33 protein-coding genes, 2 rRNA genes and 2 pseudogenes (2 of these 37 running past the window's edge) are annotated in these 48,491 nt (G+C 61.4%); 26 read left to right on the top strand and 11 right to left on the bottom strand.

All coding sequences use genetic code 11. From position 1 onward, the window contains the following. The 8 genes from J3P96_RS24510 to J3P96_RS24475 all read left to right on the top strand — a co-directional run. A 23S ribosomal RNA gene (locus tag J3P96_RS24510) occupies nucleotides 1-416 on the top strand (it extends 2,476 nt beyond the left edge of the window). A gap of 164 nt (nucleotides 417-580) precedes the next feature. Then, nucleotides 581-696 (top strand): 5S ribosomal RNA (rrf, locus tag J3P96_RS24505). Nucleotides 697-851: 155 nt separating this feature from the next. Further along, on the top strand, nucleotides 852-4,304 hold the full coding sequence (gene recC, locus J3P96_RS24500) for an exodeoxyribonuclease V subunit gamma (RefSeq protein WP_434653754.1): 3,453 nt from the start codon (nucleotides 852-854) through the stop codon (nucleotides 4,302-4,304). Further along, nucleotides 4,301-7,990, top strand: a complete 3,690-nt coding sequence (gene recB, locus J3P96_RS24495) for an exodeoxyribonuclease V subunit beta (protein ID WP_434653753.1) — start codon at nucleotides 4,301-4,303, stop codon at nucleotides 7,988-7,990. The genes recC and recB overlap by 4 nt, the downstream gene beginning before the upstream one ends. Then, nucleotides 7,987-10,083 carry an exodeoxyribonuclease V subunit alpha gene (gene recD, locus J3P96_RS24490; RefSeq protein ID WP_434653752.1) on the top strand — a complete coding sequence of 699 codons (2,097 nt, stop codon included), beginning with the start codon at nucleotides 7,987-7,989 and terminating at the stop codon, nucleotides 10,081-10,083. Before recB ends, recD begins: the two co-directional genes overlap by 4 nt. Before the next feature lie 133 nt (nucleotides 10,084-10,216). Further along, nucleotides 10,217-10,792, top strand: coding sequence for a YfiR family protein (locus J3P96_RS24485; RefSeq protein ID WP_305497013.1), 576 nt, complete (start codon nucleotides 10,217-10,219; stop codon nucleotides 10,790-10,792). Next, nucleotides 10,789-12,057 carry a diguanylate cyclase domain-containing protein gene (locus J3P96_RS24480; protein WP_305497012.1) on the top strand — a complete coding sequence of 423 codons (1,269 nt, stop codon included), beginning with the start codon at nucleotides 10,789-10,791 and terminating at the stop codon, nucleotides 12,055-12,057. The genes J3P96_RS24485 and J3P96_RS24480 overlap by 4 nt, the downstream gene beginning before the upstream one ends. A 5-nt stretch (nucleotides 12,058-12,062) precedes the next feature. Further along, entirely contained in the window at nucleotides 12,063-12,566 is a 504-nt protein-coding gene (locus J3P96_RS24475) for an OmpA family protein (protein WP_434569901.1), read from the top strand. On the opposite strand, the gene J3P96_RS24470 is transcribed toward J3P96_RS24475, so the two are convergent. Further along, nucleotides 12,563-13,510: a LysR family transcriptional regulator gene (locus tag J3P96_RS24470; protein ID WP_434653751.1), complete on the bottom strand. Its 948-nt coding sequence runs from the start codon at nucleotides 13,508-13,510 to the stop codon at nucleotides 12,563-12,565. The two genes, J3P96_RS24475 and J3P96_RS24470, sit on opposite strands and share 4 nt — an antisense overlap. Before the next feature lie 139 nt (nucleotides 13,511-13,649). Between J3P96_RS24470 and J3P96_RS24465 the strand changes: the two genes are divergently transcribed. Together J3P96_RS24465 and mmsB are read left to right on the top strand one after the other, a co-directional pair. Further along, nucleotides 13,650-15,176, top strand: a complete 1,527-nt coding sequence (locus J3P96_RS24465; RefSeq protein ID WP_434653750.1) for a CoA-acylating methylmalonate-semialdehyde dehydrogenase — start codon at nucleotides 13,650-13,652, stop codon at nucleotides 15,174-15,176. A 10-nt stretch (nucleotides 15,177-15,186) separates the two neighbouring features. After that, nucleotides 15,187-16,083 (top strand): 3-hydroxyisobutyrate dehydrogenase, encoded by an 897-nt coding sequence (gene mmsB / locus J3P96_RS24460; protein ID WP_434653749.1) that lies wholly within the window; start codon nucleotides 15,187-15,189, stop codon nucleotides 16,081-16,083. A gap of 216 nt (nucleotides 16,084-16,299) precedes the next feature. On the opposite strand, the pseudogene J3P96_RS24455 reads toward mmsB, so the two are convergent. Next, nucleotides 16,300-16,643, bottom strand: a pseudogene (locus J3P96_RS24455) (cupin domain-containing protein). Between the two features lie 96 nt (nucleotides 16,644-16,739). After that, nucleotides 16,740-17,621: a LysR substrate-binding domain-containing protein gene (locus J3P96_RS24450; protein ID WP_434569896.1), complete on the bottom strand. Its 882-nt coding sequence runs from the start codon at nucleotides 17,619-17,621 to the stop codon at nucleotides 16,740-16,742. A gap of 197 nt (nucleotides 17,622-17,818) precedes the next feature. Here J3P96_RS24450 and J3P96_RS24445 point away from each other — a divergent pair, with 197 nt between their 5' ends. Then, nucleotides 17,819-18,583 carry a sulfite exporter TauE/SafE family protein gene (locus J3P96_RS24445; protein ID WP_434653748.1) on the top strand — a complete coding sequence of 255 codons (765 nt, stop codon included), beginning with the start codon at nucleotides 17,819-17,821 and terminating at the stop codon, nucleotides 18,581-18,583. Here the strand turns inward: J3P96_RS24445 and J3P96_RS24440 are convergent. Beyond that, the gene (locus tag J3P96_RS24440) at nucleotides 18,573-18,887 is read right to left on the bottom strand and encodes a putative quinol monooxygenase (RefSeq protein ID WP_434626273.1); all 315 of its coding nucleotides are present in this window, start codon (nucleotides 18,885-18,887) and stop codon (nucleotides 18,573-18,575) included. The genes J3P96_RS24445 and J3P96_RS24440 overlap by 11 nt on opposite strands. Nucleotides 18,888-19,085: 198 nt before the next feature. On the opposite strand from J3P96_RS24440, the gene J3P96_RS24435 reads away from it, so the two are divergent. The 3 genes from J3P96_RS24435 to J3P96_RS24425 all read left to right on the top strand — a co-directional run bounded on the left by J3P96_RS24435 (nucleotide 19,086) and on the right by J3P96_RS24425 (nucleotide 21,756). Beyond that, nucleotides 19,086-19,676 (top strand): NAD(P)H-dependent oxidoreductase, encoded by a 591-nt coding sequence (locus J3P96_RS24435; protein ID WP_434653747.1) that lies wholly within the window; start codon nucleotides 19,086-19,088, stop codon nucleotides 19,674-19,676. 171 nt (nucleotides 19,677-19,847) lie between these two features. Continuing rightward, entirely contained in the window at nucleotides 19,848-20,759 is a 912-nt protein-coding gene (locus tag J3P96_RS24430; RefSeq protein WP_434602739.1) for a LysR substrate-binding domain-containing protein, read from the top strand. A gap of 103 nt (nucleotides 20,760-20,862) precedes the next feature. Beyond that, entirely contained in the window at nucleotides 20,863-21,756 is an 894-nt protein-coding gene (locus J3P96_RS24425; RefSeq protein ID WP_434653746.1) for an NAD-dependent epimerase/dehydratase family protein, read from the top strand. 134 nt (nucleotides 21,757-21,890) lie between these two features. Here the strand turns inward: J3P96_RS24425 and J3P96_RS24420 are convergent, their stop codons facing one another. Beyond that, entirely contained in the window at nucleotides 21,891-23,336 is a 1,446-nt protein-coding gene (locus J3P96_RS24420; RefSeq protein WP_434653745.1) for a SulP family inorganic anion transporter, read from the bottom strand. A 334-nt stretch (nucleotides 23,337-23,670) separates the two neighbouring features. Between J3P96_RS24420 and J3P96_RS24415 the strand changes: the two genes are divergently transcribed. The 4 genes from J3P96_RS24415 (at nucleotide 23,671) to J3P96_RS24400 (ending at nucleotide 27,878) form a co-directional block, all read left to right on the top strand. Further along, a complete protein-coding gene (locus J3P96_RS24415) occupies nucleotides 23,671-25,026 on the top strand; it encodes a gluconate:H+ symporter (RefSeq protein ID WP_434653744.1) in 1,356 nt (451 codons plus the stop codon). Between the two features lie 24 nt (nucleotides 25,027-25,050). After that, nucleotides 25,051-25,911 (top strand): MurR/RpiR family transcriptional regulator, encoded by an 861-nt coding sequence (locus J3P96_RS24410; protein ID WP_434653743.1) that lies wholly within the window; start codon nucleotides 25,051-25,053, stop codon nucleotides 25,909-25,911. 1 nt (nucleotide 25,912) lies between these two features. Further along, nucleotides 25,913-27,385 carry an N-acyl-D-amino-acid deacylase family protein gene (locus J3P96_RS24405; RefSeq protein WP_434653742.1) on the top strand — a complete coding sequence of 491 codons (1,473 nt, stop codon included), beginning with the start codon at nucleotides 25,913-25,915 and terminating at the stop codon, nucleotides 27,383-27,385. Nucleotides 27,386-27,509: 124 nt separating this feature from the next. Beyond that, nucleotides 27,510-27,878: a glyoxalase superfamily protein gene (locus J3P96_RS24400; protein WP_434653741.1), complete on the top strand. Its 369-nt coding sequence runs from the start codon at nucleotides 27,510-27,512 to the stop codon at nucleotides 27,876-27,878. A gap of 336 nt (nucleotides 27,879-28,214) precedes the next feature. On the opposite strand, the gene J3P96_RS24395 is transcribed toward J3P96_RS24400, so the two are convergent. From J3P96_RS24395 to J3P96_RS24370, 6 genes and pseudogenes are all read right to left on the bottom strand, one after another. After that, complete coding sequence (locus J3P96_RS24395; protein WP_370871140.1) at nucleotides 28,215-28,919, bottom strand: methyl-accepting chemotaxis protein; 705 nt, start codon at nucleotides 28,917-28,919, stop codon at nucleotides 28,215-28,217. 201 nt (nucleotides 28,920-29,120) lie between these two features. Continuing rightward, a pseudogene (locus tag J3P96_RS24390) lies at nucleotides 29,121-29,999 on the bottom strand (methyl-accepting chemotaxis protein); the annotation flags it as partial. A 465-nt stretch (nucleotides 30,000-30,464) separates the two neighbouring features. After that, nucleotides 30,465-31,406, bottom strand: coding sequence for a LysR family transcriptional regulator (locus J3P96_RS24385; RefSeq protein ID WP_434569885.1), 942 nt, complete (start codon nucleotides 31,404-31,406; stop codon nucleotides 30,465-30,467). 69 nt (nucleotides 31,407-31,475) lie between these two features. Further along, nucleotides 31,476-33,005, bottom strand: coding sequence for a tripartite tricarboxylate transporter permease (locus J3P96_RS24380; protein WP_434626264.1), 1,530 nt, complete (start codon nucleotides 33,003-33,005; stop codon nucleotides 31,476-31,478). Beyond that, on the bottom strand, nucleotides 33,002-33,535 hold the full coding sequence (locus J3P96_RS24375) for a tripartite tricarboxylate transporter TctB family protein (protein ID WP_434653740.1): 534 nt from the start codon (nucleotides 33,533-33,535) through the stop codon (nucleotides 33,002-33,004). Before J3P96_RS24375 ends, J3P96_RS24380 begins: the two co-directional genes overlap by 4 nt. Before the next feature lie 52 nt (nucleotides 33,536-33,587). Further along, a complete protein-coding gene (locus tag J3P96_RS24370) occupies nucleotides 33,588-34,604 on the bottom strand; it encodes a Bug family tripartite tricarboxylate transporter substrate binding protein (RefSeq protein WP_434653739.1) in 1,017 nt (338 codons plus the stop codon). A 420-nt stretch (nucleotides 34,605-35,024) separates the two neighbouring features. Between J3P96_RS24370 and J3P96_RS24365 the strand changes: the two genes are divergently transcribed. From J3P96_RS24365 to J3P96_RS24330, 8 genes are all read left to right on the top strand, one after another. Continuing rightward, the gene (locus J3P96_RS24365; RefSeq protein WP_434653738.1) at nucleotides 35,025-36,029 is read left to right on the top strand and encodes a 4-hydroxythreonine-4-phosphate dehydrogenase PdxA; all 1,005 of its coding nucleotides are present in this window, start codon (nucleotides 35,025-35,027) and stop codon (nucleotides 36,027-36,029) included. A gap of 319 nt (nucleotides 36,030-36,348) precedes the next feature. Next, nucleotides 36,349-37,524 (top strand): L-rhamnonate dehydratase, encoded by a 1,176-nt coding sequence (locus tag J3P96_RS24360; RefSeq protein WP_305496980.1) that lies wholly within the window; start codon nucleotides 36,349-36,351, stop codon nucleotides 37,522-37,524. A 276-nt stretch (nucleotides 37,525-37,800) separates the two neighbouring features. Then, a complete protein-coding gene (gene araD1, locus J3P96_RS24355) occupies nucleotides 37,801-38,796 on the top strand; it encodes an AraD1 family protein (RefSeq protein WP_434602749.1) in 996 nt (331 codons plus the stop codon). Between the two features lie 23 nt (nucleotides 38,797-38,819). Further along, entirely contained in the window at nucleotides 38,820-40,400 is a 1,581-nt protein-coding gene (locus tag J3P96_RS24350) for an aldehyde dehydrogenase (NADP(+)) (RefSeq protein WP_434653737.1), read from the top strand. Between the two features lie 118 nt (nucleotides 40,401-40,518). Then, a complete protein-coding gene (locus J3P96_RS24345) occupies nucleotides 40,519-41,190 on the top strand; it encodes a histidine phosphatase family protein (RefSeq protein WP_434653736.1) in 672 nt (223 codons plus the stop codon). A gap of 24 nt (nucleotides 41,191-41,214) precedes the next feature. Further along, nucleotides 41,215-42,060 (top strand): phosphatase PAP2 family protein, encoded by an 846-nt coding sequence (locus J3P96_RS24340; RefSeq protein ID WP_434653735.1) that lies wholly within the window; start codon nucleotides 41,215-41,217, stop codon nucleotides 42,058-42,060. 205 nt (nucleotides 42,061-42,265) lie between these two features. Beyond that, a complete protein-coding gene (locus J3P96_RS24335; protein WP_434653734.1) occupies nucleotides 42,266-43,972 on the top strand; it encodes a ShlB/FhaC/HecB family hemolysin secretion/activation protein in 1,707 nt (568 codons plus the stop codon). Between the two features lie 24 nt (nucleotides 43,973-43,996). Then, nucleotides 43,997-48,491, top strand: the 5' portion of a protein-coding gene (locus tag J3P96_RS24330; protein WP_434653733.1) for a DUF637 domain-containing protein. The gene runs 3,281 nt beyond the window's last position; 4,495 of the gene's 7,776 nt are visible here — the first part of the coding sequence; its start codon is at nucleotides 43,997-43,999; its stop codon lies off the right edge, out of view.

The following is a 48,491-nucleotide window of genomic DNA, read 5'->3' as shown; positions in this document are numbered from 1 at the left end:
TGTTTGGCACCTCGATGTCGGCTCATCACATCCTGGGGCTGAAGCCGGTCCCAAGGGTATGGCTGTTCGCCATTTAAAGTGGTACGCGAGCTGGGTTTAGAACGTCGTGAGACAGTTCGGTCCCTATCTGCCGTGGACGTTTGAGATTTGAGAGGGGCTGCTCCTAGTACGAGAGGACCGGAGTGGACGAACCTCTGGTGTTCCGGTTGTCACGCCAGTGGCATTGCCGGGTAGCTATGTTCGGAAAAGATAACCGCTGAAAGCATCTAAGCGGGAAACTTGCCTCAAGATGAGATCTCACTGGGACCTTGAGTCCCCTGAAGGGCCGTCGAAGACTACGACGTTGATAGGCAGGGTGTGTAAGCGCTGTGAGGCGTTGAGCTAACCTGTACTAATTGCCCGTGAGGCTTGACCATATAACACCCAAGCAATTTGCTGATCCTGCTCTGGAAACGGAGAAAGGCACCAGATTGCGGTGTGTGAAGACGAAATGAACCGAAAGTTCGAGTCAAAACCCACAAACTATCGCATACCCATTCGCTGGAACGTGACCGTAAGGCACGCGCTGGCTACCGAATTTCTTGACGACCATAGAGCATTGGAACCACCTGATCCCATCCCGAACTCAGAAGTGAAACGATGCATCGCCGATGGTAGTGTGGGGTTTCCCCATGTGAGAGTAGGTCATCGTCAAGATTAAATTCCGAAACCCCTATCTGCTGACGCAGGTAGGGGTTTTGTTTTGCCCGCAAGAAAATTCTTACGACAAGCGCAGAAAGCTCCCGGCTGTCACGGCCCCGCGACAGTGCTAAGGTTCCGCCCTGGCTTTTGCATTTTTCAAGGACGCCTTTATGCCGGACGCTAAGTCCCTCAGCCCTGCTTTCATGGTGGTCCACGGGAACCGCCTTGATGAGCTGCGCAGCCTGGTGATAAGCCTCATGCGGCGCTATCCGCTGGCCCCTCTTGAAAATGAAATCGCGCTCGTACAAAGCAACGGCATTGCCCAATGGCTGAAGCTGGCACTGGCTGAGGATCCCCTTGACGACGACATGGGCGGCTGCGGCATCGCGGCTGCGATTGATGTGCAGTTGCCCGGCAGTTTCATGTGGCAGCTCTATCGAATGGTGCTCGGGCGTGATGAGATTCCAGCCAAGTCCTTGCTGGACAAGGCCCCGCTTACGTGGCGGCTGATGCGCCTCCTGCCGCAATTGATTGAACAGCCCCATTTCGAGCCCCTGCGGCGTTTTCTGACCCATGACACGGACTTGCGCAAGCGGTACCAGTTGTCCGAGCGCCTTGCAGATTTGTTCGACCAATATCAGGTGTACCGCGCCGACTGGCTCGAAGACTGGGCCCAAGGGCGCCATCAGACCCGCAACGTCCGGGGTGAAATCAAGCCGCTCGCGCCGGCGAATTGCTGGCAAGCGGAATTGTGGCGGGCGTTATTGCTGGATGTGGGAGAGCAAGGCATGGCTCAAAGCCGTGCGGGTGTTCATCAGCGCTACATCGAGCGCATCAATAGTCTGGAAGCCGCTCCAAAAGGTCTGCCTGCACGGGTAATAGTCTTCGGTATTTCCTCACTGCCCGCCCAAGCGCTCGAAGCCCTGGCCGGGCTGTCACGGTTCAGTCAGGTTCTGCTGTGCGTCCATAACCCATGCCGTCACCATTGGGCAGATATCGTGGCCGACAAGGATCTGCTTCGCCACCAATACAAGCGGCAGGCACGCAAGAGCGGCATGCCGGACGTCCTGGACCCGCAAACCTTGCATCAGCATGCTCATCCATTGCTGGCTGCCTGGGGGAAGCAGGGGCGCGACTATATCAACTTGCTCGACAGCTATGACGAGCCAAACACCTATCGCTCGGTATTTCGCGAAGGGCGGATCGACCTGTTCAGCGAAGGCAATCCCACTACGCTCCTCAGCCAGTTGCAGGATGACATTCTTGAGCTGCGGCCACTGAGCGAAACCCGGGAAAAATGGCCCGCGGTCGATACCACGCGAGACGGATCGATCCGTTTTCATATCGCCCACAGCGCCCAGCGTGAAGTCGAGATTCTTCACGATCAGTTGCTTGCCCATTTCAGCAATGACCCGGCTTTACGCCCTCGGGATATCATCGTCATGGTCCCCGACATCGACAGTTATGCGCCGCATATTCGCGCGGTATTCGGCCAACTCGACCGGGTCGATCCCCGCTTCATCCCATTCACACTGACGGACCAAGGTCAGCGTGGACGCGATCCGCTGCTGATTGCCGTCGAGCATTTGCTGAAGCTTCCCGATAGCCGTTTCCCCGTCAGCGAAATCCTTGATTTGCTGGACGTCCCGGCATTGCGCGAACGATTTGGCATTGATGAGGCCGATTTACCGACACTGCACCGTTGGATCGAGGGCGCAGGCATCCGTTGGGGGATAAGCGCCGAGCACCGAGCCGGGCTGGGCTTGCCTGCGGAGTTGGAGCAGAACAGTTGGCGTTTCGGCCTGCGCCGCATGTTGTTGGGGTATGCCGTTGGTGATTCGCAAGCCTATGAAGGCATAGAACCCTATGACGAAATCGGTGGTCTGGATGCCGCATTGATCGGTCCGTTGGTTGCATTGCTCGATGCCCTGGAGGTTGCTTACCAGGCGCTTAGTCAACCCGCCTCACCTCAGGACTGGGGGACGCGCCTGCATGATCTGATGCAGTTGTTCTTTCTGGCGAGCAACGAGCATGACGATTATCTGCTGGCCCAGCTCGAGGACTTGCGTGAAAACTGGTTGGAAACCTGCGAGTCGGTCGGCCTGCACGACGAGCTGCCGTTGACGGTTGTCAGAGAGGCCTGGCTGGCGGGGCTGGATCAAGGGCGACTGTCCCAGCGCTTCCTCGCCGGAGCGGTCAATTTTTGTACCTTGATGCCGATGCGGGCGATCCCCTTCAAGCTGGTCTGCCTGTTGGGCATGAACGATGGTGATTATCCACGGGCCCAACCGCCGTTGGATTTCGATCTCATGGGCAGTGATTATCGACCGGGGGATCGCTCTCGACGCGAGGACGATCGCTACCTGCTGTTGGAGGCGCTGCTTTCTGCGCGGGAAAAACTCTACATCAGTTGGGTCGGGCGCAGCATCCGCGACAACAGCGAGCGGCCTGCCTCAGTCCTGGTCGGACAGTTGCGCGATCATCTCGCAAGTGGCTGGCAGTCGGCGGATGTCCATGGCGACCTTCTTGAAGCGCTGACCCAGGAGCACCCCCTGCAACCGTTCAGCGCTCGTTATTTCTACCAGGGCGATGAGCTGTTCAGCTATGCCAGCGAATGGCGAGGCCTTCATGAGGATCATGAGCACGCTGGCAAGCCTGGGGCCCTGGAGCCCTACGTTCAGGAGGAACCCCTGGGGCTTGGTCAGTTGCAGGACTTCCTGCGTAATCCTGTCCGGCACTTTTTCAGCCAGCGACTCAAGGTGTTCTTCGAGCCTCTCGAAGCCCCATTGGCGGACGACGAACCTTTCATCCTGGATGCCCTGCAGCGCTATAGCCTGAGCGACAGCCTGCTCGAGGCTGCCCTTGTTCGCCTTGACCAAGCGGACCTTGCATTGGAGGCTCACGCCAGGAGGCTTCAGAACAGCGGCCTGTTACCCATGGCTGGCTTTGGCCAATGTATGCAGCGTGAATTGATCGAGCCGCTGCCTGATCTACTGCAACGCTACCAGCAACTTCTGGCGCTATGGCCGACTCCGCTGACCAGTGCCGTGCCCGTCAGCCTGCAATTACATGGTGTGAACATTGAAGGTTGGCTCAGCGGTCTGCACCAGCGCTCCGATGGTGCGGTCCTCGCCATAACTGCCATTCCCAACAGTATCGGTTCTACCAGGACCCGGAAATGGCACCGTTTGATACGACCCTGGGTGAACCATCTCGTGGCTTGCGCCAACGGTCTGTCGATGACGACGGCATTGGTCGCCAGCGATGACAGCTTGCTGCTGAATCCTTTTGACGAGTCGGTAGCCCGCAAGCTGCTCGGCGACTTGTTGCAAGCCTGGCAGGCTGGCATGCGCCAACCGCTGCCAATCGCAGTGAAGACCGCCTTCGCCTGGCTCGGTCAGAGTGATCCGGACAAAGCCGAATCGGCCGCTCGAAAAGCCTACGAAGGCGATGGGCTGACGTCTGAAGGCGAGCGGCGCGAAAGCCCCGCCCTGGCTCGGCAGTATGCCGACTTCGATGCGCTTATCGCTGACGAAACATTCCCCGACTGGTGTGACGCGCTCTATCGACCGCTTCTGGAAGCACCGTGGCGTTCGTTGGCGGGTGAGGAAGCGCATTCATGAGTCGACAAACACCCTTGGCGCTGGCTTTCCCACTACGCGGCAGTCAATTGATCGAAGCCAGCGCAGGAACTGGCAAGACCTTTACCATCTCGGCGTTGTACTTGCGCCTGGTGCTGGGCCATGGCGGCTCGACGGCCGGCTTTGGCCGTGAGCTGCTTCCTCCGCAGATACTGGTGGTGACTTTCACCGACGCTGCCACCAAGGAATTGCGCGAACGCATCCGCACCCGCCTCGCGGAAGCGGCGCGTTTTTTTCGTGACGAGGTTCCCGCTCCCGACGCGTTGATAAACGCACTACGTGATGAGTTTGATAAAGGGCAATGGCCTGGCTGTGCGAATCGGCTGGATATCGCCGCGCAATGGATGGATGAAGCCGCCGTTTCGACGATCCACAGCTGGTGCCAGCGGATGCTTCGTGAGCATGCCTTTGACAGTGGCAGCCTGTTCACCCAGACCCTGGAAACCGACCACAGCGAATTGCTCGGCGAGGTGCTGCGCGATTATTGGCGATTGTTCTGCTACTCGATGGAGGGTGAGGCACTGGATTGGGTGCGAGCGCACTGGGGCGGTCCTGCTGCGTTGTTGCCACGGGTGAGGGGGTTGTTTGCCAACTCGCGAGGTGGTGACGATGGGCTTGAACCGACGGAACTCATCACCGCGTCCCTGCGCGAGCGCAGCGCAGCCTTGCTCGATCTCAAGGCGCCCTGGCGGCAGTGGGCGGTGGAGTTGCTGGAGATCTGCCAGCAAGGCGTAGCCAATAAAACCGTCGACGGGCGCAAGATGCAGGCTCGTTACTTCGAGCCATGGTTTCAGAAGCTATCTGCATGGGTTGAAGACGAGAGCCTGGAGTTGCTCGACATCGGCACCGGCTTCACGCGCTTGACGCCCGAAGGCATGGCCGAGGCCTGGAAGGGCGACGTGCCCAACCACCCAGGGCTGGACGCCATGGCGGGCCTGAAGGCCGGCCTGGATGCCTTGCCCACGCCTGACGCTGCGGTGCTGCAGCATGCTGCGCAGTGGGTCGGGGCGCGCTTCGAGGCGGAGAAGCGGCGCCGGGCGGAAATGGGATTCGACGACATGCTGCTGCGCCTGGACGCAGCTTTGCAGGCTGAAGGTGGGGAGCGCCTGGCGAGCCTGATTCGCGAGCAGTTTCCGGTTGCGCTGATTGACGAGTTCCAGGACACCGACCCGGTCCAGTACCGCATCTTCGAGAGCATCTATCGCATTGGCGACAACGATCCTGAAACGGGGCTGTTCCTGATCGGGGATCCGAAACAGGCTATTTATGCGTTTCGCGGCGCCGACATCTACACCTATCTGCGCGCCCGCGAAGCCACTGCCGGCAGGTTGCATACGCTGGGGACCAATTTCCGTTCCAGCCATGCCATGGTCGGCGCTGTGAACCATATTTTTCAATACGCCGAATCGCGGCTGAATGGGCGCGGGGCTTTTCTGTTCCGCGAGCCATCGGGTGAGAATCCGGTGCCATTCCTGCCGGTCGACTCCCAGGGCCGCAAGGAGTCCTTGCAGCTTGCGGGGCGGACGGTCGCGGCCTTGAATATCTGGCATCTGGCCTCGGACCAGCCGCTCTCCGGAGCGGTGTACCGACAGCAAATGGCCGTGGCCTGCGCCAGTGAAATCACGGCGCTGCTCAATGGCGGCCAGTCAGGGCACGATGGCTTCGTTGCTGATGGGGAAATGTTACGGGGGCTTCGACCGGCGGATATCGCCATCCTGGTGCGTGATGGCAAGGAAGCGCAGGCCGTGCGAAACGAGTTGTCGGCACGGGGTGTGCGCAGCGTTTATCTATCCGATAAGGACTCGGTCTTCGCCTCGCAGGAGGCAAGGGATTTGCTGGCCTGGCTCAAGGCTTGCGCCGAGCCGGACGTCGAGCGGCCGCTGCGAGCTGCGCTGGCCAGCGTCACCCTGAATCTGCCGCTTGCAGAACTGGAGCGCCTCAACCAGGACGAGTTGGCCTGGGAACGTCGAGTCATGCAGTTCCGTAGCTATCGGGTGGTCTGGCGCACCCAGGGCGTGCTGCCCATGCTGAGGCGCCTGCTGCATGACTTCAAGCTGCCCCAGGCCTTGATGATGCGTGGCGATGGCGAGCGGGTGCTGACCAACCTGTTGCATCTATGCGAGCTGTTGCAGCAGGCCGCCGTCGAGCTGGATGGCGAGCAGGCCTTGATTCGCTATCTGTCCGAACACCTTGCATTGACGGGGCAGGCGGGAGAGGAACAGATCCTGCGCCTGGAAAGCGACGAGCAACTGGTCAAGGTGGTCACGATCCATAAATCCAAGGGGCTTGAGTATCCGTTGGTTTTCCTGCCGTTCATATGCTCGACGAAACCGGTGGACGGCAGCCGATTGCCGTTGCATTACCACGATGAAGCCGGTCATGCGCAGATCAGTCTTACGCCCAGCCCCGAGTTGATCGCCAAGGCCGACGACGAGCGCCTGGCCGAGGATCTTCGGCTTCTATACGTGGCGCTTACCCGTGCGCAGCATGCCTGCTGGTTAGGTGTGGCCGATCTCAAGCGAGGCAGTAACAGCCGCTCGATCCTGCATCTGTCTGCGCTGGGGTATCTGTTGGGCGGTGGTGCGCCGTTGACCGAGTCGGTGGCGTTGAGACGTTGGCTGGAAGATCTGCAGCAGGGTAGCGACGCGGTGAGCTGCCAGGATATGCCGGAGGCCAACGATCAGCACTATCGACCCCCACGTAATGATGCGGTGTTGCTTGAACCCTTGCTTCCTGTACGTAAAGCCAGCGAGAACTGGTGGATCGCTTCGTACAGCGCGCTGCGCTTTGGCGAAAGTCTCAGCGCCGGCACCGATTCCGCGCCGGAAAACCCGCAGGCGCAGAAAATGTTCGACGACGAACGGCTTGATCCTGACGCTCCCAGGGAAGTCATCGCCGTCGGCGGTGATATCCATCGTTTCCCCCGCGGTCCTAACCCCGGTACGTTTCTCCATGGTCTCTTGGAATGGGCTGCCGGAGAGGGATTTACCGCCTCGCCAATGGCCCTCGAAGATGCCATCGCGCGACGTTGCAACCGCCGCGGCTGGAAAGGCTGGATCAGCACCCTTGGAGACTGGTTGCAGCACCTGGTCACGACGCCCTTGCAGATCGGTGGCGGACAGTCTCCGGTGGTACTGGCTCAGTTGAGCCAATTTCAGGTCGAGATGGAGTTCTGGTTCTCCAGTCACAAGGTTGATGTGCTCAAGCTTGATGAGCTGGTTTGCCAGTCAACCCACGGTGGCGTGGCTCGTGTCGCCGCAGAACCGGCACTGCTCAACGGAATGTTCAAGGGCTTCATCGACCTGACCTTCGAGCATGACGGCCGGTATTACGTGGCTGACTACAAATCCAACTGGCTGGGCGCCGATGACATGGCCTACACCGCTCAAGCCATGGAGCAATCGATTCTGGATAATCGTTACGACCTGCAATACACGCTGTACCTGTTGGCCCTGCATCGCCAGCTCAAGGCGCGCCTGCCGGACTATGACTACGACCGGCATGTCGGTGGCGCGTTGTATCTTTTCCTGCGCGGCACACGTGCAGCCAGCCAGGGCGTGTTTTTCACCAAGCCCCCTCGGGCACTGATCGAACAGCTTGACCGCCTGTTCCAGGGAGCACCCGCGCCCAAGGCCGAGCCGGCATGGGTGCAAGGAGAATTGTTATGAGTCGCTCCTTTGCCGACCTGCTGCCTCAATCGCTCGACGACGAAGGGCTGGTCGACCTGGCGCCCCTGAGTCGTGCAGAGGACCTGCTGCTGTTGCTCACGCGCTGGGTCGAACGTGGCTGGTTGCGGGCCTTGGACAAGGCATTCGTGGTGTTCCTCCATGAATTGTCGCCTGGCGATGATCCGCTGGTATTGCTGGCGGCTGCGCTGACCAGCCACCAACTGGGCCATGGGCATGTTTGCCTGGACCTGTTCGAGACACTCAAGGAACCTGATTTCGCCCTGTCACTGCCCCCCGAGGGCGACCTGCAGACGGGCGTGATGCTGTTGCCTTCGCAGATCCTGAGAACGCTGGACGGTGCCCATTGGTGCAAGGTCCTGGCGTCCAGCCGCCGCGTGGCCCTGGCGGTCGATGACAGCGAAGAGGCGCAGCAGCGGCCACTGGTATTGTCCGGCAAACGGCTTTACCTGCGTCGTTACTGGGGCTATGAACGACGGATCGACGCGGCGTTGCGTCAACGCCTGGCCGAACAGGAAAGCGCCCCTGATGACCTGCGCGAGCGGCTGAACGGACTGTTCGGGCCGGCCAGCACGACCGGCCCGATCGACTGGCAGAAGCTGGCTTGCGCGCTGGCGACGCGGAGCGCTTTCAGCATCGTTACCGGCGGCCCGGGCACGGGTAAGACCACCACGGTCGTGCGCTTGCTTGCCTTGCTGCAGGCACCTGCCGTCGAGGCGGGGAAACCGCTGCGGATTCGCCTGGCCGCACCCACCGGCAAGGCCGCTGCGCGGCTGACCGAGTCGATCAGCCAGCAAGTTCGGACGCTGGATGTGATCGATGCCGTACGCGAGAGGATTCCCTGCGACGTCACCACGGTGCATCGCCTGCTCGGCAGTCGTCCCGGCACCCGACATTTTCGCCACCATCGTGGCAATCGATTGCCGTTGGATGTGCTGGTGGTCGATGAGGCGTCCATGATCGATCTGGAAATGATGGCCAATCTGCTGGACGCGCTGCCGTCCCATGCCCGGTTGATTTTGTTGGGCGACAAGGACCAGCTGGCTTCCGTGGAGGCCGGCGCGGTATTGGGGGATCTGTGCCGGGATGCCGAGGACGGCTGGTATAGCCCACAAACGCGCGCCTGGCTCGAGTCCGTCAGCGGCGAGAACCTGGCGGCGAGCGATCTGAAACAGGACCTCGACGACACTCATCCCCTCGCGCAGCAAGTGGTGATGCTCAGGCATTCCCGACGCTTTGGCGAAGGCAGCGGTATCGGCCAACTGGCCCGACGGGTCAATCGGCAACAGCCTGAAGAAGCTCGTCAGTTGCTGGAGGAGGGCCAATATGCCGACCTGTTCTCCCTGGCGCTGAAGAGCCAGCACGACGGGACGCTTGAGCGCTGGTTGCTCGATGGTCGACCCGGTGGTCCGCAGGGCTATCGGCATTATCTGAGCCTGCTGCGACAGCGACGTCCGGACATTTCTCGCCCGCTGGAGGACAGTTGCTGGACTGATTGGGCGCGTGAGGTCTTGTCGGCCTTTGACGAGTTCCAATTGCTCTGTGCCGTACGCAAGGGGCCGTGGGGCGTCGAGGGCCTGAACCCGAGAATCACCGCCGCGCTGCTCAAGGCTCGCCTGATCGATAGCGATCACCAGTGGTACGAGGGGCGTCCGGTACTGATGACTCGCAACGACTACGGGCTGGGATTGATGAACGGCGATATCGGGATCGCTCTAAAGTTGCCCGAGCGTGACGGTCCTGACGCTGGCAAGCAGGTTCTGCGGGTCGCCTTTCCTCGTAACGATGGCCGGGGTGGTGTGCGTTTCGTCCTGCCCAGCCGCCTGAATGACGTGGAAACCGTTTACGCCATGACGGTGCACAAGTCCCAGGGGTCGGAATTCACCCACACGGCCCTGATTCTTCCGGATGCCTTGAACCCCGTTCTGACCAAGGAACTGGTGTATACCGCCATTACCCGGGGCAAGCAGTGGTTCAGCCTGATAGAGCCGCGCACGGGAATATTCGAAGAAGCGGTTCGGCGCAAGGTCAAGCGGTTGAGCGGGTTGATGCTGGAATTGGATGGAAACGACTGAAGCTCGGGTTTGCCTGTTTGTTCAAAGGTTGTGATTAGTCTGTTTTCTGACGGAAATTTGCGTAGGACTCTGTCTCGCTGGCTTTTTGACACTGTGCTATCGTTTCGCACTTATCCACACCAAGAGATTCTCCATGGAAGCGGCGGTTCGGGGGGCGGCGCGCGGAAACGGCCGGAGGCATTATGTGCTCGCCGGTCTGCTGTGCTTGCTGTCGCCTGCAATTGCCGCCCAGGAGCCGACCTCTACCACTCGGGCCGAACAGCGGGCAGAAGCGGTCACCCAGGTCGTGTTGGGGATCCTCAGCTACGCTCGCTGGCCTGTTGAACCGACGCAATTGCAGCTGTGCATCGTCGGTCCGACCCAATACACCGACGACCTGGTCAAAGGCACCGCCCAGGCCACCGGCAGGCCTGTGACGGTACAGCGCTTGCTGGCCGACCATCCCGGCATCGCGAGCGATTGCAATGCCGTCTACATCGGCAGGCTGACCAACGACGAACGCTCCCGATTGTTTGAGTCCCTGATCGGCAAGCCGGTGTTGAGCATCAGCGAAGGCGGCGACCAATGCACCGTGGGCAGCCTGTTCTGCCTGCGGGTCGGAGATGAACAGGTGTCGTTCGAGGTCAACCTCGATTCGGTGGCGCGCAGCGGTGTACGCATCCATCCGAGCGTCCTCCAGTTGTCACGCCGTAGGCCCGCCGCGCCATGAATTCGTCCAGATCACGAATTCGTCCCACGTTGGGCTCGGTCATCGGTCGCGGTCACCTGATCGTTGCGCTGGTGGCGATCACCATGGCCAGCGTCTCCCTGACCTTGTTGGGCGTGCTTGCGTTGCGGGTCTATGCCGATCACAACTTGCATCTGATTGCCCGTTCGATCAGCTACACCGTGGAGGCGGCCGTGGTCTTCGATGACGCTGCGGCGGCCACCGAAGCGCTGGCCCTTATTGCTTCCACTGAAGAAGTCGCCGATGCCCAGGTCTTCAATGAAAGTGGCCGTCTGTTGGCGCATTGGCGGCGACCGGAAACCGGTCTCCTGTCGGAGCTGGAAATGCACATCGCCAAGGCATTCCTGGAAAAGCCCATCAGCCTGCCAATCATCCACCAGGAACAGAACATTGGCAGGATCCTGCTGGCAGGACACGGCGGTAGCTTGTTGCGCTTTCTGCTCAGCGGCCTGGCCGGGATCATCCTGTGCACGGCGGTCAGTGCCTGGGTTGCCCTGTATCTGGCGCGCCGTCAGTTGCGGGCGATTACCGGACCTTTGCGTAGCCTTGCTGAAGTAGCCCATGCCGCCCGTTGCGAGCGCGCCCTGGATCGCCGAGTGCCACCGGCCGATATCGCTGAACTGGATAATCTGGGCAACGACTTTAACGCACTGCTTGCCGAGCTGGAATCCTGGCAGACCCATCTGCAAAGTGAAAACGAGACCCTGGCTCACCAGGCCAGCCACGACAGCCTGACCGGGCTGCCGAACCGGGCCTTTTTCGAAGGTCGGCTGATCCGTGCCTTGCGCAATGCCAACAAGCTCGACGAGCAAGTGGCCGTCCTCTACCTGGACAGCGATCGCTTCAAGGGCATCAACGACAACTTTGGTCATGCCGCCGGTGACGCGGTGTTGACCGCCGTGGCGACCCGGGTCCGGGCGCAGTTGCGTGAGGATGACCTGGTCGCGCGTCTGGGCGGTGACGAGTTTGCCGTGCTGCTGGCGCCGTTGCACAAGACCGAGGATGCCGAACGGATCGCTGAAAAAATCATCGCGAGCATGGAGATGCCGATTCAACTGCCCGGCAATGCCTCGGTCCTGACGTCCCTCAGCATCGGCATCGCCGTTTACCCCGATCATGGCGCCACGCCCGGCGCCTTGCTCAGCGCCGCTGATGCGGCGATGTACCAGGCCAAACGCCTCGCCCGAGGCGGCCAACACACGGCGGGGTCGGAGCACCCGGTCGCGGATCTTCAAACCAGGAGCTGATTTGCATGTTTTCCAATTCGCGTTTTTCTCTGCTGCGTTATGCAGCATTTTTGTTCATCGCCATTTTTGCCCTCAGCGGATGCCAGACGACGCCGCAAAAAGGACTGAGCCCAGCGCAGATCGCTGTTCTCAAGGAGCAGGGGTTCAAACTGACAGACGACGGCTGGGCCTTCGGACTTTCCGGAAAAGTGCTGTTTGGCAGCGATGTGGAAAGCCTCAACCCGGCCAGCACCGAGATCGTCGAGCGGATCGGCAAGGCACTGCTGGGCGCGGGAATAGAGCGGGTACGTATCGACGGCCACACCGATGCATCGGGCTCCCAGGCCTATAACGAACAACTGTCGATACGTCGGGCCGAAAGCGTTGGCAAAGTCTTGAGAGGCGTGGGCATGCGCGAAGAAAACGTCCAACTGCGTGGCCTGGGCAGCAGCCAACCCGTCGCCCCCAACGACACCGCCAGCGGGCGCACCGAAAATCGTCGCGTGGCCATCGTGGTCATCGCCGACTAATCGGCAAACACCATCTCCCGGCTGTCGCCCATGAGTAGTGGCTGGTTCTGTTCGGTGACTTCCCGGATGTAATCCCACAACAACGTGATCCGCTTGAGCTTGCGCAAGTCTTCCCGGCAGTACATCCAGAATTGCCGGGTGACCGTGATCTCCTCCGGCAGCACCGGCAGCAGGCGTGGGTCTTGGGCGGCCAAAAAGCATGGCAGGATCGCCAGTGACCGGCCTTGTTGCGCCGCCACGAATTGCGCGATCACGCTGGTGCTGCGCAAATGAGCGTGGGCGCCGGGCAATACATTGGCCAGGTAGAGCAGCTCGGAACTGAACGCGAGGTCATCCACGTAGCTGATGAACGAGTGCTTGTTCAAGTCTGCCGGGCGGTGGATCGGTGGGTGATTGTCCAGGTATTGCCGGGTTGCATAAAGCTGCAACCGGTAGTCGCAGAGTTTGCAGCACACGTACGGTCCGTGTTCCGGGCGCTCGAGGGCGATGACGATATCGGCTTCGCGCTTGGGGAGGCTGATGAAGTGCGGCAGCGGCAGGATGTCCACCGAGATCGCCGGGTAGGCGTCGACGAAGTGGCTCAACTGCGGGGTGATGAAAAAGCTGCCGAAGCCTTCGGTGCAGCCCATGCGCACATGCCCGGACAGCGCGACGCCTGAGCCTGAAACCTGTTCGCAAGCCATGTGCAGCGTGCTTTCGATCGACTCGGCATAGCCCAGTAAACGTTGGCCTTCAGCCGTCAGGACAAAACCGTTGGTCCGGGATTTTTCGAACAGCAGCGTACCCAAGGAAGCTTCCAGCGAGCTGATGCGTCGCGACACCGTGGTGTAGTCGACGGCCAGACGCTTGGCGGCCGTGCTGGCCTTGCGGGTGCGGGCCACTTCGAGGAAAAACTTGAGGTCGTCCCAATTCAGCGACCCTAAGGAGGTGATGTTTTTTTGCATGATGGACCGGTTTTTATGTGCGTTCTTATTAGAAGTTTGCACATCTATACTCCAAAAACCGTCTCATCACCAAGGTGACTCTTCACCTTGGTCGTTGCTGAACCAGCGCATCCCTATAAGAACAATCCCGGAGGCCAGCATGAACGTTTCCCTTACGCCCAGCGACACTGCCCTGCAAACCGTCAGATTGCTGATCGATGGCGAATGGGTCGAGTCCCGATCCAGCGAATGGCACGACATCGTCAACCCGGCCACCCAACAAGTGCTGGCGAAGGTACCGTTTGCCACGGCGTCGGAAGTCGATGCCGCCATCGCTGCTGCCCAGCGTGCTTTCCAGACCTGGAAATTGACGCCGATCGGTGCGCGGATGCGCATCATGCTCAAGCTCCAGGCGCTGATCCGCGAGCATTCCAAGCGCATCGCCGCGGTGCTCAGCGCCGAACAGGGCAAGACCATCGCCGACGCCGAGGGCGATATTTTCCGCGGCCTGGAAGTGGTCGAGCACGCCTGCTCCATCGGCACCCTGCAAATGGGCGAGTTTGCCGAGAATGTCGCCGGTGGTGTGGATACCTATACCTTGCGTCAGCCGATTGGTGTGTGCGCGGGCATTACCCCGTTCAACTTCCCGGCGATGATTCCGCTGTGGATGTTCCCGATGGCCATCGCCTGCGGCAATACGTTCGTGCTCAAGCCGTCGGAGCAGGATCCGCTGTCGACCATGCTGCTGGTGGAGCTGGCCATCGAGGCCGGTGTGCCGCCGGGCGTGTTGAACGTGGTGCACGGCGGCAAGGATGTGGTGGATGCGCTTTGCACTCACAAGGACATCAAGGCCGTTTCCTTCGTCGGCTCAACGGCGGTCGGCACCCATGTGTATGACCTGGCGGGTCGCCATGGCAAACGCGTGCAATCGATGATGGGCGCCAAGAACCACGCCGTGGTGCTGCCCGACGCCATTCGCGAGCAAACCCTGAACGCCCTGGTCGGTGCCGGTTTCGGCGCGGCGGGCCAGCGTTGCATGGCGACTTCGGTGGTGGTGATGGTGGGCGCGGCCAGGCAATGGTTGCCGGAGCTGAAGGCCCTGGCGCAGAAACTCAAGGTCAATGCCGGTAGCGAGCCGGGCACGGATGTCGGCCCGGTGATTTCCAAGCGAGCCAAGGCGCGCATCCTCGAATTGATCGAAAGCGGCGTGCAGCAAGGCGCGAAGCTGGAACTGGATGGCCGCGACATCAGCGTGCCGGGCTTCGAGCAGGGCAACTTCGTCGGTCCGACCCTGTTTTCCGGCGTAACCACCGACATGCGCATCTACACCGAGGAAATCTTCGGCCCGGTGCTGGTGGTGCTGGAGGTCGATACCCTCGATCAAGCCATCGCCTTGGTCAACGCCAATCCGTTTGGCAACGGCACCGGCCTGTTCACCCAGAGCGGTGCGGCGGCGCGCAAATTCCAGAGCGAAATCGACGTCGGCCAGGTCGGTATCAACATCCCGATCCCGGTGCCGGTGCCGTTTTTCAGCTTCACTGGCTCCCGCGGCTCGAAACTCGGCGACCTCGGCCCTTACGGCAAACAAGTGGTGCAGTTCTACACTCAGACCAAGACCGTCACCGCGCGCTGGTTCGACGATGACAGCGTCAACGACGGTGTGAACACCACCATCAACTTGCGTTAAGGAGCCGGAGATGAACATCGCATTTATCGGCCTCGGCAACATGGGCGCCCCGATGGCGCGCAATCTGCTCAAGGCCGGCCATTCGTTGAACCTGTTCGACCTGAACCAGACGGTGCTGGCCGAACTGGCGGCGCTCGGCGGCACTATCAGCGCCTCGCCTCGCGATGCGGCCCAGGGCGCGGCGCTGGTGATCACCATGCTGCCGGCCGCTGCCCATGTGCGCAGTGTCTGGCTGGGCGAAGACGGCGTGCTGGCAGGTATCGCCGCCGGTACGCCGGCGGTGGATTGCAGCACCATCGATCCACAAACCGCCCGTGACGTGGCGGCTGCCGCTGCCAGGCAGGGAGTGGCAATGGCCGATGCGCCTGTCTCGGGCGGCACCGGCGGCGCGGCGGCGGGCACCCTGACCTTCATGGTCGGCGCCACGCCTGAGCTGTTCGCCACCCTGCAACCGGTACTGGCGCAAATGGGCCGCAACATCGTGCACTGCGGCGAAGTCGGCACCGGGCAGATCGCCAAGATCTGCAACAACCTGCTCTTGGGGATTTCCATGGTCGGCGTCAGCGAGGCCATGGCTTTGGGCGATGCCCTGGGGATCGACACTCAGGTGCTGGCCGGCATCATCAACAGTTCGACCGGCCGATGCTGGAGTTCCGATACCTACAACCCATGGCCCGGCGTGATCGAAACGGCCCCGGCGGCGCGTGGATATACCGGAGGGTTTGGCGCGGACCTGATGCTCAAGGATTTGGGCCTGGCCACCGAAGCCGCGCGGCAGGCCCGTCAGCCGGTGATACTGGGGGCGGTGGCGCAGCAGTTGTACCAGGCGATGAGCCAGCGGGGCGAGGGCGGCCAGGATTTCTCGGCGATTGTGAACAGCTATCGCAAGCCGCAACAGGATCAGTGATATCGAGAGGGGTTTTGTGGCGAGGGGATTTATCCCCGCTGGGTTGCGTAGCGACCCGAAAATAGTTGGTTCAATTATCTGGTGCATCGAGGCGCCAGTTTTCAGGGCCGCTTCGCGACCCAACGGGGATAAATCCCCTCGCCACAAAGGGCACCATTCAGATTTGAAAGTTGTTTGCCGAGCGACCACGTCGGGTGGTCCCTCGGCTTTTTTGTTTCAGGCAAACACGAAATATTTACGCACGGTCTCGACCACTTCCCACGTGCCTTTCATGCCTGGCTCGACGACAAAATATCACCGGCGCGCAGATGAATCGGCGCCATGCCGTCCGGGGTGATCACGCAGTAGCCTTCCTGGAAATGGCAATACTCCCACTTCACGTAGTCCACCCGCCACTTGCCGGGCGTGCAGATCCAGGTGCCCATGATCTTGCTGCCGTCTTCGCTGGTATAAGCGTTGAGGTTGACGGTGTGCGGGTCGCCTTCGAGTTTTTCCCATTTGCAGGCATCGAGTACAGGCAGCGGATGAGTATCGCGCAGGACGGTGATGGGGGCGGTCACGTGAGCTCCGAAGGGGCAGAAAAGAACCTGCACCCTAGCGTGGAGAAGGACCAGGCAGATGCCTGAACTCGACACCGGGCTGCCCAGAAGCGCGCATCAATCGGCCAGATGCCGGGCCAGGGCCTTGGCGTAGGCCGGAAGTCGTTCGAAATTCCGTGCGCAAAGCAACAGGGCCCGGTGCGCCCAGGCCTCCTGCAGCGGCACGTAGTGATATGAGGATTGGGATGGACGGCGTTCGATAGCGGCCTTCGGCACGACGGCAATACCCGCGCCATGGGCAACCATGCGGATCACCCCGTCAAAGCCCTCGGCGCGAATGCGGATCTGCATGCGCATTCCGGTGTGCAGCGCCTGTTCCTCCAGGTAAATCGCCAGCGCGCTGGTGGCGTTCAGGCCGACATAGTCGTGGTTGAGGGTCTCGCTGAAACTCGGCGTGCGGCCGTCAGCCAAGGGATGTCCCGACGGTAGGACCAGGACCAGCGGATCGTCACGAAAAGGCCAGGTCTGAAGGCCAGCGGTGTCCACCGCGTCGGAAACGATACCCAGGTCTGCGGCGCCCTGGCGCAACGCATGGGTGATCCGTGAGCTGGGCAATTCCTGCTGGTCGATGTCCAGGTTGGGGTGGCTGTTGAGGAAACTGGCGAGTAATTCGGGCAGGTATTCGGTCATCGCGCTGGTGTTGCACAGCAGCCGCACCTGGCCTTTGACGCCTTTGGCGTATTCGGCCAGGTCCTGTTGCAGATGTTCGGCGTGCTGCAGCAAGACCCGGGCGTGCTGGGCCAAGGCTTTGCCGGCCGGCGTCGGAGTGACGCCGCGCCGCCCGCGTTCGAGCAGGTCGATGCCCAGGGACGCCTCCATGGCACGCACCCGGGCGCTTGCCGCTGCCAGGGAAAGATGGCTGCGAGCGGCGCCGGCGGTGATGTTGCCGGTGTCGAGGATGTTCAGGTAGAGGCGCAGGTCGGTGAGATCGAAGTGCATGGGCTGCTCTTGGGGGCTGCGGTGTCTGGTTTATTGCTTTCGCGAGCAGGCTCGCTCCCACACGGTTTGCATTTCACCTGTGGGAGCGAGCCTGCTCGCGAAAGCGGCAATGTAATTTTTTTGCCTATCGCCAGACAAGAGGCATCCTCAGTATATGGCAGATTTTCAAACCCGGGCGCGGACCTCAGGATAACCCCATGAACACACTCCTCGCCTTCTACCAGAACCTCGGTCTAGCCCTTTCTTTGCTGGTCATCGGCACTTTTATGCTGGCCGGTATCATAAAGGGCGTGATAGGCCTAGGCCTGCCAACCATCTCGATGGGGCTGCTCGGCCTGGCTATGGCTCCGGCACAGGCTGCGGCACTATTGCTGATTCCAGCCACGCTGACCAACGTCTGGCAACTGGCATCTGGTGGGCATCTGCAAGCATTGATCCGGCGCTTGTGGCCGCTGCTGCTGGCGATTCTCATCGGCACCGGTCTTGGCACGTTGTGGATCGGCATGGTGGGCGGCGCCTGGGCAGTACGGGCGCTCGGCGCGGCGCTGGTGCTGTATGCGTTGAGCGGGTTGCTGCTGCCGACGTTGCGAGTGAGCGCTCGGAACGAACACTGGCTTGCGCCACTCTGTGGCGTGTTGACCGGTGTGATCACCTCGGCCACTGGCGTGTTCGTCATCCCGGCGGTGCCTTATCTGCAAGCGCTGGGCTTGAGCAAGGATGAGTTGGTGCAGGCCCTCGGCCTGTCATTCACCGTCTCGACGCTGGCCTTGGCGGCTGGCCTGCTGTGGCGCGGTGCGCTGGGGGGCGGTGAACTGAGCGCTTCGCTGCTGGCGCTGGTGCCGGCGCTGCTGGGGATGTGGCTGGGGCAATGGCTGCGCCAGCGGATCAGCGCCGTATTGTTCAAGCGGGTGTTTTTTATTGGCCTTGGTGTGCTCGGCGGCCACCTGCTGATCAGCGGCTAGCCGAGGATCGACTGAGCATGTCGACGCGGCGAATCTCGAAGTCGCGTTCCAGATAGTCCATGCGCTGCTCGAAGAACTGCTTCATGTGCGGCAGGTTCGAATGCACTTCCAGGTCAGCCTGGGATGCCCAGATCTCATAGAAGATGAACAACGTCGGGTCCTGCTGGTCGCGCAACATGTGATATTCGATGCAGCCAGGCTCGGCACGACTCGGTTCGACGTAGGCGCGAAACAGCGTTTCGAAGGCTTCGGCTTTTTCCGGGCGGGTCTTGGCGTGCAGGATGAAACCGTGCAATTCACTCATCAGGTGGGCTCCTGGTCAAAGGGTCCGGCGAATTTTACGGCAACAATCCAGTTGCGATTCGTGCGTATAAGTCAAAACAGTTTTGTCGTTTCGCTGCTTATTCCGCGCGAAGCTCATCGGTACTCTGCCGCCATCATTTTCAATCTTTCCCTTCGGCGTCCGTCCAGCGGTCTACGCCGTGGAACCAATGAGGCTCCGATGAAAAAAGTCCTGTTGCTCAATGGCGGTAAACAATTCGCTCACTCCGACGGTCGCTATAACGCAACCCTGCACGACACTGCGCTCAGCGTGCTCGATCGTGGCGGTCTGGATGTAAAAACCACGTTCATCGACGGCGGCTACGACATCAAGGAAGAAGTCGCGAAATTCCTTTGGGCCGACGTGATCATTTACCAGATGCCCGGCTGGTGGATGGGTGCTCCCTGGACGGTAAAAAAATACATCGACGAGGTCTTCACCGAAGGCCACGGCAGCCTCTATGCCAGCGACGGCCGTACCCGTTCCGATGCTTCGCAGAAATATGGCAGCGGTGGCCTGGTGCAGGGCAAGCAGTACATGCTGTCGCTGACCTGGAACGCCCCGCAGCAAGCCTTCGACGACCCGACTGATTTCTTCGAAGCCAAGGGCGTGGACGCGGTGTATTTCCCGTTCCACAAGGCCAACCAGTTCCTCGGCATGACCGGTCTGCCAACGTTTCTCTGCGTGGACGTGATGAAGCGTCCGAACATCGAAGAAGATGTGGCGCGGTATGAGCGGCATTTGATTGAGGTGTTCGGTCTTTCGCGGTAATCGGGCTAGTATCCGGCTGACTTGAAGCGAAGGTGTCGTGGCGAGGGAGCTTGCTCCCGCTGAGGTGCGAAGCGCCTCCAAAAAGCGGTCGCTACGCGCCCAGCGGGAGCAAGCTCCCTCGCCACAAAGGCGATCGTTACATCGGTATATGCATTCCACGAGAGGATGTCTGTGAAAGCCAGATCCGACGAGTTGCAGATTTTTGTCTGCGTGATCGAATGCGGATCGATTTCCGCCGCCGCCGAGCAGGTCGGGCAGACGCCGTCGGCGGTCAGCCGTACGTTGTCGCGCCTGGAAGCCAAGCTTGATACCACGCTGATCAACCGCACCACGCGGCGCATGGACCTGACTGAAGAAGGCAGGTACTTCTTCGAGCAGGCCAAGGGCATTCTCGACCAGATGGACGAGCTGGAAGAGCGCCTGTCTTCCCGCCAGAAGAACCCCGCCGGGCGCTTGCGGATCAATGCCGCATCGCCGTTCATGCTGCACGCCATCGTTCCGCATATCGAAGAATTCCGCACGCTATATCCAGACATCCAGCTCGAGCTCAACAGCAACGACTTGATCATCGATCTGCTCGAGCAAAGCACAGACGTCGCCATCCGCATCGGCACCCTGACCGACTCGACGCTTCATGCACGGTCGCTCGGATGCAGTCCGTTGCACATCCTCGCCAGCCCGGCCTACCTCAAGCGCCATGGCACACCCTCCAGCGTTGCCGAGCTGGCGGAGCATTCGCTGCTGGGGTTTGCCCAGAACGACGGGCTCAATCAATGGCCGCTGCGCCACATCCACGGTGATCGCTGGCCGATCCAGCCGGCCATCAGCGCGTCCAGCGGCGAAACGGTGCGTCACCTGGCGCTGCAAGGGCAGGGCATCGCTTGCCTGTCGGATTTCATGACGCGCGACGATATCAGCGCCGGCCGCCTCAAGGTGCTGCTGGCCGATGCCAACAGCGGCTACCGCCAGCCGATCAACGCGGTGTACTACCGCAACTCTCAACTGGCGCTGAGGATCCAGTGCTTCCTGGACTTCATCCAAGGCAAGCTCGCCGGGTACGCCTCGCGCGAATTCAAGGGCTGATTCGTGACTTCAAGGCAAGAGTCATTTGGGCAACGTGGACTGTTTCGGCAAGGAACGCTCCTCGATACTCGTCCCATCACTTATTTCGCCAAGGAGTTATTCCATGAAAGTATTTGTTACCGGCGCTGCCGGCTTCATCGGCGGTTCCATTGCCACCGGTCTCGTGCGGGCCGGCCATCAGGTCACTGGCCTGGTGCGCAACGCCGAACAAGCCGACGAGTTGAGCGCGCTGGGCATCACGCCGGTTATCGGCACCCTTGAAGACAGCGCGCTGCTGATCAAACAGGCACGAGCCGCTGATGCGGTGATCAACGCCGCCAGCAGCGATCATCGTGGCGCGGCCGAAGCGTTGGTCGAAGCGCTCAAGGCCTCGAACAAGGTGTTGCTGCATACCAGCGGTTCGAGCATCGTCGGCGACGCATCGGGCGGTCGTGCCAGCGATGACATCTACTACGAAGACTCCCTGCCGCAACCTACCGCCGACAAGGCGCCCCGTGTCGCGATCGACAACCTGATTCTCGAGTCGGCAAAGCATGGCGTGAATTCGGCGGTGATCTGCAACACGCTGATCTACGGCCACAGCCTGGGCGTCAAGCGTGACAGCGTGCAACTGCCGCGCCTGCTCAAGCAGGCACGCAAAAGCGGCGTGGTGCGGCATGTCGGACCGGGGCAGAACATCTGGTCCAACGTGCACATCGAGGACGTGGTCGAGTTGTACTCGCTGGCCCTGACCCGCAACCAGCCCGGCACGTTCTACTTCGTCGAAAGCGGTGAAGCTTCGTTCATCGAGATGACCACCGCGATGGCTCAGGCGCTGAACCTTGGCGAACCGCAGGATTGGCCGCTGGCGGATGCCGAAGCCGAGTGGGGTTATGAAATGGCCAATTACGGCCTGGGCTCCAACAGCCGCGTGCGCGGCAAGAATGCCCGCGAGCTGTTGGGGTGGACGCCGAAGCGCACGTCGGTGGTGGCTTGGATTCTTGATGAGATGGCGTGAGTTACTTCAGTAAATATAAATCTTGTGGGAGCGGGCTTGCTCGCGAATGCGGTGTGTCAGTCGATAGAAATGTCGCCTGACATGCCGCTTTCGCGAGCAAGCCCGCTCCCACACATTTTTATATCTGGCGGTTCTCAGTCGTGATGCACACCCGCGCGCTTGAGCATCTGCTTGCAACGCTCAGACAGATGAAACACCCGCAGATGCTTGCCCGCCTTGCTGTAGCGCTCGCGCAGGGTCATCAACGCGGCGATGGCCGAGTAGTCGACGAAGCTCAAGTGGCGGCAGTCCAGGGTCACCAGGTCGGGGTCGTTGGCCGTGTCGAACTGGTTGAGGAATGGCGTGGTCGAGGCGAAGAACAACGTGCCGTGCAACCGATAAAGCTTGCTGCCGTCGGCTTCCAGGTGCGTGTCGGCGTACAACTCCCGGGCCTGTTGCCAGGCGAAGTTGAGCGCCGCGATGATGATCCCGCAAAGGACCGCGACGGCCAGGTCGGTAAACACCGTGATGACGGTGACCGCGATGATCACCAGTACATCATTGGCCGGCACCTTGTTGATGACCCGCAACGAGGCCCAGGCAAAGGTCTGCTGAGCCACCACGAACATCACGCCCACCAGCGCGGCCAGCGGAATGCGCTCGATCAGGGGCGACAGGAACAGCACGAACAGCAACACCATCACCCCAGCCACTACTCCGGACAACCGGCCGCGCCCGCCAGAGCTTAGGTTGATCACCGTCTGGCCGATCATGGCGCAACCGCCCATGCCGCCTAACAGGCCGGACGCCATGTTTGCCGCGCCCAATGCCACGCATTCACGGTCCGGATAACCACGGCTCTCAGTAATTTCGTCGGTGAGGTTGAGGGTCAGCAGCGTTTCCAGCAGGCCGACCATCGCCATGACCACCGCATAGGGCGCGATTATCAGCAGGGTTTCCAGGTTCCAGGGGATATCTGGCAGGGTAAAGTCCGGCAAGCCACCGGCGATGTGGGCCATGTCGCCCAGCGTCCGGGTCGGCAGGCCAAGCAAGTAGACCGCCAGGCCAATCCCGAGGATGGCCACCAGGGCCGGCGGTACGCTGCGGGTCAGGCGCGGCAGCAGATAGACGATGGCCATGGTCAACGCCACGAGGCCGGCCATCAGGTACAGCGGGGCGCCGCTCAGCCAGGTTCCGTCGCTCTTGAAGTGCTCCAGTTGCGCCAACGCGATGATGATCGCCAGGCCGTTGACGAAACCTAGCATCACCGGGTGCGGCACCATCCGCACCAGCTTGCCCAGCCGCAGCAGCCCGAACGCCATCATGATCAATCCGCCCAGCAGCACCGTGGCCAGCAGGTACTGCACGCCGTGTTGCACCACCAGCGCGACGATCACCACCGCCATCGATCCCGCCGCCCCCGACACCATGCCCGGCCGCCCGCCGAACAGGGCGGTCAAGGTGCAGATGATGAAGGCGCCATACAGGCCCATCAGCGGATTCAGATGCGCAACCAGGGCGAAGGCAATGCATTCCGGGAGCAAGGCGAAAGAGGTGGTGAGGCCGGCGAGGGCGTCGGCGCGAAGGCGAGCTGGTTTCATGGTTTACCTGATTGGGCGCCGGTGAAGAGTCGGCTGCCGAAGAAGTGGTGCGAAAAGCAGGGGGGAATGGTACGGAATCGAGAACCTTGGGGCCAGTGATTGGCTTTCCGGGGGCCGGCTTTGCAGGCCAGCAGGAGCAAGCTCCCTCGCCACGAAGGGCCTGTCTGGCGATGAAAATTCGGCTGTGGATTTTCATCGGCGCCTTGTCTCGATGTCCCTGCGCGACATTTTTTGTCTGTGGGCGAAAATTACTTTCAGTGGGTTTGTAGATTTCTTCTCGAAATGATTTATGAGTTTCATAAACAACGACGTGACCCCATTCGAGGAGTAACGCATGGCCCCTGATTTCGGTTATTGGCTGTTGGTCTACGCGGCGATCGCGATCATTGCGCTGATTGTCCTGATCGCGCGCTACCGTCTCAACCCGTTCATCGTGATTACCCTGGTTTCCATCGGCCTGGCGCTGTTGGCCGGGATGCCAGCGTCCAGCGTCGTGGGCGCCTACGAGGCGGGTGTGGGTAAAACGCTGGGGCACATTGCGCTGGTAGTGGCCTTGGGCACGATGCTCGGCAAGATGATGGCCGAGTCCGGCGGCGCGGAGCGGATGGCGCAGACGCTGATCGAGCGCTTCGGCGAGCGCAACGCTCACTGGGCGATGGTGTGTATTGCGTTCCTGGTGGGGTTGCCGTTGTTTTTCGAGGTCGGCTTTGTGCTGCTGGTGCCTATCGCATTCACGATTGCCCGGCGTGTCGGCGTGTCGATCCTGATGGTCGGCCTGCCAATGGTGGCCGGGTTGTCGGTGGTCCACGCCCTGGTGCCACCGCATCCTGCGGCGATGCTGGCGGTGCAGGCATTCCAGGCTTCGGTGGGGCAGACCCTGCTGTATGCGATCCTGATCGGCATCCCCACCGCGATCATCGCCGGTCCCCTGTACGCCAGATTCATCGTGCCCCGCATTCAACTGCCGGCCGAGAACCCCTTGGAGCGGCAATTTCTCGACCGCGAGCCACGTGCCAACCTGCCGGGCTTCGGTATCACCTTGGGGACGATCCTGTTGCCGGTGGTCCTGATGCTGATCGGTGGCTGGGCCAACCTGATTTCCACACCGGGCAGCGGTTTCAATCAGTTCCTGTTGTTTATCGGCAACTCGGTGATCGCCTTGCTCCTGGCGACCATTCTCAGCTTCTGGACCCTCGGCCTGGCCCAAGGCTTCAACCGCGAATCGATCCTCAAATTCACCAACGAGTGCCTGGCGCCTACGGCCAGCATTACCCTGTTGGTGGGCGCCGGCGCCGGCGGTGGTTTGAACCGGATTCTGGTGGACGCTGGCGTGACCCAGCAAATCGTCGGGCTGGCCCAGGAGTTCCAGTTGTCGCCGTTGGTCATGGGCTGGCTGTTCGCCGCGTTGATGCGCGTCGCCACCGGTTCGGCGACGGTGGCGATGACCACGGCCTCGGGCATTGTCGCGCCCGTGGCGATCGGCCTCGGTTATCCCCATCCTGAACTGTTGGTGCTGGCGACTGGCGCCGGGTCGGTGATCTTTTCCCACGTCAACGACGGCGGCTTCTGGTTGATCAAGGAATACTTCAATATGACTGTCACCCAAACCTTCAAGACCTGGACCGTGCTCGAAACGTTGATCTCCCTGGTCGCGTTCGGCCTGACCCTCGGGCTTGCGCGCGTGCTCTGATCGCGCTCCAACAGAGGTGCCGTCATGGACATCCTTTACCAGATCCGCTCCCGTCAGGATTTCTTCAGTGCAGGCGAAGGAAGAATCGCCCGACTGATGCTCGACGACGTAGGATTTGCCGCTTCCGCCAGCCTGGATGAACTGGCCCAACGCGCCGAAGTCAGCAGTGCCACGCTGTCGCGGTTTGCCCGGACTGTCGGTTGCCGCGATTTGCGCGATCTGCGCCTGCAACTGGCCCAGGCCAGTGGCGTCGGCAGCCGTTTCCTCGACCCCACGGGCGCGCCCGAGCAGTCGGCGTTTTATGGGCAGATCGTCGGCGATATCGAATCGACGCTGCGCCAGCACCTGTCGGCATTCGAAGAGTCACGTTTCGCCGATGCGGTAAGGATGATCGGCAAGGCGCGGATGATCCATGCGTTCGGGCTCGGCGGGTGGTCGGCGCTGTGCGGCGAAGAGTTGCAGGTGCGGCTGGTGCGTTTCGGCTACCCGATCGCCGCCTGCCGCGACCCACTGATGATGCGCATCACCGCCACTTCGCTGAGCGATCAGCATCTGGTGATTGCCTGTTCACTGACCGGCATCACCCCGGAGCTGCTCGGCGCGGTCGAACTGGCGCGCAGCTACGGAGCACCGATCCTGGCGATTACCCGCACCGACTCGCCACTGGCCCACCTGGCGGATGTAGTGCTGCCCCTGCAAGGCGCCGAAACCTCGTTCATCTTCAAACCCACGGCGGCGCGCTACGGCATGCTGTTGGCGATCGATGTGCTCGCCACCGAGTTGGCGCTGGCCCATCCGCAAGACAATCAAGAGCGCCTGCGGCGGGTCAAGCTCGCCCTGGACGATTACCGAGGCGGCGAGGACGACCTGCCGCTGGGAGACTGAGATGCACTACGACACGCTTATTCGCAACGCGCTCATCATCGACGGCAGCGACAAGCCCGGCTACAGCGCCGACGTGGCGATACGCGCCGGTCGTATCGAGCACATCGGCGACCTCGGCGCCGCCCGGGCGATTGAAGAAGTCGACGCCGCCGGCCGGGTGCTGGCGCCGGGATTCATCGACGTGCATACCCACGACGACACGGTAGTCATACGCCAACCGCAGATGCTGCCCAAACTCAGTCAGGGCGTCACCACGGTCATTGTCGGCAATTGCGGCATCAGCGCTGCGCCCGTCAGCCTGCGGGGCGATCCACCGGACCCGATGAACCTGCTCGGTACTGCCCAGGCGTTCGGCTACCCCCGTTTCGCTGATTATCGTTCGGCGGTGGAGGCCGCCACGCCGGCGGTCAATGTCGCGGCACTGGTCGGGCACACGGCGCTGCGCAACAACCACCTGGACGATCTGCTGCGCACCGCCAGCGCCGGAGAAATCGCCGCCATGCGTCAGCAACTGCGCGAAAGCCTGGAGGACGGTGCGCTGGGTTTATCCACCGGGCTGGCCTACGCCAACGCGTTCTGCGCGTCGACCGATGAAGTCATGCAACTGAGCGAAGAGTTGGCAGCGTTCGGCGCGGTCTACACCACCCATTTGCGCAGCGAATTCGAACCGGTGCTGGAAGCGATGGACGAGGCCTTCCAGATCGGCCGTCATGCCCGGAGCCCGGTAATCATTTCCCACCTCAAATGTGCGGGCGCCGGCAATTGGGGGCGTAGCCCACAGGTGCTCGCGGCGTTGGAAAGTGCCGCTAGAAGCCATCCCGTCGGATGCGACTGTTATCCCTACGCGGCGAGCTCTTCGACGCTGGACCTCAAGCAAGTGACCGATGCCCATCGCATCACTATTACCTGGTCGACGCCGCACCCGCACATGAGCGGACGGGACTTGATCGACATCGCCGCCGAATGGGGCATGCCATTGCTGGAAGCCGCGCGCCGCCTGCAGCCGGCCGGCGCGGTGTACTACGGCATGGACGAAAGCGACGTAAGACGCATCCTCGCGCACCCGTTGTCGATGGTCGGCTCCGACGGTTTGCCCGAGGACCCGTTTCCCCATCCTCGGTTGTGGGGCGCTTTCCCACGGGTGCTGGGACATTTCAGTCGAGACCTCGGGCTGTTTCCGTTACACACCGCCGTGCACAAGATGACCGGCCTTTCGGCTGCACGTTTTGGCCTGAAGGAACGGGGTGAAATCCGCGAAGGATATTGGGCCGACCTGGTGTTGTTCAATCCGCAAACCGTCCGCGACGTCGCCGATTTCAACCAGCCGCAACGGGCTGCCGAGGGCATCGATGGCGTATGGGTCAACGGCGTCTTGAGTTATCGCGATGGCCAGGCAAACGACCGCCGGGAAGGCCGATTCCTGGCGCGGGAAGGCAATCTTCGCCAGGGATTTCGGAATTTTAAAGGTGTGTAAGCGGCTGATATAACGTTAATTGACGCCACAATAATGGCACTACGACACTAAAGAAGCCGGCGTATAGGCCGAAGCATTGGGGTCAACCCATCTAAACTGGGTCATTTCAGCCAGGGAGCAACCCATGAGCTTCGGTAAGACCACCCCGATCCTGCGGATTTTCGATGAAACCAAGGCCTTGGCGTTCTATGTCGATTTCCTGGGCTTTACCGTCGACTGGCAACATCGCTTTGGTGACGACTATCCGCTGTACGTGCAAGTATCGCGCGGTGATTGCGTACTGCACCTGTCCGAACACCACGGCGATTGCACACCGGGCTCCGCGCTGCGGATCGAGACCGATGAGCTGGAAGCGTTCCAGCAACAGTTGATGGCCAAGCAATACCGCTACGCCCACCCACAAATCCAGGCCATGCCATGGGGCAGCCAGGACATGACCATCAGTGATCCGTTCGGGAATCGGCTGGTGTTTACCAATGCGATCAGTGTGTAACAGGCAGGGTCGAACAGTGCAACGGCATGTTAGTCTCGTTTCCCCAATGCGAAGGCGAAGGAGAACGCGCGCATGACTGATCATCGCCCAGATTCTCAAGAGTCGTATGACTTGAAGACTGATGCCGAGCGTTCCAAGAGGAACGTTTGCCCAACTCCCGACAAAGAGCCGGAAGCTATTGTTACGGTTTCGGGACTGGGGACACGAATCCACCGGCGGTTCCGAGACATCGGCGGAGTTGAGCTGGATTTACCCACTCGATAATTCAACACCACACGAATTCAGGTGCGTGAATTGTTCGCCCGCCTCTTGAAAGAAGCGGGCAAACGCGTTTCGTCAAACCCTGAAATGACTGACCATCTGCTGCAATTGACTGCCAAGCCGCGCCAGTTCAACGCTGGACGCCGCGGTTTCTTCGCTGGCGGCGGCGGTCTGTTCGGACACGTCGCGCACGTTGATGATGCTGCGGCTGATTTCCTCGGCCACGGCGCTTTGCTGCTCGGCGGCGGCGGCGATCTGCTGGTTCATCGATTGGATGTTCGACACCGTACGGGTGATGTTCTCCAGTGATACGCCGGCCTTGCGGGTCAGGGCCACGCTGCTGTCGGTGAGGTTGCGGCTGTTGTTCATCACGGCGGCCACTTGCTGGGTGCCGTTCTGCAGGCCGGCCACCAGGCCTTCGATTTCCTCGGTGGATTTCTGGGTGCGCTGGGCCAGGCCACGGACTTCGTCGGCGACGACCGCAAAGCCACGACCGGCTTCACCGGCGCGGGCGGCTTCGATGGCGGCGTTGAGCGCCAGCAGGTTGGTCTGTTCGGCCACGGCCTTGATCACGTCCATCACTGCGCCAATCTTGTCGCTCTCCTGTTGCAGCACGCTCATGGCGTCGGTGGAGCGCACCACTTCACTGGCCAGGCGTTCGATCTGGGCAATGGCTTCGCTGACCACCTGGTCGCCGGCACGGGCTTCGCCGTCGGCGGCGGCCGCTGCCTGGGAGGCTTCTTCGGCGTTGCGGGCAACTTCCTGCACCGTGGCGGTCATTTCGTGCATGGCGGTTGCGACCTGGTCGGTCTCGACTTTCTGGCTGTTGACCCCGGCACTGGTCTGTTCGGTGACCGCCGACAATTCTTCGGCGGCGCTGGCGATCTGAGTCACGCCATCACGGATGCCGCTGATGAGGTCGCGCAGCGTCACGCCCATGCGCGCGATGCCCTGTTGCAGTACGCCCAGCTCATCGCGACGGGTAACGATCACATCCTGCGACAGGTCGCCACTGGCGATGCGTTCGACCACGGTCAGGGTTTCGCGCAGCGGACGGGTGATCTGGCGGGTGATGATGACGGCGGCAATGATGCCGACCAACAACGCCAGCAATGTGCTGACCAGTTGCAACGTACGCGCCTGGGCGCTTTCGGCGTCGCGACGGTCGAGTTGGATCTGGTACAGCTGTTCGCTCAGGGAAACGATGGTCGCGCCCTGGTCGGTCATTTCCTTGCGCGCCTGCACCACGTCCGCCGTGGCCGATTTAAAGGCCTGCACGGCGCTGCGGTATTGCACCAGGGTGGTTTCCAGCTGACGCAGTTCGTCCTGATGGACGCTGGCAAAATATTCGTTCAGCGGCTTGAGCGAAGCAATCGCCGCGTCCAGTTGGGCGAAGGCCTTGCGTTCGGTATCGGCGTTGGGGTTGGCGGTGTAGCCGCGCACTTCATAGCGCGCGAGCATGAACGCCTGCTTGGCTTCAGTGATGGCCTGGAACTGGGCGAAGCGTTCATCGTTGAGGGCCATTTGCTTGACATCGGCGTCGATGGCCTCGATCAGCTTGTAGGCCGTTTCGGCGTTCGCCCCCATGACATCACGAGCGCTGTTGCCGGTGCGGTAAGCGCTGCGCATTTTGTTCAGTGATACCTGATAGGCGCTGATGGTCGCGCTCTGCTCTCTGAGCAGCTTGACGTTTTCCGGGCTCTTGAAGCTGTTGAGCAGCGCGTTCTGTTGCGCGACGAAACCGTCAAGGGTGGTTTGCACATTCTGTGCAGCGGTTTCGTCACCGTTGGCCAGCATGTATTGCAGGCGAGTCACGCGCAGTTTGGTCAGGCCGGCGTTGAGCTGGGTGATGTCGCTCATCCAGTTGCTGCGGTCGATCAGGCCGCCAAGGCTGGTCCAGCTGGTCAGGGCCAGCAGGCAGGTCAGGACCAGCACCAGGCCGAAGCCCAGGCCCAATTTCATGTTGACGCTAATGTTGCCAAACCAGCTATTCATCAAATTCCTCCAGGAACGTTGTGCTGCTTATCGTCGGTTGGCTGGAAGATTGTTGTTGTTAAGAGCCAGCAAAAACGTGTAACGGAGCTTTATCGGCGGAAACGGAGGGATCTGTAAGATTTTTTTCCACATCGGGAAAGGCAGGGGGCACAGCGGGCGACTCGGCCTGAAATTCAGGCAAAAAAAAGCCCGCGGGAGAGCGGGCTAAAACCTTAGTTTCTTGAATGAGCGAGGCGATGTTAGCGAATCCCGCGAGAACGTGGGGTGAAGAAAAGTTCATGCAGGGGCTGGCCTCGTCGATTGGCTGATCGGCCGTCCGACGCGGGCCTGTCAGTTCAATAGCGCATGCTCGGCACGTACCGAATTCATGAACGCCTGCATCGCCGATGACTGAATGCGATGGCGGCGGGTGATCAATCCGTACGGTGGCAACCGGGCTTCGAACTTGATCGGCAACACGGCGAGCAAGTCACGACCTGGATAATCCTCGACGACCGATATCGGGGTGACGCCGAGCATGTCGGTCTGCTGGACCAATGAGAGCAAGGTCATGATCGAGGTGGTTTCGACGATGCTGCTGGGGATATCGACCCGGGCGTTGTGAAACACCTGGTTGATGATTGCGCGCATCGGGCTCGGGTGTTGTTGCAACACCCAGGTCATGCTCTGTAGCTCGGCCCAGCCCAGTCGGGTCGCCTGCGCCAACGGATTCTGCGCGCCACAAATGACACACAGCGCCTCTTCCCCGAGGCTGTCGAAGAGCAACTCTTCGGCGCGGGCACCGGCGGGAATACGGCCGAGGACAATGTCCAGTTGATCCTGCAATAGCGCTTGCACCAGCACGTCGCTGGTGTCGACCTGGATGCTCATGGACAACCGGGGATGGCTTTGTTTCAGGGTCGCAATGGTGCGCGTCAGCAGTCCCGAAGCCAGCGCCGGAATGGCGCCTACTGCCACCCGGCCGAGGTTGCCGGATTCGAGTGCCACCAGTTCTTCGCGCATGCCGCTGAGCTCGGCGAAGACCATACGCGCGTAGTAAATGACGGTTTCCCCGAATGGGGTGGAGCGCATGCCACGGGGCAGGCGTTCGAACAGCTCGACGCCGAGCAAGTCCTCGGCTTCGTGCAGCATTTTGGTGGCAGCCGGTTGGGTCATGCCGATGTGGTCGGCTGCGCGGCGCAGAGAACCTAATTCCTGCAATGCCAGCATCAGCCGCAGTTGGCGCAGACGCAGTCGACTATGGATGACATTGGCAACAGGAATTCGGGTCATGGGCGGTGCTCGCAGGAAGGTCCGTGGCAAGCCTGACAATAAATGCCAGGCGTTACCAGCAGTGCCGAGTCACAGCAACGATTTCGCCTCGGCGACGTGGGGTTTACGCAAGCCCACCAGCAGGCCCAGTGCCTTGGAGATCAGCGGCCAGAACAGCATCAGCAGCGCGGCGGTGGTCAGGCTGCCCACCAATGGGTTGGACCAGAAAATTCCCAGCTGTCCGTCAGAAAACAGCATCGACTGACGGAATGCGTCTTCGGCCTTGTCCCCCAGGACGGCTGCCAGCACCAGCGGCGCAATCGGATAGCCGAGTTTCTTGAACAGGTAACCCAGCGCACCGAAGCCCAGCATCAGTACCACGTCGAAGAACGAGTTGTGCACCGAGTACGCACCGATGGCGCAGACCATGATGATGATCGGCGCGATGATCGAGAACGGAATGCGCAGGATCGACGCGAACAGCGGCACGGTGGCCAACACCACGATCAGGCTGACCACGTTGCCCAGGTACATGCTGGCGATCAGGCCCCAGACAAAGTCGTGTTGCTCGACGAACAGCGTCGGCCCAGGGTGCAGGCCCCAGATCATCAAGCCACCGAGCATCACCGCTGCCGTGGCGGAACCCGGAATGCCCAGCGTCAGCATCGGCAGCAGCGCGCTGGTACCGGCAGCGTGGTCGGCGGTTTCCGGGGCGATCACCCCTTCGATCTCGCCTTTGCCGAAGTTGTCGCGGTTTTTCGAGAAACGTCGCGCCAGGCTGTAGCTCATGAACGATGCCGCCGTCGGGCCGCCGGGGGTGATGCCCATCCAGCAACCGACCAGTGTGCTGCGCACAATCGTCCACCAATAACGCGGCAACCTGGCCCAGGTGCGCAAAATCACCATCGGTGTGATGCGCGCATGTTCGCCACGAAACACCAGGCCTTCCTCGACCGTGCAGAGGATTTCTCCAATGCCGAACAGGCCGATCACCGCCACTTCAAAACTGATCCCGGTCATCAGGATCGGCTGGTCGAACGTCAGGCGCAGGTTGCCGGAAACCGTGTCCATGCCGACTGCCGCCATGGCGAAGCCGATCATCATCGCGACCACGGTTTTTAATGGCGGGTTCTTGCTCATGCCGATGAAGGTGCAGAACGCCAACAGGTACACCGCGAAGAACTCCGGCGAGCTGAAGGACATGGCGAACGCTGCGATTTTTGTCGACAGGAACGTCAGCAACAACACCCCGCACAACGCACCGATCAGCGCCGAGCTGAACGCGGCGGTCAACGCCTCGGCAGCCCGGCCTTCGCGGGCCATCGGGTAACCGTCGAAGGTGGTCGCCACCGATGAAGGCTCGCCAGGAATGTTGAACAGGATCGAGGTGATCGAGCCGCCAAACAGCGCGCCCCAGTACATGCACGACAGCAGGATGATCGCCGACACCGGCGACATGGTGAAGGTCAAGGGCAGCAACAGCGCCACGCCGTTGGGCGCGCCGAGACCGGGCAGCACACCGACCAGGATGCCCAGCAGAACGCCGATCACCATCAGACCGATGTGGCCCGGGGTCAGTATCAGGTTCATGCCCTGCAACAGGGAATCGAACTCGCTCATTTGAAGGCTCTCCCGGCCAGGGCAATCCAGTCGCCTATTGGGCCGGCATCCAGCGGGACCTTGAACCACAGCGCGAAAATCAGGTAGCTGGCGAGCGCCGCACCGAGGGCAACCGCACCGATCATCCACTTGCCGTAAGGCTTGGCGCGGACCTTGTCGCGCCACATGAACCAGGCAATGAAGCAGGCCGACGCGAGGTAGATGCCGGTGAAGGGCATCGCGCCGACGAACAGGGCAATGGGCAGGAAAACCGATAGCACTTGCTTGAACGCACTGCGGGTGAGGAATGCAACACTGAGGGCCTGCCAGCGCACCACCGTCAGCACGCCGTTGGCGACGCTCGCCGCACTCAGTATCAGGCCGATATAGAACGGGAAGTAACCCGGTTCAGGGCCGGCATCGCCCCAGCCGATGCCTTGTTCGACACTGCCGAACATCACCACGGCACCGAGCAGGGTAGTAAACAGCGTCAGGCCGAGCTCGACCCAACGGGTACCGACCAGCGCCGGTGAATCCGAAGAATGGGACATCAAACACCTCCAGTAGGTGACGACCGCCCTGGGGCGAGCGGCCCTGGCAACTTCAGTTTTTCAGCCAGCCGGCTTCCTTGAACACCGGGGTGACGCGGGCGACGTCCTTTTCGATGTAGGCGGTCAGGGGCTCTCCTTCAAGGAAAGTCGGCACCAGCGCGTTCTGTTTGACGTAGGCCTTGAACTCATCGGTCTGCGTGACTTTGCGCATCAGCTCGACATAAAAGGCCCGTTGTTCGGCACTGACATCGCCGGGCATGAACACCGTACGCGGGAAGCGGTACTGATCGATGCCCAGGCCCTGTTCGTGGCAGGTTGGAACATCGGCCCAACTTTTATTCCCGGCGACTCTCTCGGTGTAGCTCATGCGCTCCTTGCTGAATACGCAGAGCGGTTCGACTTGATCACCGCGCCATTGGCTGATGCTTTCACTGGGGTTGTTGACGTTGGCCGCGATGTGTTTGCCGGCCAGTTGGGTTGCGGCTTCACTGCCGCTCTTGAACGGGATGTACACCAGTTTGCTGTTATTGGTCTGGTTGAGCAGCAGGGTGAGGGTCTGGTCGACGTCCTTGGACTGGCTGCCCCCCATGCGCAGCTTCGCCGGGTCGGTCTTGGCCGCTTCGTAGAAACCTTTCGCGTCTTTCCACGGCGCGCCCTTGTAGCTCCAGAGAATAAAGTCATCTTCGGCCACGGCGGCAATCGGGGTCAGTTCCTGCCATTGGTAGCCGAGCTTGGAAACCAGCGGCAACAGGTAAACGTTATTGGTGGCGACCACCAGTTTCTCTGCATCGCCCTTGTTCATCTTCATGTCGAGGAAGGCCTCGGCACCGTTGCCGCCACCCTTGTTGAGGACAATGGTGTTGACGTCGAGCAGCTTATGGGTGGTGATGATCGACTGGATCAGGCGACCGAGCTGGTCGGTTCCGCCACCCGGGCCGCCAGCGACGACGATTTCGACATTCTTGTCCGGTTGCCAGGCGGCGTGAGCAAGGGCGGGAAGGACGCCGACGGCAATCAGGGCGCCGCCTAGAAGAAGACGCGATGTGCGACGGACGAATGCATTTCGCATGATGGGCCTCGTTTTTGTCGTTGTTATGAGTGACTTGTCTGCGCGATGAAGCCGCAAGCCTGGCCTGAGTGTGGAAAGGTGCCGGCGCCGCGTCTAGTCAAAACAATACATACACCGATAGCCTGGGGTTATAGCTCGCGAAAAGGAGCGGTGGACATCGTTCGGAGTCGAGGGCTGGGGCTCTTTTTTGAAACAAGCCGAAATGGAACCCGAAGGCCGAAAGCGCGCGGTGCCATAACCCGAAGCTATCACCTGATTTCAAGTTTTGATTAGACGGTTATCGCCAGGCCTCCGATAGTGCTCGGCAACGTCTTCAGGCCGACGGCATTTCACAACAATAACAAACGGGGTACATGCCATGGCTCAGGCGAGAGCATTGCATCATGACCGGGCGTGGCATGGACCCTTGAGGAGTGAAGCATGAAAAAAACCACTATCGCCATGGTCCTGGGTGACCCGGCCGGCATTGGCCCGGAATTGATTGCACGCTTGCTCGCCGAGCCCGAGGTACGCAGCAAGGCCAACATCATTCTGATTGCCGACGAAGCGGAAATGCGTCGCGGCATGCGCATCGCCGGCAGCGAGTTTCCTTATCGCCGGCTGGAGACCCTGGACGTGTTGGAGTTCGTCGATGACACGCCGCTGTTCCATGACTTTCGCGGCGATACAGTCGGCGAGTTCCCCCGTAGCGAGGCCAGCGTGATTGGCGGTCGCTACAGCCTCGACACTCTGGAAAAGGCCCTGCGCCTGACCGAAGCCGGGACCACCGACGCGATCCTGTTCGGGCCGCTGAACAAGACCTCGCTGCACATGGCGGGCATGGCCCACAGCGATGAACTGCACTGGTTTGCCGAGTTGCTGGATTTCCACGGACCGTTCTGCGAATTCAACGTGCTCGACAACCTTTGGACTTCACGCGTGACCTCCCATGTGGCCCTGTCCGCAGTGCCGGGCCTGCTCAACGAGCAGCGGGTGGTGGAAGCGATTCAACTGATCGACACCGCCCTCAAGCGCAATGGCCTGGAGCAACCGCGAATCGGTGTTTGCGGCTTGAACCCGCACAACGGCGACAACGGTTCGTTCGGTCGCGAGGAGTTGGATATCATCGGTCCGGCCGTACGCTCGGCGCAGGCGCTGGGTATCGCGGCGCAAGGGCCGTATCCGGCAGACACGATCTTTCTCAAGGTCCAGGGCGATGCCAATGCCTTCGACGCTGTCGTGACCATGTATCACGACCAAGGCCAGATCGCGATCAAGTTGATGGGTTTCTCCCGTGGCGTGACGGTGCAGGGCGGCTTGCCGATTCCGATCACCACCCCGGCCCACGGCACCGCTTTTGATATCGCGGGGCAGGGCAAGGCCAACGTCGGCGCTACGCGTCAGGCCTTCGAAATCGCCTGCCGGATGGGGCGCAACCGGCACTGATCCTGTAAGCAATGCGGCCCGTTGTGGGAGCGAGCCTGCTCGCGATCACGGTGGTACAGCCACATTTTCAGTGGCTGATACACCGTTTTCGCGAGCAGGCTCGCTCCCACATTTGTTTGTGTATGGCTGATAACCCGATCTGCTCTCTTACTCGGATGTGCTATCACCTCAGGCTATCGCCGGATACGCATAAGTGATTATCCGCAGTCCTCGGACGCTGGCTAAAGTCGGCCCATCGGATGCCGGAGCCCCTCCCCGGAAAGGCTCTGCGCACACGACTGACAATGACAAGAAGCCGCAGCCCAAGGAACTGTATTTCATGAAAATCAAAGCGATCCGTACCCGCGTTTTCGAGTGGAAGGGCAAAGTCGTCCCGCCCCAGGCGCACTTCTGCACCAACGCCAGCGACATTCTGTTCGAGCGCGGCGACGCGATGGGCTCCTTCCGTTTCCACGGCTGGCTGGTGGTGGAAGTCGAGACCGACAACGGCCTCGTCGGTATCGGCAACTGCGCCCTGGCACCGCGTGTAGCCAAGGAAATCATCGACACCTACCTGGCACCGATCGCCATTGGCGAAGATCCTTTCGACAACGAATACATCTGGCAGAAAATGTACCGTCAGAGCCACGCCTGGGGCCGAAAAGGCATCGGCATGGCGGCGATCTCGGCGATCGACATCGCGATCTGGGACATCATGGGCAAGGCCGTCAACAAGCCGGTTTTCAAATTGCTGGGCGGTCGCACCAAGGAAAAGATCTGGACTTACGCTTCCAAGCTCTACGCCAACGACAACCTCGATCTGTTTCTCGAAGAGGCCCAGGGCTATCTCAACCAGGGTTTCACCGCGCTGAAGATGCGCTTTGGCTACGGTCCGAAAGACGGTCCGGCGGGGATGCGCCGCAACATCGAACAAGTGCGCGCCCTGCGGGAATTGGCCGGCCCTGACGTCGATATCATGCTCGAATGCTACATGGGCTGGACCCTGGAATACGCCAGGCGCATGTTGCCGAAACTGGCCGAGTTCGAACCGCGCTGGCTGGAAGAACCGGTGATCGCCGACGACATCGAAGGCTACATCGAACTGAAGAAGATGGGGATCATGCCGATCTCCGGCGGCGAGCACGAGTTCACCTCCTACGGCTTCAAAGACCTGTTGGAACGCCGCGCCGTCGACGTCATCCAGTACGACACCAACCGCGTCGGCGGCATCACTGCCGCGCGCAAGATCAACGCCATGGCCGAAGCCTGGTCGGTGCCGGTCATTCCCCATGCCGGGCAGATGCACAACTATCACTTGACGATGTCCACCACCGCCTCGCCGATGGCCGAGTTTTTCCCGGTGTTCGACGTCGAGGTTGGCAACGAACTCTTCTACTACGTGTTCAAGGGCGAGCCGCAACCGGTCAACGGGTACATCCAGCTCGACGACAACACGCCGGGCCTGGGCCTGGAAATCTCCGATGAATACCTGAGCGACTTCAACATCATCGAGTGACCTGGACGCGCCGTACATGAGCGTAATGCTGTTCACTCAAGAAAAGATGATGGACCTGTGGCGAGGGAGCTTGCTCCCGCTGGGCCGGGCTGGCGCTCCAGCGCGAAGCGGCCCCAAACCTACCGAATGCGGAGCATCAGGCACACCGCGCCCGCCGGTCTACGACTGCTTCGCAGTCGAGCGGGAGCAAGCTCCCTCGCCACGGGTTGGTCGATTGCCTTGAGTGAACAGTGTTACCTACATGAGCGGCGCCTACCCTGATTTCTGGAGGCCACCATGCGCCTGATTCAATTTGAAAACTCCGCCGGAGAGCGCCAGGTCGGCGTCGTCGATGGGGCACTTGTTCAAGTGCTCAAAGGAACCCGCAATACCCGGGAACTGGCGCTTGCAGCGATCCGCGGCAATCGCAGCCTGCATGAAGAAGTCGCTTCGCGCGGCACCGAGCCGGGCCCGGATTACGCAGCGCTGTTGCACCAAGGCAAAGTCCTGCCGCCGCTGGATCACGAAGATCCGGCTCATTGCCTGATCAGCGGCACCGGCCTGACACATCTGGGCAGCGCCTCGGCGCGGGACAAGATGCACCAGCATGACGGTGAGGTCGAGGCCGGCATGACCGACACCATGCGCATTTTCAAATGGGGGATCGAGGGCGGCAAGCCGGCGCCGGGGCAGGTCGGTGCGCAACCGGAATGGTTCTACAAGGGCGACGGCAGCATCGTCGTGCGCCCCGGCGCGGACTTCCCGGTGCCTCCGTTTGCCGAAGATGCCGGCGAAGAGCCGGAGCTGACCGGCCTCTACGTGATTGGCGACGACGGCCTGCCGTATCGCATCGGTTATGCATTGGGTAACGAGTTCTCCGACCACGTCATGGAGCGGCGCAATTACCTGTACCTCGCCCACTCGAAACTGCGCAGTTGCTCCTACGGCCCGGAGCTGCGCGTCGGGGAGTTGCCCAGGCATCTGGTCGGCACCAGTCGCATCGAGCGCAATGGCGAAACCCTCTGGGAGAAGGCTTTTCTCAGCGGCGAGGACAACATGTGCCACAGCCTGGCCAACCTGGAATTTCACCACTTCAAGTACGCGCAGTTCTTGCGACCGGGTGATGTCCATGTGCATTACTTCGGCACCGCTACCCTGTCGTTCGCCGACGGTGTGAAGACACAGCCGGGGGATCGCTTTCGGATCAGCCTCGATGAGTTCGGTGCGCCGCTGGTCAACGGTATCGGCGAGAGTGCCCAGCCGCTGCCCATCGGCCAGGTGCGTGCGCTCTAAGCCTTCAACAGGAAAATGCCCTCATGACATTGCCACAGGGATACAACTACATCGGCGGCCGTCGCAGCGCCAACGGCACCCTGCAACTGCAAAGCTTCGATGCGAGCACCGGCGAGCCCTTGCCCGGCACCTTCTTCCAGGCATCCGAAGCCGAAGTGGATGCCGCCGCCAAGGCCGCTGCTGCGGTTTACCCGGATTACCGCAACCTGAGCGCGGAAAGACGCGCTTCGTTTCTCGATGCAATCGCCGAGGAAATCGACGCGCTGGGCGATGACTTCATCGCTACCGTGTGCCGCGAAACCGCATTGCCTGCCGGGCGCATTCAAGGGGAGCGCGGTCGCACCAGCAGCCAGTTGCGTCTGTTTGCAAGCGTGCTGCGTCGTGGCGACTTCTACGGTGCGCGGATTGACCGCGCATTGCCCGATCGCCAGCCACTGCCACGTCCGGATCTGCGTCAATACCGCATCGCCCTGGGGCCGGTGGCGGTGTTTGGCGCCAGCAACTTTCCGCTGGCCTTTTCCACGGCTGGCGGCGACACCGCTTCGGCGCTGGCAGCGGGGTGCCCGGTAGTGTTCAAGGCCCACAGTTGCCATATGGCGACTGCCGAGTGGGTGGCGGACGCGGTCATCCGTGCCGCTGAACGGACTGAAATGCCGGCCGGCGTGTTCAACATGATTTATGGCGGGGGTGTCGGTGAATGGCTGGTCAAGCATCCGGCCATTCAGGCGGTGGGCTTCACCGGTTCGCTTAAGGGTGGCAACGCCTTGAGCCACATGGCCGCCACCCGGCCACAGCCGATTCCGGTGTTCGCCGAAATGTCGAGCATCAATCCGGTGTTCCTGCTGCCCGAAGCGTTGGCGGTACGTGGCGAGCAGATCGCGGCGCAGTTGGCGGGTTCGGTGACGTTGGGATGCGGTCAGTTCTGTACGAATCCGGGTTTGGTCATTGGCCTGCGCTCGCCGCAGTTCAGCCTGTTTCTGGAACGCTTCTGCGCGAGCATGAACCAGCAACCGCCACAAACCATGCTCAACTTGGGCACCCTGGCCAGTTACAGCCGCAGCCTCGGTGAGCTGCACGAACATCCGGGCCTGACTCACCTGGCGGGCAAACCGCAACAGGGCAACCAGGCACAGCCGCAGGTGTTCAAGGCCGACGTCAGCCTGTTGCTCAAGGGCGATGCATTGCTTCAGGAGGAAGTGTTCGGACCGACCACCATCGTCATCGAAGTGGAGAGTCGGACACAGTTGGCGGCGGCGCTGCACGGCCTGCGCGGTCAGTTGACGGCCACGTTGATCGGCGAGGCTGATGAATTGCTGGAGTACCGTTGGCTGACAGAAGTACTGCAGGAAAAAGTCGGGCGGATCCTGCTCAACGGTTATCCGACCGGGGTGGAGGTGTGCGAGGCGATGGTGCACGGCGGACCGTATCCGGCGACATCCGATTCACGAGGAACATCAGTGGGCACGTTGGCCATCGATCGTTTCCTGCGGCCGGTGTGTTTCCAGAATTACCCGGATGCGTTGTTGCCCGAGGCATTGCAGAACGGCAATCCGCTAGGGATTCGGCGGCTGGTGGACGGGGAGGTAACTGATCGAGCGCTGTGAGCGGCGCGATCGTTGAATCCGAAGTTTTTTTTCACATCGCTTTCACTGCCTGCCTACGTCGGCCTCTCTACTGTCGCGCCATCGAATCACTGGGTGGATGCCGTCGGGGCGGCTTGATGTGGAACTGAGACTGAGTCTTTTCGGCCTGACGCGCTTGATCGACAGGCGCCGTTTTGCCCGTTACCAAAACACCGTGGTCGTGCTCGCCTCGGCGCTGCTGGCTGTCCCGTTGGTCCTGTGGCTACTCAGCCCGGCAGCGGTGCCGGACCTGGCCCACGGCAACGTCGCCGGCGCCCGGGCCCTGGCCGATGGCTGGGCCAAGGGCGAAATGATCGTGCTGGTGCGCCATGTCGAGCGCTGCGACCACTCCAAGGCTGCTTGCCTGGGTGACCGCGAAGGCATCACCGACCGCGCCCGTGCCGTTGCGGTGGGGCTCGGGGCCCGGTTCGAACAACTGGGCCTGGACCACGTCGACCTTTACAACAGCCCACGGGTGCGCACCGCGCAGACGGCGGGGTACATGTTCAACAAGGTGAGCGCCGGTGACGATTGGCTGTTCGACTGCCGCCATGACCTGCTGCGCAATGCCCTGGCCCACAAAGTGGCCGGTCGCAACCTGATCCTGGTCACCCACAGCGAATGCATGCAGGCGATGGAAACCGCGCTTCTGCGCCCGACCTCGACGTTCGGCTACGGTGCTTCGCTGTTTGTTTCCATCGCCCAGCCACAAGCGCCACGGTTGCTCGGTTTTATCGAAGCCCCTGACTGGCGCTCGGTGACATTCCAGTAATTCTTCCCACGACCAGGACCGCTCATGCTGACGTCTGCCCGCGCCCGTTTCTACGGGCTCAACCTCGGAATTCCCTTGGCCTGTGCCGCCGTGGTGTTCCTGCTGTTCGATCTGACCCGTATCGACATAACCATCAGCAATCTTTTCTACGACCCGTTGCATCAGGTCTTTCCGTTGGGGCATGTGCGGCTGTTCGAGCAAATCACTCACAAATGGGCCAGGGCCATTCCGAACTGGACGGGGGAGGCGGCCATAATCGGCGCCGTGCTGTCGTTTTTCTGGCCGCTGCTCACACCGGAAAAGCGCCCTGGGCTACTTTGCGTACTGGACAGAGCCCGACTGGCCAAACCGCTACGTTTTGCCTACAAATACCGGCGCGATTTCCTCTACGTTGTCTTCGCCTTTTCGCTCAGCACTGGGGTTATCCATTACCTCAAGGGCCATACCAGCGTGTACTGCCCGGTGGAAACCAGCCAATACGCCGGCAAGATCGAGCACAAGGAATGGTTCCGGAATTTCGACTTGCTGAAAGTCGCCGGTGACGGCCGTTGCTGGCCGGGTGGCCATGCGTCCGGGGGCTTCACCCTGCTGGCGCTGTACTTCGTCGCCCGTCGTTATCGCTGGCGTCATTCCAAAGCGGTGATGTATGGGGCGTTGGCCTTGGGACTGGTTTACGGCACCACACGTGTCCTGCAGGGTTGGCACTACATGTCCCATACCTTCTGGGCGGGGATCTTTGTCTGGTTGAGCTGTTGGTTGATGGCGCTGGTGTTTTATGGACGAGGCGCCTTGGAGCAGCCGCTGTCGAATCGACAGCGCACGGTGCCGCCCGTCGTGCCGGCGTTGGGCAACGCGCCTTCCTCCGCCTGAACGGCAGGCCTGGAAATTGCGGATAGCGCGGATCAACCAAGCCATTCGGACGCATCCTGTGAGATGCGTCTCTTTTTTACGCAGAAAGTTTTCCCTCTCCTGAACTGACGGCGATATGCGCGGTCTGGTGTGCGCGCAACGCTGTGCCTGCATCCGGTTGGCCTGCTCGCACGCTTGCTGTCATTTCTGTATCGAGGGATCGAACATGTCCGTAATTGCCTTAGGGACGAGGCTGGTCGCTGCGTCGCTATATTTTCTAGCGATGAACATCGCCGTTGCCGCGCCCACCCCCGGCGATACGGACCTGATCCGCGAACGCCAGGACCGCCTGCTCGAAGAACAGCGCCGGCGCCTTGAAGAACTCAAAGACCTGCCGGGCAAATCCGCCGCGCCCCAGGCCCCCACCACGCCGGCCGACAGCCGTTGCTTTCCGATCAAGACCATCGAGCTCAAGGGCGCCGATGCCTTGTCCGAACGTGAGCGTCAACGTCTGCTCAAGCCTTACATCGGTCAATGCCTGGGCGTGCCGCAGCTTAACCAGCTGCTCAAAGCCATCACCGACCATTACCTGGAAAAAGGCCTGGTCACCAGTCGCGCCTATTTGCCACAACAGGACTTGTCCAGCGGACATCTGCAAGTGCTGGTGGTCGAGGGACGGCTGGAAGGGCTGAAGGGGGAAGAGGGCAGTGGCTTGTCCGAACGGGAACTGGCCATGAGCTTTCCCGGCAAGCCGGGCGAGTTGCTCAATCTGCGGGAAATCGAGCAGATGGTCGATCAACTGAACCGCTTGCCGTCCAATAACGTGGCGATGGAACTGACGCCGGGGCAGAACATCGGCGGCAGCGAAGTGCTGGTCAGGAACACCCCGCAGAAACCCTGGCGCGCCGGCCTGTCACGGCATAACGATGGGCAGAAGAGCACCGGCGAGCAGCAATGGGGCGCTTCCCTGGACTGGGACAACCCCTTGGGCCTGGCAGATCAACTGGCTCTGCGTGGCGGCCACGACACCCTCAGCGATCATCAGAAAACCTCGCGCAACGGCATGCTTTATTACAACCTGCCGTTTGGCTGGTGGAACCTGACCTACAGCTATAGCCAAAGCGAGTACAGGGCACTGGGCCAGGCCAACGGCTTCAATTTCAAGCAGAGCGGCGACAGCCAGAATCATCAGTTGCGCCTGGAGCGGGTGATCCACCGCGATGCGCTGAGCAAGACCTCCCTCAACACCGGGCTGGCCTACCTGCGCACCAACAATTTCGTCGAAGACAGCAAACTCGCCGAAAGCAGCAATCGCATCAGCGAAGCGCAATTTGGTATCAATCACGGGCGGCGGATCGGCACTGCTTTTGTCAACCTCGACCTGGGCATGCAGGATGGTATCGGTGCCCTCGACGCCCAGGGCGATCACGACCCCGGGCCTGGCCTGCCGGATGCGCGTTATCGCAAATACACCGCCACCCTCAGCTACCTGCAACCCTTTGTACTGGGCGGCGAGTCTTTCAGTTTCAGCAGCCTGATGACCGGTCAGCGCAGTGAAGACGCCCTGTTCAGCCCGCAGCGCATGAGCCTGGGCGGGTTGTCGTCGATTCGGGGCTACAAGGACCAGACACTGTCCGGCGACAGCGGCGGCTACTGGCGCAACGACCTGCGCTGGAGCCGGCCGGTGACGCTGCAATGGCTGCGTCCGGTGTTCGCCGAGTACGGCACCAGTCTGGGTTATGACCAAGGCGTGATCCGCGGCAACCGCTACAGCGGTGACGAGCACGGGCGCATGTCAAGCAACTCGTTGGAGCTGTTCGCCCGGGGTGAGCATCTGAACGCCAGCGTCACTTTTGCCCATTCCCTGGAACGCCCGGACGCCCTGACCGAGCGCGAAGCGCCGATCTATTTCCGCGTGGATTTTTCTATTTAACGCCGCTGCAACGAGACCTTGATCATGGACGACCGCCAATACGCCTTCCTGGCCCGCCAGCCTTCCGCTGCCCTGAAAACCCGTGACGCCTTCTGGGGCATGCCCAAGCGTGGGCTGGCGTTCCTGTTGATCAATGTCATGTTCTGGCAGCCGCTGTGGGCCCAGGCCGAGGGCATCGTCGTCAGCGCTCCGGGCACCAGTCTCGGCCAGGCCGGCAATGGCGTGCCGATCGTCAACATCGCCAAACCCAATGGCAGTGGCCTGTCTCATAACCAGTTCAAGGATTACAACGTCGGCAGCAACGGCGTGATCCTCAACAACGCCACCAAACCCGCCCAATCCACGCAGTTGGGCGGGGTCATCCTCGGCAACCCGAACCTCCAGGGCACGGCCGCCAAAACCATCCTCAACGAGGTCAACGGCGGCAGCCCCAGCCAGTTGCGCGGCTACACCGAAGTGGCGGGGCAGTCGGCTCACGTCATCGTCGCCAACCCTTATGGCATCACCTGTAACGGCTGCGGTTTCATCAATACGCCGAAGGCGACCCTGACCACGGGCAAACCGATCATCGAAAACGGCCAGGTGGGCCGCTATCAGGTGGACCAGGGCAGCGTCGCCATTGAGGGCGCGGGCCTAAATGCCAACAACGTCGACCGCTTCGAAATCATCACCCGCAGCGCCAGAATCAATGCCGAGATCCAGGCGAAGAATCTGACCATCGTTGCCGGGCGCAACGACGTCAACGCCGACACGCTCGACGCTACCGCTCGCGCCGACGACGGCAGCACCCAACCGGAGCTGGCCATCGATTCCTCGGCCCTGGGCGGCATGTACGCCGGCACGATCAAACTGGTGGGCACCGAGGCCGGCGTCGGTGTGAAGCTGGACGGCAAAATGGTTGCCAGTGGTGGTGATATCCAGCTTGATGCCAATGGCCGTCTGAGCCTGGCCGAGACAGCGGCGACCGGGGCTGTCGATATCCACGCCAAAAGCCTGGAAATCCGTGGCCAGGTGTACGCCGGCACTCGACTCGAGGCCAACACCCAGGGTGACCTGACCAGCCAGAAAAACCTGGTGGCGCGCGACAGCATCCGCCTGGACAGCGGCGGCACGTTGACCAACAACGGTATTGTCGAGGCCGGGGTCAACGCCGATAACAGCCGAAATACCGGGGGCGATGTCACCCTTACGGCAAGGCAACTGAACAACGCCGGCAAGACGGTCATCGCCAGTCGCGACCTGACCGTCACGACCACCGCGGCGCTGAACAACCAGGGCGGCACGCTTAGTGGCGGGCGCAAGACCACGATCACCGCCGACGTTGTGGATAACCGCAACAAAGGCCGGATCCTCGGCAATAGCGAACTGCAGTTGAACGCCAATCGGGTCCTGAATGCCCAGGGCGGGCTGATCAACAGCCAAGGGACTCTGATCGCCCATCTGGGCCATCTGGACAACAACTCGGGCGAACTCTCCAGCCTGAACAGCGCGACCCTGATCCTCGGCAGCCTGGACAACCTGACCGGCCTGGTGATGGCCGGCAGAAACCTCGACATCACCAACACGGGCGCGATCAACAACCAGGGCGGCGAGCTGTCCAGCCAAGGCGCCATGAGTGTGCGCACCGGCAGCCTGAGCAACCGCGACAAGGGCACCGTCGCCGCCAACGACACGTTGTCGGTCACGGCGACAGGCCAGGTGGACAACGCCCAGGGCGGGCTGATCGCCAGCCGTACCGCCGGCATCGAACTGGATGCCGGGCGCCTGGACAACGCCAAGGGCACGCTGCAAGGCCAAGGGCTGGTGACCGTGGATGTGGCGGGCGACATCGATAACCAGGGCGGCAGCATCATCGCTCGGGACGCCGACCTGAATGTCTTCGCAAACAATCTGGACAACCGTGGCGGCGTACTGTCCAGCGTCAAGGCCGCGCTCCAGGCGCGGGCCACAGGTGTGCTGAGAAACGGTTATGACGCGAACCGTCAGGGCGGCACGATCCAGGCCCAGGGGCTGTATATCAAGGCCTTGGCCGGGCTGTTCAACGACGGTGGGCGCATCGCCGCACAAGCGGGCGATGTGGTGATCGATAACGCCGGTGTGGATGTCGACAACCGCAACGGCGGGATCTACGCCGTTGGCAACCTCCGAGTCATTGGCCGCGCACTGGACAACAGCAGCGGCGGACAGGTCAGCGCCAATCGCATCGACCTCGATCTCTCGGGGGCTCTGAACAATAACGCCGGCATTATTGAAAGCCAGGACAGCCTGGATATCCTGGCCGCCAGCCTGAGCAGCCAGAAGGGCCAACTGCGCACCTTGGGCAAGGCCAGCACGACGGTATTCCAGATTGGCGGCCTGTTCGACAACAGCGACGGCACTTTGGAAACCGCCAGCCAGGATGTGGGCCTGGACACCGGCAGCCTGCATAACGTGGGTGGCGAGTTGTTGCACACGGGCCTGGGATTGTTCGGCATCAGCCAGGCCAACCTGGGGCAGGCCGGCGGTCGCCTGGTGACTTACGGCAATCTGACCGTGAAGGCTGATCGCTGGACCAACAGCACCGCGATTCAGGCCGGGAAACTGGTCGTTGAAGTCGACCAATTCACTCAGACCGCCACGGGCCAGTTGCTCAGTACCGATAGCATGGTGGGCCGTGGCACCGACTGGCGCGTCGACGGCCTGGTCGGCAGCGATGGCGCCATCGACCTGCAACTGACCGGCGAATATGCCGGTAATGGCCGCCTGAGCAGTCTCGGCAGCTTGGGGCTCAACGCCGCGCTGATCAATCTGGAGGCGGGCGGCAGTATTGCCGGCGGCGACAGCACAACCGTCGTGGTCGATGGCGTTCTCAACAGCTACGGTCGGCTGACCTCGGCGGCGGACATGAGCGTCACTGCCGCCACCATCAACAACTACGGCACGTTGGGCAGTGCTGACGGACTCGGCGTATCGACCGGCGACCTGCTCAACGAGCACGGATTGATTTTCAGCGGCGCCGATACCCGCCTGCGGGTAAACAGCCTGACCAACCGTTACGCCGACATCTACAGCCTGGGCAACCTGAGCATCGATCGCGACGGCCTCGGCACCCGCGCCCGCAGCATCCTCAACAGTTCCGGTACGTTGCAAAGCGACGGCAGCATGCGCCTGGCGGCCAGCACCATCGACAACGTCCGCGAGGTATTGACCTCCCATGACGCCGGCATCTACACCGCCTCCATCAGGGAAGTGGCCTGCCTCGAAGGCGTCAACGCCGGTGACTGCAGCGGCGGCAAGGAAAACCACGTCTGGCAGATCGTCCAGCGTGACAAGTTCGAAGTCACCGCGGCCAGCGCCGCTTCCAGCATCACCACCGGCGGCAATCTGGATATCCAGGGCGACAGCCTGACCAATCGGAGCAGCAGCATTGGCGTCGGCGGGGCACTGACCGCCAACCTCGTCAGCCTGGACAACATCGGTATCGAGACCGGTGAGATCGAAACCTCGCGCACCTTTATGTCCGAACGTACGCGCAGTCCGGGTGGCTGGCGCGCCGCCGCGAATGATTTCACCAACAGGTACTGGTTGCAGAGCCCGGGGTACAACGTCAACGACCTGGGCGGCCTTGAAGCGGCGATGAGTCGTTTCATCGGCATGACCGAGCGTGAGCTGCCCCAGTTCCGCACCCAGACCAGTACCACCGATAACCAGACCTATGCCGCGATCATCCAGGCCGGTGGTGCCGTTGATGTTCGCACCCAGGGCAACGCCGACAACAGTGTCGTGCGCGGGGGCTACAACTACGTCGGTGCCGGGCCGCGTACCGATACCCAGGCGGACACTGCATTCTCGACCCGCATCAACGTCAATCGGCAGCTGCCGCCGGACCTGACCCAGCAGCAGGTCGATCCGCTCACCTTGCCGGGCTTCGATTTGCCCACCGGGCAAAACGGACTGTTCCGCATGAGCGGCGACGGCTCGGCCACGCCGACCCAAGGCGCGGGGCTGACCCAAGTGCGTGGCCTGCCGGACCGTTCGTTCCAGGCCAACCCGCAAAAATACCTGATCGAGACCAACCCGGCGCTGACCGACCTGCGCCGGTTCATGAGCTCGGACTACCTGCTGACAAATCTGGGCTACGACCCGGACACCGCCGCCAAGCGCCTGGGCGACGGTTTCTACGAGCAACGCCTGATCCAGCAAGCCGTGATCGCCCGCACCGGCCAGCGCTTCCTCGACGGCCAGACCTCCGATGACGGCATGTTCAAGTACCTGATGAACAACGCCATCGCCAGCAAGGACGCGCTCAAATTGTCGTTGGGCGTGAGCCTCACCGCCGAACAGATCGCGGCCCTGACCCATGACATCGTCTGGATGGAAACCCGGACGGTGAACAACCAGCAGGTGTTGGTGCCGGTGCTGTATCTGGCCCAGGCCAACCATCGGCTGGCGGCCAATGGTGCGTTGATCCAGGGCTCCGATGTAAGCCTGATCGCTGGTAAGAACCTGAGTAACTCCGGGACCTTGCGCGCCTCAAGCA

This window comes from Pseudomonas sp. R3-56 (assembly GCF_051132075.1).
Classification (GTDB): Bacteria; Pseudomonadota; Gammaproteobacteria; order Pseudomonadales; family Pseudomonadaceae; genus Aquipseudomonas.
This window is presented reverse-complemented; position numbering and strand designations above follow the sequence as displayed.

Bases quoted from the DNA above. Each gene is read 5' to 3' on its own strand.
- recB (WP_434653753.1), top strand. From the start codon at position 4,301: ATGAGTCGACAAACACCCTTGGCGCTGGCTTTCCCACTACGCGGCAGT.
- recC (WP_434653754.1), top strand. From the start codon at position 852: ATGCCGGACGCTAAGTCCCTCAGCCCTGCTTTCATGGTGGTCCACGGG.
- J3P96_RS24400 (WP_434653741.1), top strand. From the start codon at position 27,510: ATGAGCTTCGGTAAGACCACCCCGATCCTGCGGATTTTCGATGAAACC.
- J3P96_RS24380 (WP_434626264.1), bottom strand. From the start codon at position 33,005: ATGAGCGAGTTCGATTCCCTGTTGCAGGGCATGAACCTGATACTGACC.
- J3P96_RS24385 (WP_434569885.1), bottom strand. From the start codon at position 31,406: ATGACCCGAATTCCTGTTGCCAATGTCATCCATAGTCGACTGCGTCTG.
- J3P96_RS24480 (WP_305497012.1), top strand. From the start codon at position 10,789: ATGAATTCGTCCAGATCACGAATTCGTCCCACGTTGGGCTCGGTCATC.
- J3P96_RS24410 (WP_434653743.1), top strand. From the start codon at position 25,051: ATGGACATCCTTTACCAGATCCGCTCCCGTCAGGATTTCTTCAGTGCA.
- recD (WP_434653752.1), top strand. From the start codon at position 7,987: ATGAGTCGCTCCTTTGCCGACCTGCTGCCTCAATCGCTCGACGACGAA.
- J3P96_RS24365 (WP_434653738.1), top strand. From the start codon at position 35,025: ATGAAAAAAACCACTATCGCCATGGTCCTGGGTGACCCGGCCGGCATT.
- J3P96_RS24375 (WP_434653740.1), bottom strand. From the start codon at position 33,535: ATGTCCCATTCTTCGGATTCACCGGCGCTGGTCGGTACCCGTTGGGTC.
- J3P96_RS24335 (WP_434653734.1), top strand. From the start codon at position 42,266: ATGTCCGTAATTGCCTTAGGGACGAGGCTGGTCGCTGCGTCGCTATAT.
- J3P96_RS24435 (WP_434653747.1), top strand. From the start codon at position 19,086: ATGAAAAAAGTCCTGTTGCTCAATGGCGGTAAACAATTCGCTCACTCC.
- J3P96_RS24470 (WP_434653751.1), bottom strand. From the start codon at position 13,510: ATGCAAAAAAACATCACCTCCTTAGGGTCGCTGAATTGGGACGACCTC.
- J3P96_RS24485 (WP_305497013.1), top strand. From the start codon at position 10,217: ATGGAAGCGGCGGTTCGGGGGGCGGCGCGCGGAAACGGCCGGAGGCAT.
- J3P96_RS24420 (WP_434653745.1), bottom strand. From the start codon at position 23,336: ATGAAACCAGCTCGCCTTCGCGCCGACGCCCTCGCCGGCCTCACCACC.
- J3P96_RS24475 (WP_434569901.1), top strand. From the start codon at position 12,063: ATGTTTTCCAATTCGCGTTTTTCTCTGCTGCGTTATGCAGCATTTTTG.
- J3P96_RS24405 (WP_434653742.1), top strand. From the start codon at position 25,913: ATGCACTACGACACGCTTATTCGCAACGCGCTCATCATCGACGGCAGC.
- J3P96_RS24360 (WP_305496980.1), top strand. From the start codon at position 36,349: ATGAAAATCAAAGCGATCCGTACCCGCGTTTTCGAGTGGAAGGGCAAA.
- J3P96_RS24440 (WP_434626273.1), bottom strand. From the start codon at position 18,887: ATGAGTGAATTGCACGGTTTCATCCTGCACGCCAAGACCCGCCCGGAA.
- J3P96_RS24415 (WP_434653744.1), top strand. From the start codon at position 23,671: ATGGCCCCTGATTTCGGTTATTGGCTGTTGGTCTACGCGGCGATCGCG.
- mmsB (WP_434653749.1), top strand. From the start codon at position 15,187: ATGAACATCGCATTTATCGGCCTCGGCAACATGGGCGCCCCGATGGCG.
- J3P96_RS24445 (WP_434653748.1), top strand. From the start codon at position 17,819: ATGAACACACTCCTCGCCTTCTACCAGAACCTCGGTCTAGCCCTTTCT.
- J3P96_RS24395 (WP_370871140.1), bottom strand. From the start codon at position 28,919: ATGACCGCCACGGTGCAGGAAGTTGCCCGCAACGCCGAAGAAGCCTCC.
- J3P96_RS24450 (WP_434569896.1), bottom strand. From the start codon at position 17,621: ATGCACTTCGATCTCACCGACCTGCGCCTCTACCTGAACATCCTCGAC.
- araD1 (WP_434602749.1), top strand. From the start codon at position 37,801: ATGCGCCTGATTCAATTTGAAAACTCCGCCGGAGAGCGCCAGGTCGGC.
- J3P96_RS24340 (WP_434653735.1), top strand. From the start codon at position 41,215: ATGCTGACGTCTGCCCGCGCCCGTTTCTACGGGCTCAACCTCGGAATT.
- J3P96_RS24465 (WP_434653750.1), top strand. From the start codon at position 13,650: ATGAACGTTTCCCTTACGCCCAGCGACACTGCCCTGCAAACCGTCAGA.
- J3P96_RS24350 (WP_434653737.1), top strand. From the start codon at position 38,820: ATGACATTGCCACAGGGATACAACTACATCGGCGGCCGTCGCAGCGCC.
- J3P96_RS24370 (WP_434653739.1), bottom strand. From the start codon at position 34,604: ATGCGAAATGCATTCGTCCGTCGCACATCGCGTCTTCTTCTAGGCGGC.
- J3P96_RS24425 (WP_434653746.1), top strand. From the start codon at position 20,863: ATGAAAGTATTTGTTACCGGCGCTGCCGGCTTCATCGGCGGTTCCATT.